This window comes from Amycolatopsis kentuckyensis (assembly GCF_041679295.1).
Lineage (GTDB): Bacteria > Actinomycetota > Actinomycetes > Mycobacteriales > Pseudonocardiaceae > Amycolatopsis > Amycolatopsis kentuckyensis_A.
This window is the reverse complement of the sequence record NZ_JBGDMD010000013.1, coordinates 168,257-223,403: the sequence shown is the minus strand read 5'-3', so window position 1 is coordinate 223,403 and position 55,147 is coordinate 168,257. Positions and strand designations below refer to the sequence as shown.

Here is a 55,147-nt window from a genome sequence, read left to right as displayed (position 1 = left end):
CGGCCCTGACCCTGGTGCTCATCATCGCGCTGATCAACCTCCTCGCCACCGTGTTCGCGCGCCTCGTCGCCCCGAAGAAGAAGTGAGCTGTTCCTGATGGCCAAACGACTCGATGTCAAGGACGTCGACATCTACTACGGCAAGTTCCACGCCGTGGACGGTGTCACCCTTTCCGTGCCGCCGCGCAACGTCACCGCGTTCATCGGCCCGTCCGGCTGCGGCAAGTCGACGGTGCTGCGCACGCTCAACCGCATGCACGAGGTCATCCCCGGCGCCCGCGTCGAGGGCGACGTCCTGCTGGACGGCGAGAACATCTACGCGTCGTCGGTCGACCCGGTGCAGGTCCGCCGCACGATCGGCATGGTGTTCCAGCGCCCCAACCCGTTCCCGACGATGTCCATCAAGGACAACGTCGTCGCGGGCCTGAAGCTGGGCGGCACCAAGGGCAAGAAGACCCTCGACGACATCGCCGAGCGGGCCCTGCGCGGCGCGAACCTGTGGAACGAGGTCAAGGACCGCCTCAACAAGCCGGGCGGCGGGCTTTCGGGTGGCCAGCAGCAGCGTCTGTGCATCGCGCGGGCGATCGCGGTCCAGCCGGACGTCCTGCTGATGGACGAGCCGTGCTCGGCCCTGGACCCGATTTCGACGCTCGCGATCGAGGATCTGATCGGCGAGCTGAAGAAGGACTACACGATCGTCATCGTGACGCACAACATGCAGCAGGCGGCGCGGGTTTCCGACCAGACGGCGTTCTTCAACCTGGCGGGCGTGGGGCAGCCGGGCCGGCTGGTGGAGCTCAACGACACGGAGAAGATCTTCTCCAACCCGGACGAAAAGGCCACGGAAGACTACATTTCCGGCCGCTTCGGCTGAGTCGTCGTTGGGGGGCAAGGCCTTTCTCGCCGGTGCTCGGGGCCGGCGAGAAAGGCCTTTTCTTTTGTCCTTTGTGGATCACGCCGGAACGTGGCGCAGCGTCAGGAATCCCGATTCCCACGCGGTGCTTTCCACCAGCATCAATTCCCGCCGATCGGTGAACATCGGCTGCCCCGCGCCGATCGCCGTCGGGTAGAGCTTGGTCCAGTATTCGTCCACCAGTCCCTCGCGGACGAACTGCTGCACGATCGACACCCCGCCGAAGAGGACCATGTCCTTGCCGGGCAACGCCTTCAGCTCGGCGACCGTTCCGGCGAGGTCAGCTGCCAGGCGGTGCGGCGCGGCCACCTCGGTCAGCGACCGCGAGAACACCACCTGCGGCGTCGAAATCATCCACGTGGCGAAGTCCACCAGCTCGGCCGGGCTCGCCGGGTCCGTTGCCTGCGCGCGGAAGTTCTGCTCGATGCCGTGGTGGAAGGTGCGTCCGGTCAGGATCGTGTCGACGCGGGACCGCAGCTCGTCCGACAGGGCGATGTTCAGCTGCGGGTCGGGCGTCATCCAGTCCAGCTCGCCCGCCGGGCCGGCCAGGTGGCCGTCGAGGGTGAGGTTGACGTAGGCGATGACCTTGCGCATGTCCGGCTCCTTCGTGAGTGTGCTCCTCATCCGTTGAGAGACACCGGCCGCGCGAAACTCATCGGTCCCCACGAAAAAGGCCCCTGACCTGCGTCAGGGGCCTTTTCGAAGAGGGTGCTCAGATGTCGTCGTCGGAGCCGTAGCCCGGCATCTTGCCGGTGACCACGAAGATCATCCGCTTCGCGACCGACACCGCGTGGTCGGCGTAGCGCTCGTAGAAGCGGCCCAGCAGCGTCACGTCGACCGCCGCGGCCACGCCGTGCGGCCACTCGCGGTCCATCAGGACCGTGAACAGGTGGCGGTGGATGTCGTCCACCTGGTCGTCGTCGGACTCGAGCGTCTTCGCCGCCTCGACGTCCTTCGTCTTGATGACCTGCTCGGTCGAGCGGGCCAGCTTGACCGCGACCTCGCCCATCTCGGCGAAGTACGGCCGCACCGCCTCGGGCAGCACCGGGTCGGGGTGGCGGCGCCGCGCGGCCTTCGCCACGTGCAGCGCCAGGTCGCCCATCCGCTCCAGGCTTTCGGCGGCGTGGATCGCCGCCAGCACCGTGCGCAGATCGGTGGCCACGGGCGCCTGCAGGGCAAGCAGGGCGTACGCCTGCTCCTCGCACTGGGCGCGGGCGTCGTCGACCTTCGCGTCGTCGCTGATCACCTGTTCGGCGAGACTGAGGTCGACCTCCAGCAGTGCCCGTGTGGCGCGCTCCATGGCGTCGGCCACCTGGACCGACATCGCGGCCAGGTGGTCGGCGAGCTGTTCGAGTTCGACATGGTAAGCCTCACGCATGGCCCAACCCTACGGCCAACCGTGACCAAACACCGCATCGCCGGGTGAACCGCACGTGAACCCGGTCTAACGATCCTCGCGGATCAGCCCGTGCTGCTGCTCTTCTTGCTCGTCGTCGTCTTGGACGTGCTGGTCTTCGACTTCGACGTGCTCGTCGGCGGAGCCTGCTCGCTCTGCGGGACCGGCGCGTTCGGGTCCGGCAGCGGGGTGTTGTTGCGCAGCGCGTCGAAGAGGGCCTTCGTCTTGCTGCGGACGAGCACCTCGTTGCCGCGGCTGTTGGGCAGGCCGACCGTCGGCACGGTCAGGAACGAGATCTTCGACGGGTCCAGGCCCTTCATCGACTGCGCCAGCGTCATCATCTGCTTGACGCCGAGGTTGTCGCCGAAGGTGGCCTTCGCGAACGCCGTGATGAAGTCGCTGAGCTTGCCGGGGTCGAGCACGACGTCCGACGACATGACCTTCTTCAGCAGCGCGCCGATGAAGGCCTGCTGCCGCTTGATGCGGCCGTAGTCCGAGGTCGGGTCGCCCTTCACGTGCCGCGCGCGGACGTAGTTCAGGGCCTGGTCCCCGGAGATCGTGACGTCGCCGGTCTCCAGCAGCACCTTGCCGAGGACGGTGTCGTCGATCGGCGTCTCGTTGTGGATGGTGACGCCGTGGACCGCGTCGACCATCTCCTTGAAGCCGTTGAAGTCGATGCCGACGAAGTGGTTGATCCGCAGCCCGGTGATCTGCTGGATGACCTTCGTGACGCACGACGGCCCGCCGACGGCGTACGCGGTGTTGAGCTTCGCGATCTTCTGGGCGGGGACCTTCTCGTCGGTGTTCTTGCTCTGCGCGGGATCCCAGCGCTGGCACTCGGGCCGGTCGATCTCGAGGTCCCGCGGGAACGACGTGACGACGACCCGCTTCCGGTCGGCCGGGATGTGCGCGACCATCACGGTGTCGCTCCGGGCGCCGGGAGTGCTGTCGGCGGTCCCGACGCCTTCCTCGGCGGACGCGCCGTCGCGGGTGTCGGAGCCGACCATCAGGAAGTTCTCGTCGTTGGCCTGGGCGTCGGCGTCCTGGATGTCGGACGAGTTCTCGTCGAGCGCGGAGACCTGCGTGAACTTGGCGTCGAAGTAGGTCTGCGCGCCCCAGGCACCCCCGATCCCGAGGAAGACGAGCCCGGCGACGACGGCCGCGGCGATCCGGCCGAACCGCACCGAGCGTTCGATCTTCCGGGCTTTCTTTTCCTGCAGCCGGGTCCGCTCGGCATCCTCTTCAGAGGCCGGCGCGGGCGCGACGACGCGCTGCAGGGCGGTGCGCGTGCTCTCGATGAGCGAAGTGGGCGAGAGGCGTTCGCGGCGTTCGCGGCGCTTGGCTTCCTCGGCTTCCATCTCGTCGTGAGCGGCGGAGAAGCGGGCGAGGGTGTGGTCGATCTTGCGGCGGTACTGGGTGGCCTCGTCGATCGCTTCCATTTCATCGGTCATGGTGAGCGGATCAAGCTCGGCCCGAGCCGGCACGGCCCCGGGACGCCGCTTGGGCGGTTCGGCGACCGGAGGGCGCTTTTGCGTAGGAGCATCGACGGCTTCGGCACCGTTTTGAGCGGGTGCGACGGCGCCCTCGGCGGCGCGGCGCGGGCCGGGGCTGTCGGGCGTGGTGCGCCGGGGCGCTTCGAGGCTCGGGCGGCGCGAGGCAGGTCCTTCGGCCGCGGTCCGGCGGGCCGGCCGCGGCGGAGCGGCTGCCTCGGCGGCTGAGCCCTCGGAGGCGGCGCGCCGGGCGGCGGGTGCTTCGGCACGGCGAGCCGCGGGCCCACCGGCGGCCGGCCGCTGCGGTGCGGCCGCTTCGGGGGCGCTTTCGGTGCGCCAGGAGGCGGCGGGGCCATCGGCTGCGCCACGCCGAGTGGCGCCAGGTCGCTGCGCTGCCTCGGGAGTGCCTTCGGCGGCCCGGCGGGCGGCTGGGCGTGGTGCCGAGTCGGGAGCGCTTTCAGCGGCGCGGCGGGCCGGGCCCGCTGCGCGCGGTGCTGCTGCCTCGGAGGAAATGTCGGGCCCCGGGCGTCCCTCAGCGGCACGGCGTCCCGGGCGGGCCGCGGCGGCTTCGGGCGAGCTGTCCGGAGCTGGGCGGCCCTCGGCGGTGCGGCGAGTGGGGCGCGATGCGGCCACCTCGTCGAGAGCCGGGCGTCCCTCGGCGGCGCGTCGGGCCGGGCGTGCCTCAGCAGCTCCCTCGGGAGCCGGGTGTCCCTCGGCGGTGCGGCGAGTGGGCCGCGGTGCGGCTGCCTCAGCAGCTCCCTCGGGAGCCGGGCGTCCCTCACCCGCGGCACGGTGACCACCGGTCGCGGCCGGGCGCTGCGGGGCAGCTCCCTCGCCCTCCGGGGCCGGCCGCCTCAAGCGTCGCGGGGGCTGGGGGGCCGCCGCCGTCTGCTGGGGGCCTGGGTTGGCTGCCGGGGGCCTGCGCTGGAGCGGGGCCTCGGGGGCCGGGGCCGCCGCCGTGGTGCGGCGCGGCTGGCGTGGCCTCGGCGCGCGCGGTTGACGAGTCGCGTCCGTGGGTACTGGGTCCTCGCCGGGGTCCGACGGCCGCCGCGGCGGGACGGGCGGCTCGGCCGCGCGGGCACGGCGTCCCGGCTGCTCGGGCCGGTCCTCGCGCGCCGGGAGCGGGCGAACGCCGGTGGACTTGGCGACGACGTCCGAGACGCTGATCCCGCCCTGGTCCTCCATCGACCGGCGTCTGCCGGTGCGGGGCCGCGCGGGACCGTCCGAACGGCGACCGGTTCCCGGGCTGTCGTGCTCGTCCGGCACTCGGTCTCCTTTCGCGCGATCGAAGGCGGGGTCGTGACTTGGCCGTCTTCCCCCGCGAGAGGTGATCGTTCCCCCGGAGGTTTTCGTTATCGTACGGATACCCCCCGTTCGTGACGACACCCTCCCGGAATTTTCTTCACCTTGAGTCGACGAACGGCCGCTGGCCGTCGACAAACGGGTGACCGATGCCCGCAGCTTTCCGGTGTAATGCGCGGTTTACGTTACTCAGAGTGGGTTATTAACCGCGTGCTTTGCGCGTCCTGATAGGCGACTTTGTTCCGTCCGGCCCGTTTCGCGGCGTAAAGCAGGTCATCGGCGTCGCGCAGCTGGCGCTCGGGCGGCGCCGGGACGTCCGCTCCCTCGTGGGCGAGGCCGGCGCTGATCGTCACGCGCAGTCCCGGCTGCAGTTCTGACCAGGGGTGACGGGCGACGCGCACGCGGGCGGCGTCGACGATCCGGAGCGCGTGCCCGGAGTCGACGCCGGGCAGCCACAGCACGAACTCCTCGCCGCCGTAGCGGGCGCAGAAGCCGTCCGGCGGCAGCTCCTCCTGGAGGAGGTCGGCCACCCGGCGGAGGACGCGGTCGCCGACGAGGTGACCGTACGTGTCGTTCACGCGCTTGAAGCGGTCCAGATCGACGAGCGCGATGCCGAGCGGACCGGGTTGCCGATCGGCGAACGGTCGGTACAAGCGCTCGTCGAGGTAGCGGCGGTTGTAGCTCGACGTCAGCGCGTCGCGCAGGCTGCCGTCGCGCGCGATGTCCAGCGCGGAGCGAAGGTGCTGGTAGGCGCGCCGCCAGTCGCCTTGGGTGGCGAAGAGTGTCGCGACGGCCTCGTGCAGGCGGAGCAGGTCCGGCGCCTGCGGGCTTCGGCGCAGCACGGCTTCGTCCCCGGCGACCATGCCCACCTCCACCACGCATTGGTTGTCGTCGTAGCGGAGGCCGCGCTTGAGGCGCGCGTGCGGACGAAGGTGAATTTCGCTCAAACGGGAGTACCTCGGTGACGCTCCGAAGTCATGTCGTCAGAGGCCGGAGAACGGCTCGATGCCCTTGAGCTGGCGGAACTGGTCCTTGGCCCAGTAACTCACATTAGCTGTTTCGTCGTTCAGTAGCTCTTGGTAGTCGGTCCACGGAACCCAGCGCCACTCGCCGACCTCGGCCGGGTTGGGCTGGGGCTCGTCGTCGGCCCAGGCAGCGAAGACCGGGCAGAACTCGTTCTCGACGATCCCCTGGAACGGCGGCGTGCGGTAGCGGTACTTCGGCAGCACGCAGTGCAGGCCGGACAGCGACGGCAGCCCGAGCTCGTAGCCGGCGCGCCGGCGGACGGCGTCCTCGAGCGACTCACCCGGCGCCGGGTGGCCGCAGACGCTGTTGGTCCAGACCCCTGGCCAGACCTTCTTGTGCGGCGCACGCTGGGTGATCAACAGCGCGTTGTCGCCGCGCCGCAGGACGTAGCACGAGAAGGCCAGGTGCAACCGGGTGTGCTCGTGGTGGCTGGCCAGCTTCGGGCCGGTTTCGCCGGTGGGCACGCCGTCTTCGGTGACGAAGACGACCTGCTCGGTCTCGGGTTCGGTCGCGATGTCCACAGGCCCCAGTGAACACGACGGATGGGCGGCCCCCGTACCGCGATGCGGGTGGGTTACCGGCGGTCCGCCCGGCCGGGTGACGGCCCGTTACCGCGCGTCGAGATGCTCGACGATGAGCGTGGTGACGGCCTCCGGCGCCTCTTCCGGCGCCCAGTGCGTCACGTCTTCGAGCATCTCGAACCGGTAGGGCCCGGTGACCCAGTTCGCGGTGTCGAGCGCGGCGGTCGAACCGAACGAGACGTCCTCGGTGCTCCAGACGTAGAGCGTCGGCACGGAGATCTTGCCGATCTTCCCGCCGGGGCGGCCGGCGCGGTACCAGTTGAGGGCCGCGGTGAGCGCGCCCGGCTCGGACAGCCGCTGCACGTAGTCGTCGACCTTCGACGGCGGCAGCCGCCGCTCGAACATCTCCCGCAGCGCGCGGCCGTCGTTCTCCAGCATCCGCCGCTCGGTGACGCGGGTCTGGCGCCACTCGGTCATGTACCGCGTCCGCAGGTGCTGGTCCTCGTCGGTCTTCATGGCATTGGCGAGCGCGGCGGGGTGCGGCGTGGAGACGACGGTGAGGCTGCGCAGCCGTTCGGGGTGCGCATCGGCGGTCCACCAGGCGACGGCCCCACCCCAGTCGTGCCCGACGAGGTCGAACTGCTTCCAGCCGAGCTGTTCGGTGATCGTGACGACGTCCCCGACGAGGTGATCGATGGAGTAGTCGGAGGCGGCTTCCGGGCGCACATCGGGCGAGTAGCCCCGCTGGTCGGGTGCGACGGCCCGGTAGCCGAGAACACCGAGGGTGGCGACTTGGTGCTCCCACTCGACGGCGGCTTCGGGGAAGCCGTGCAGCAGCAACACGGGCCGGCCGTCTTCGGGGCCGGCCGCGATGGCGTCGAAGGAACCGGCCTCGGTGGGGATGCTGATGTGGTCGATCACGAGGCCGAATCTACTTCGCGCGGTTGAACGGCCGGTGTCAGCCCAGCTCCTCCTCCGTCGTGGCCACCTTCACCAACGGTCCGTACAGCTTCATGATGTCCAGGGCCTTCGCGTGGCTCTCGTCGTCCACGCCGGCGCACGCGTCCGATACCACCGTTACCGATACCCCTGCGTCGGCTGCCGCCAGCGCCGTTGACAGCACGCAGCAGTCCGTTGACACGCCTGCCAGCACCAAGCGTGCGCCGCCTACTCGGGTGGCCATGCGGGCCGTCCACTTGCCGAATGTTGTCGCGTCTACTGTGGACTGTGGCTGGAACTCGGGGATCACTTGGTAGAGCGGGTCGTCCGGTGGCCGCAGCGCGAACGGCCACTGCTCGTAGTACTGCTTCCACGCCCCTTCCGGGCGCGCCGGGGCGATGAACCTCGTGAACACGACGTCGTCGCCGAAGGCCGTTACCAGGCGGTGGATCTGCGGGAGTATCTCGGCGAAGCGCGGGGTGAACCATTCGCTCGCCGGGGTGGCGAAGACGTTCTGCAGGTCGATGACCGCCAAGACCGATTTCACGCCGCCTCCTGTGCGCGGATGCGTTGGCGCGTCGACAACGTCACCACGAAACCGAGTGCCAATGCCAGCAGTACGCCGAGGTTCGCGTACGCCCATGAGCCGTCGCGGCCGCCAAGGCCGAGCGGCTCCAACAGGTAGCCCTGCCATTTCAGCCAGTCCGCCGACGTGTTCGTCACCAGGCCCCAGCCCAGCGCCGTCGCCACCAGGACCAGTGCGATCGGGCCGACGCGGACGTCGCCGTAGCGGCCGGCCGGGTCGAACAAGTCGCGCTCCGCGTAGTCGCGCCGGCGGAGGAGGACGTCCGCGAGCATCACGCCGCACCACGCCGCCACCGGGACGCCCAGCGTCACCAGGAAACCCTGGAACTGGCCGAGGAACTCGCCGCCGAAGAAGACGATGTAGATCGTGCCCGCCACCATGAGCACGCCGTCGACGAACGCCGCCACCGGGCGCGGTACGCGCAGCCCCGCCGAGAGCAGCGCCAAGCCCGAGGAATAGATGTCCAGCACCGCGCCGCCGACCAGGCCGAGCACCGCCACGATCGCGAACGGCACCAGGAACCACAGCGGCAGCAACGTCGTCAGCGCGCCGATCGGGTCGGCCGCGATGGCCTTGTTCAGGTCCGGCGACGAACCGGCCAGCAGCAGCCCGAACACCAGCAGCACCAGCGGCGCCACCGACGCGCCGAACGTCGTCCAGCCGACCACGCCCCGACTCGACGACGAGCGCGGCAGGTAGCGCGAGTAGTCCGCGGCCGCGTTGACCCAGCCGAGGCCGAACCCGGTCATCAGGAACACCAGCGCGCCGACCCACTGCTGCGCCGAACCCGACGGCAGCGCGCTCACCGCGTCCCAGTGCACGTCACCCGCCACGAGGACCACGTAGACCACCGTGAGCACACCGGTGATCCAGGTGATCCACGTCTGCAGCTTCATGATCGCGTCGAAGCCCAGCACACCGGCCGCGACCGTCAGCGCGGCGACCACGACCAGCGCGATCACCTTCGTCGCCGTCCCGCCGCCCCAGCCGAGGCGCTCGAAGACCGTCGACGTCGCCAGCGTCGCCAACGCCGTCAGCACGGTTTCCCAGCCGACCGTCAGCAGCCACGAGATCGCCGACGGCAGCCGGTTGCCGCGCACGCCGAACGCCGCCCGCGAGAGCAGCATCGTCGGCGCCGAACCGCGCTTGCCGGCGATCGCGATGAACCCGCACAGCAGGAACGAGAACAGGATGCCGACGACGCCGGCGACCAGCGCCTGCCAGAACGAGATGCCGAAGCCGAGCGTGAACGAGCCGTAGCTCAGCCCGAGCACCGACACGTTCGCGCCGAACCACGGCCAGAACAGCTGCCGCGGGCGCCCGCGGCGCTCGGCGTCGTCGATGACGTCGAGGCCGTTGGTCTCCACCTCGAGCCTGCGGGTACCGCTCATGTCGTGGCCTCCACCAGCTTGTCGATCTCCGCCCGGCGCGGTGCCGTCGCCGGGCCGCGGCGGGTCACCGAAAGCGCGGCCGCCGCGTTGGCGCGCACGGCGGCGTCGAGGAGGGTACTGCCGCGCAGCAGTTCCGCGGCCAGTACGCCGCAGTGCGTGTCGCCGGCGCCGTTGGTGTCCACCGCGTCGACAAGGAAGCCCGGCACGTCGGTGACGCGGCCGTGGTCGTGGACGCGGCAGCCCTTCGCGCCGTCGCGGACGATGGCCACTTCCGGCAGCTCGCCGAGCACGTCGGCTTCGCGCGCGTTGCAGCTCAATATGTCTACAAAGGACAGTAAGTCGTGAAGGTCTCCGGGGGTGAGGTCACCGGCCAACGGGCCGGGATCGAAAAGGGTTCTCGAGCCAGAGGTGTGGGGAAGCCACTCGGCGAGAGCCCTGCGATTGCTCTTATGCAACCAACTGTAGCCGGATACGTACACGACGTCGTCACTCTTTGGGAGGACGCTGGCGAGCGCCGCGGGCGTCAGCCGCCCTTCGGCGCCGGTGCCGGTCGCAAAGGTGCGTTCACCGCTCGCGTCGACCAGCGCGACGACGACGCCGGTGTCCAGCTCGGGCGTCGGTTCGTGGGCCAGTTCGATGCCTTCGGCCGCCAGGGCGGCACGCACGAGATCGCCGAACGCACCAGTGCCGTGGCTGCCCGCGTAAAGCACGCGAGCACCGGAGCGCGCGGCCGCGGCCATCACGTTGAAACCGCCGCCGGGCAACAGATTCGTCGAGGACGCCAGCACGTCGCCACCGGGCGGGGGCAGGGCCGGCACCGCCATGACGAGGTCGAGGACGACCTGCCCGGTGTGCACCAGCCGCCCGGTCATCGGCGGCGCAGCTTGAGGAGCTCGTCGACCAGCGGGCCGAATTCGAGGCGGTTGACGGCCAAAACAGTCTCGACGACGTCGGGGCGGAAGGCGCCGACGCCGTGCGCGGCGCCGAGCATCGCCCCGCAGATCGCGGCGACCGTGTCGGTGTCGCCGCCGAGCCCGGCGGCCAGCCGCAACGCCGCCGGCGGGTCGTCGCCCATGGCCTCGGCCAGCGCGAACGCGGCCACGACGGACTCCTGCGACGCGACCGACGTGCCGATGACCCGGGCGACCGCGTCGGCGACGGCGTTCGGCGCCATGCCCCGCACCCAGCCGCGCGCCCAGCGGATCCGGGCGGCGATCTCGCCGCCGGGCGCCCAATGGCCGCGTTCCCCGCCGACCACGGCGGCGCGCTCACCCGCGTCGAGCGCTTCGGGCAGGCTCGCACCGTCGACGCCGGCGGACACGGCGGCCGCGACCGCGGCGGCGGACGCGATGCCGAGGCTCGTGTTGTGCGTGACGCGCGCGCTCGCGACGACGGCGTCGACCAGCCGGTGCAGGTCCTCGGACGGCGTGGCGATGCCGACCGGCGTGACGCGCATGGCGGCGCCGTTGGTCGTGCCGGTGCGGCCGGCCTCGTCGGCCGGAACGCCGTCCTGTAGCCGGGAAAGCGCGCGTTTCGTCGACGGGCCGAGCAGGTCCGCGGAGCCGCGGCGGACCATGTCCGCCTCCCAGATGAGCAGGGCGTCGGCGAACACGTGCGGCTCGACGGTGCCGCGGCCGTCGATGAGCAGCCGGGCCAGCAGGACGGCCTGTTCGGTGTCGTCGGTGACCGACCCGGCGGGCATCGACGGCGCGACCGGCTGCTCGGCGACGGCGGTCAGCAGGCCGGTGACCGGCCCGTAGGTCGCGGCGATCGCGGCGCGGGACATGGATTGCGTCGGCATGCCGAGCGCGTCGCCGACGGCGAGGCCGGTGAACGCGCCGACCGCCCGGTCCCGCGCGCTCACCGGTGTCCGAAGGTGAGGTGGAACTGGAACCGGTCGGGGTCCAGCAGGCTGACGACGCGTTCGACGAGCCGGCCTTCGACGTCGACCGAGGTGCGCTCGGCGCGGAGGAAGAGCTCGCCGATGCTGCGGCCGAGGAGCTCGGCGGCGCAGGCGTCGAGGCGTTCGGTGCTGATCCACTGGTCGCCGCCGACGGAGATCCGTCCGGCGGCTTCGAGGGTCTTGGTGAGGGAGCCGTCGCGGAGACCGGTCTCGGGGAGGTCGGCGAGCAGGCCGACGGCGGGGACGGTGGCGGTTTCGAGCGAGACGCCCCGCTCGTGCTCCCGTCGCAGCCGCCGCACGGCGACGTAGGCCGTCTCGCCGAACTCCTCTTCGAGGGCCTGGTCTTCGACGGCCTCGATGCCGAGGAGCTCGGTGGTGACGGGCGCGCCGGCGTCGGCGAGGGCGCGGGCCCAGCCGATCCGCTGGTCGAGCTGGACGCCGTCGAAGGTGACGAACGAGCCGACGCCGGCCTGGGTGGAGATGAGCTCGAGCTGCTGGAGCTCGGAGAGGGCGCTGCGGACCGTGCCGCGGCTCACCTGGTACTGCAGGGCGAGCTGGTTCTCGCCGGGGAGCCGTTCGCCGTGGGCGAGGCGGCCCGAGCGGATCAGGTCGGAGAGGTCACCGACGAGCTGCTGCCGCTTGCTGTACATGTACACACCTGTACACCCTGACGTTGTCGCAGGTCAAGCGGCGACCAGCTGCTTCGCGTCGGCCTCGATCATCTTGCCGGCCTGTTCGGCCGTCTTCCCGCCGATGACCATGATCACGGCGAAGGCGCCCACGAAGATGACGGTGCTCAGCCACACCATGGTTTCGATCGGCAACGTGAAGGCCCCGACGATGCGAGCGGCGGACTCGAGCACGAAGCCGACGCCCCAGATGACACTGGTGTGGCGCATGATCTTTTCGAATCGCGGGGTGCCGGCGAGGCGTTCCCAGGCGGCTTCGTTTTCGGCCTTGCCGCGGGTGAGGAACGGTTGGATCGTCTTGGTCATGATCGGCGCCGCGGTGAACGCGGAGGCGAGGATGACGAGCCCGGTGATGCCGCTGCCGAGCGAGTCCTTGGCGATCATCATGCGGGCGTCGCCGGAGACGAAGGTGAGCAGCATGCCGACGACGTTCGTGACGAGGACGACCAGCGCGAGGCCGTTGAGGGTGCGGTGCTCGGCGAACTGCTGGAGCGTCCGCGCGAGCGGGACGACGCCGCTGAGGGCGAGGCTCAGGAAGACGCTGACGCCGAGCGCGTGGAGCCCGTAGTAGACGCCGATCGGGACGGCGATGTCGATGGCGAGGGACTTGAGCGGCGATCCGGTGTTCGTCATGGGAAAAGCTTGTCGCGGCGGGGAGTCCGGGACGGATGCCGTCCGCCACGACTTCGGCCTGACAGATGTCAGGGGTTCGGGCGTCAGCCGCCGGAGTGCATGTCTTCCGCCTCGGGGACGCAGTCGTCGTCCGGGTCGTCGAGCCAGCCGTGCGGCAGCGTGACCTTGCCCGGCGAGCCCTGACGTCCGCGCGGGCCGGTGGCGGCTTCGGGGAAGGGGGCGTCGTGGTCGAGCTGGGCGATCAGGTCGTCCAGCTGGTCCATCGACGACACCATCGCGAAGCCGCGGCGCAGTTCGGAGCCGACGGGGAAGCCCATCAGGTACCACGCCATGTGCTTGCGGATGTCGCGCATGGCCTTGTCATGGCCGTCGTGCTCGATGAGGAGTTCGGTGTGGCGGCGCAGCACGCGGGCGACTTCGCCGAGGTTCGGCGGGGTCGGCAGCGGGCGGCCGGCGAAGGCCGCTTCCAGCTCGCCGAACAGCCATGGCCGGCCAAGGCAGCCGCGGCCGACGACGACGCCGTCGCAGCCCGTCTCGGCGACCATGCGGAGGGCGTCGTCGGAGCTGAAGATGTCGCCGTTGCCCAGCACCGGGATGCTCGTGACGGCTTCCTTCAGCTCCGCGATCTTCGTCCAGTCGGCTTGGCCGGAGTAGCGCTGCGCGGCGGTGCGCGCGTGGAGGCTGACGGCGGCCGCGCCCTCGGCTTCGGCGATGCGGCCGGCGTCGAGGAACGTGCGGTGGTCGTCGTCGATGCCGATGCGGAACTTGACCGTGAACGGGACGTCGCCGGCTGCGCGAGCGGACTCCCGGACGATCGCCTCGAACAGCTTCCGCTTGTACGGCAGCGCCGCCCCGCCGCCCTTGCGCGTCACCTTCGCGACCGGGCAGCCGAAGTTGGAGTCGACGTGGTCGGCGAGCCCCTCGCCGACGATGATCCGGACCGCTTCGGCCATGGTCTTCGGGTCGACGCCGTAGAGCTGCATGGACCGGGGCTTTTCGTTCGCCCCGAAGGTCATCATGTGCATGGTCCCGGGGTGCCGTTCGACGACGGCCCGAGCGGTGATCATTTCGCACACGTAGATGCCCGCGCCGTACTCGGCGCACAGCTGGCGGAAGGCGACGTTGGTGATGCCGGCCATCGGGGCGAGCACGACGGGAGGATCGACCTGGTAGGGGCCGATCTTCAGGGCGGGCTTGCTCAGGGTGGCGGTCACGTCCTCCATTGTCGCCTGTGGTGTCGATCACGTCGACCAGGGGCGGTCAAGCGACGAGGTCGTCCCAGCGGACCAGGACCGCCGTCGCCAGGACCCCGGCCACGATGATCTTGATCAGGACCGCTCCCGTGCTCAGCCCGGTCAGCGCCGTGAAGTCCAGCAGCACGCTCGCCACGAACGCCGCCGCGAGCACCTTCGCGCCCCAGCGGCGCTTGAAGCCGAGCGCGACCACCGCGACCAGCTGGATCGCCGTCGCGAACGCCGACAGCACCAACCACGGCGAGCGGTCGGAGTCGCTCGCCAGGACGCGGATCTCGGCGACCAGGAGCACCAGCGTGCCCAGGCCGAAGACGACCAGCATCACCGGCAGGAAGATCCGGCCGGCACCGACGGGGGTGGCGCGTTCAGGCACACGGCGACGGGGCACGGCGAGCCTCCGCTCGAGTCGGGAACCTCCACCGTGCCCGACCGCGGGGCGGGCACCCACCGTGCTTTTGCCGACATAGGGTTCCGGCATGACCGACAAGCCCCTGCGCTGGGGAATCATGGGGACCGGCGGCATCGCCGGGGCCTTCGCGGAAGACCTGAAGCTGACGGACTCCGGGGTCGTCGCGGCCGTCGGGTCGCGGACGGCCGAGAGCGCCGAGCGGTTCGCGGACGCGCGCGGTGTTCCGACCCGCCACAGCAGCTACGAAGCCCTCGCCGACGACCCTGACGTCGACGTCGTCTACGTCGCCACGCCGCACCCCCTGCACCACGGCAACGCGCGGCTCGCCCTCGAAGCCGGCAAGCCCGTGCTGGTCGAAAAGCCGTTCACCATGAACGCCGAAGAGGCGCGGGACCTCGTCGCGCTGGCGAAGGACCGGAACCTCTTCCTCATGGAAGCCATGTGGACGCGCTTCCTGCCGCACATCCGGCACATCCGCGAACTGCTGCCGAGCCTCGGCGACGTCGTCACCGTCGCCGCCGACCACGGGCAGTGGTTCGCCGAAGACCCCGCCTTCCGGCTCTTCGCGCCCGAACTCGGCGGTGGCGCCCTGCTCGACCTGGGGATCTACCCCGTCTCCTTCGCTTCGATGGTCCTCGGCACCCCCGACCGCGTCGCCGCCATGGCGACCCCCGCCTTCACCGGTGTCGACGCGCAGATGTCGATGCTGTTCGGCTACCCGAGCGGGGCGCAGGCCGTGCTGAACTGCACGTTGAGCGCCGTTTCGCCGACCACTGCCGTCATCGTCGGCACCGACGCGCGTATCGAGGTCGACGGGCCGTTCTACGCTCCCGCGTCCTTCACGCTCGTCCCGCGCGAAGGCGAGCGAGTCCGCCATGAGTACGTCGACGAGGGCCGTGGCCTGCGGCACCAGGCCGACGAGGTTGCGCGGCGGCTGGCGGCCGGTGAGATCGAGAGCCCGCTCATGCCGCTCGCCGAAACCGTTTCCATCATGACGACCATGGACCAGGTACTCAACGCGGTTGAGTAGTGCTACGGATCCGCTGGTGGGCCGTTGTGAGTGACTCTGTCCGGTATGACCACCGAAGCAGATGTGCTCCTCCGGCTCGCCGGCGAGATCGACGACTTGGGGCGTCGTCTTGCCGTGGTGGGCTCCGAACTCCGTTCCGTCCGCGCTGAGCAGCCGAAACCTGCCGAACCGCAGGCTGCGCAGCCGCAGCCGCAGCCGCAGCCGCAGCCGCAGCCGCAGCCGCAACCACAACCACAACCCTGGCCGCAGCCGCCGCAGATGCCGTCCTGGCCGCAGAACCCCTGGCAGCCGCCCCGGCAGCAGTACGTCCCGCCGCCGTCGCCCTACCTGCCGCCCCCGCCGCGCCCGACGCTCGGCGAAAAGCTCGGCAAGGAAGGGGCCGGCAGCCGCGTCCTGGCCTGGGTCGGCGGTGCCGTCACGCTGCTCGGCGTCGTGCTGCTGCTCGTGCTGGCCGTCCAGCGGGGCTGGCTCGGGCCGCTGCCGCGCGTGCTCGTCGGGGCCGCCTTCGGGCTCGCGCTGACCGGGGCCGGCGTCTGGCTGCACCGCAAGCCCGCCGGCCGCACCGGGGCGTTCGCCCTCGCCTGGACCGGCATCGCGACGCTCTACCTCGACGCCGTCGCCGCGACGTCGCTGTACGACTTCCTGCCGGTGCTCGCCGGGCTCGCCGCGGGTCTCGCGATCGCCGCCGGCGGCCTGCTCGTGGCCGTGCGGTGGGAGTCGCCGCTGCTGGCCTCCGTCGTCGTCCTCGGGTGCGCGGTCTGCGCGCCGATGATCACCCGCGGCTTCACCGCCGAACTCGTCGCCTTCCTGCTGATGGTCCAGCTCGCGACGGTGCCGGCGCAGCTGCGCCGCGACTGGTCGTCCCTGACGCTCGCCGCCGGCGTGCCGCCGCTGTTCGCCTCCCTCGTCAGCACGGCGGTGGTGCACAGCAGCTGGCCCAACACCGCCGCGGCGCTCGCCGCGGGACTCGTCGGCGTCACGCTCGCGCTCATCGTCCTGCGCCGCCGCCAGAACGACCCCGCCGCGCTTTCCCTGCTGGCGACGGCGATCCTGCCGACGCTCGTCGCGGCCGTGCTGCTGCCCAAGGCGCAGGCGGTGCCCGTCGCCGCGGGTGCCGGGGTCGTCCTGCTGGCCGTGTGGGCGGCGCGCCGCTGGTGGCCGGGTCTCGCCGGGCAGCTGGCCGGCCTCGCCGGGCTGCTGGCGATCCTGCAGGCGACCGTCACGCAGTTCGACGGCCCGGCCCGCGCCGCCGTGCTGCTCGGCGAGGCGCTCCTGCTCGTCGTGGCCGCGCTGGGCGGGCGCAACAAGGTCGCGCTGGGCGCCGCGCTCGGCTTCGCGACGATCGGCGGCGTGATCGGCGTCTTCTTCGACGTCACCCCGGTTTTGCTGACGGTGTACCGGGTCCGGCCCGTCGGTGACGTCGCCGGCGCGCTCGCGGTCGCCGCGCTGCTCCTCGCGGTTTCGGTCGCGCTGCCGTGGGCGGCGCTGCGCCTCGAGGTCTTCCGCGGGCCGGCCGACGACCTGCCGATCTGGCTGGTCGCCGGGGTTTCCGCGCTGTACGGCGCCGCCGGGGTCGTGCTGTGCGCGTCGCTGCTGGCCGTCCCCGGCCGCACCGGCTTCCTGCTCGGCCACGCGCTGATCACCGTGTCCTGGACGATCGCGGCGCTCGTGCTGCTCCTGCGCGGGATCGACGTCGTCGCGCTGCGCGTGATCGGGCTGGTCCTGGTCGGCGCCGCCGTGCTCAAGCTGGTGCTGTTCGACCTGGCGACGCTGGACGGCCTCGCGCGCGTCGGCGCGTTCCTCGGCGCGGGTCTGGTGCTGCTCGCGGCCGGGACGCGGTACGCGCGGCGGGTCGCCTCGCGCTGACGCGGAAGAATTGTCGTACCCCTGTGGTTACCTGGATCACAGCCCGACGACCAGGGGGAGCGATGACCCAACCGAACCTCGCCGACCGGTCCGCGGAACGGATCGGCTGGCTGACCACCGTCACGCCGAAGGGGCGGCCCGCACCACGACCGGTGTGGTTCGTCCTCGACGGCGACGACATCGTGGTGTTCAGCAAGCCGGACACCGCGAAGCTGCGGCACATCGAAGCCAACCCCGAGGTGAGCTTTCACCTCAACGGCAACGAAAGCGGCGGCGCGATCCTCGTCGTGAACGGCAAGGCGCACGTCGAAGAAGGCAAGGCGTCGGACGCGCCCGGCTACCTCGAGAAGTACGGCCCGGCGTACGCCGCCATCGGGTTCGAGACGCCCGATGCCTTCGACGCCGAGTACTCCGTCCGCATCCGTGTGGTGCCCGACCGCTCCTGGGGGTGGTGAGTATCAGTCCACTGTAGACAACTCAATACGCATGACCACGCGTCGCGGTGTGGGGTGGCTGACTTCGGTGAACCCGGCGTCGGCGAACACCTGACGGGCGCCGACGTGTAGCTCGCCCCACGTGATCTCCTTGCCCGGCTGGGTGATCATCGGGTACGCCTCGAGCGCGCGCACCGCGTTCGCGGGCGAAGCCGATCGTCGCCTCGGCCAGCGGGTAGGTGAGGCCGCGGCCGCGGTAACCCTTGCGGACGGCGAAGCACGTCACGGCCCAGACGCCGTCGTCGTCCTTGTCCTCGGCACGGCCGGACCACGGGACGCGCGAGCCGCGCAGCTTGGGGTAGGCGGTCCGCGGCTCGACGGCGACCCAGCCGGCGGGTTCGCCGTCGACGTACGCGACGAGCCCGCTCGTGGCGGCGTCCCGGTCACCGCACCGCGTCTGGCTCCGCAGCATGGCGGTTCGCTGCTCCTGCGTGGAGTCGCGCCAGATCCAGCCGGCGACCTTGAACCGCTGGCACTGGCAGCGGCCGGGGTAGTCGGCGGTGCCGAAGATCGCGACGAGGTCGTCCCAGGACGCCTCGTTGGCGGGGACGACCTCGACGTCGGCCGTCATGCCGGCGCGTCCTCGCCGACGAGACCGTCGACGGCTTCGCGCAGCAGGTCGGCGTGGCCGGTGTGGCGCGCGTACTCCTCGATCATGTCCGCGATGATCCGCCGCAGGTTGGGGGTCCGCCCGTCAGGCCAGGTGAAGCGGCCCGGCAGGCCGCCGTCGCCCTCGGCCCGCGCGGCGGCGACCATCGCGCGTGACCGGGCGACCGCGGCGTCCCAGAGGGCGTAGAGCTCGGCCGGGCTGTCCTTGGCCGCCGTCCGCCACTCCGAGCCCGGCTCGGCGGTGTCCCACGGCGGCCCGAGCGGCTCACCGCGCAGCTTGACGGCGAACCAGTCGGCCTCGACGAAGGCGAGGTGCTTGAGGAGGCCGCCGAGCGTCATCGTGCTCGCCGCCGTGGTCGCGCGCAGCTGGTCCGCGTCCAGGCCGCCGCACTTCCACGCGAAGGTGCGCCGGATCCGGTCGAGTGTGCTGAGGAGCGTCGCGATCTCGTCGCCGTCCACCACGACGGTCGCGTAGGAGTCGGTCATGGCCGCGCAGCCTAGGATCGGTTCCGGACGATCCACTTCCGGAATCGGGAATTCCCATGGCGGACGACACGAGCCCGACAGCGCGGGCGCTGCGCACGCTGGAGCTGCTGCAGGCCGGTCCGGGCATCACCGCCGACCGACTGGCCGGCAAGCTCGGCGTGTCCGAACGCGCCGCGCGGCGGTACATCGGCATCCTGCGCGAGGCCGGCATCCCGGTCGTCGCCACCCGCGGGCCGTACGGCGGCTACCGGGTCGGGCGCGGCCTGCGGCTGCCGCCGTTGACCTTCAGCCCCGCCGAGGCGCTCGGCCTGGTCATGGCCGTGCTCGACGGCCACCACGATGCCCGGGACGCCGCCACCCTGGTCGGCGGCGCGCTCGGGAAGATCGTGCAGGCCCTGCCGGAGCCGGTCGCGGCGCAGGCCGAGGCCGTCCGGCGGACCGCCGCGCCCGCCCCGGACGCCGCCGCCGCGCGGCCCGACCCCGACACCACGGCGACCCTAGTGCACGCCTGCGCCGACCACCGGCGGGTCCGGCTCGGCTACCGCTCCGAGGCGGGCAAGGAGTGGACCGGTGAGGTCGACCCGTGGGCGGTCGTCGTCCGCCACGGCCGGTGGTACCTGCTCTGCCGCACCCACCCGAAGGGCGCGCGGCGCGCGTACCGGATCGACCGCGTCCGCAGTGTCGAGATCGGCGACGACACCTTCGAGCCGCCCGATGACCTCGATCCGGTCGCGACAGTCGAGGAGCACCTGGCCGTCGGCTGGGAGTACGACGTCGAGGTCGTCATCGACGCGCCGCTCGACCGCGTGGGCCGGTGCCTGCCGCGCGCCGTCGGGAAGCTCGAGCGCGTCGACGACGAGACGACCCGGCTGACCGGCAGCACCAGCAATCCCGCGTGGTACGCCGAGCAGCTCGCCCGGCTCCCGGCGCCGTTCCGGGTCGTGCGGTGCCCCGAACTCCGGGACGCCGTCCGCGTCCTCGGACAACGCCTGCTCGCGGCCACCGAAAGTCTCCCTTCCTGAGCGGAAAGCAACCTTCGTTTCCCAGCGGGTGGCCGCCGGGGAGTCCACGTATCGTTTTTCCGTGGCCGAACACACCGGCGAGACCCGCAACGAGCAGCTGACGCGCAACGTCGGCGAGCTGCTGCAGGAGCTGCGCGTCGCCCAGGCGGGCGTGCAGATCCTCTTCGGTTTCCTGCTTTCGGTCGTGTTCACCGACCGCTTCCACGACGCCAGCGGGTTCGAGAAGTCGCTGCACCTGTCCGCGGTGGCGCTCGCGGTGGCCGCGACGGCGCTGCTGACCGCGCCCGCGGCGTGGCACCGCCTGCTCTTCCGCACCGGGAGCCGCGAACGGATCCTGACGGTCGGCAACCGCCTGGTCCTGGTCGGGCTGGTCTGCCTGGCCCTGGCGATCACGTCGACGGTCGCGCTGATCGCCAAGGTCGTCTACGGCGAGATCGCGATGGTCGTCATGGCGGTGCTGTGCGTGCTGATCTTCGGCGTCCTCTGGTTCGCCATGCCGTTGCGGCTGAACCCGGAGAATGGCGATCAGCCGACGGGACCGCCCAAGTAGAGCGTGTCCTCCTGGACGAAGCAGAGCGGGTTGCCGAAGGGGTCGTCGGCGTAGAAGGACCGTTCGCCCCAGAACTGCGTCTCGATCGCTTCGTCGATCCAGCGAGGACCGGCGCCGCGCACGCGCTCGAACGTCTCCTCGACGTCGTCGACCGCCAGGTAGACGATCCGCGGGTCCTTGCGCGGCCGCGGTTCGCGGTGTTCGAGCGGTGCCTCGACGCAGGCGAGCACCACGCCGCCGCAGGTGAAGTAGTGCCGGTTGACCGAGATCCGCTCGCCGGGGTCGCCGAAGACGGCGGCGTAGAAGGCGACCGCGACCTCGATGTCGTCGACGGGCTGGATCAGCCGGAAGACCCGCATGCGCGCACAGTACCGCTGTTCATCCCGTGTTCGGCAGCAGTTGCCGGGGCGGTCGGGCGGCGCCCGTAGCTTCCCGCCCGTGACTGACACTTCTCGCCGGACCTTCCTCCTCGGCGCCCCGGCCGTCGCCGCCGCGGCGACCCTGCCGGGCGTCCTCGGCGCGCCGGCCGCCGAAGCTCAGGGCCAGCACCGCCCCGACGCCGAAGATCCGCGCTTCACGCTCGTGGTCATGCCGGACACGCAGTACCTGTTCGACGAGGACCGCGGCGACGCGGCTCCGCTGGACGCCTCGCTGCGGTACGTTCTCGACGAGGCGGATGACAACGTTGTCTTCCTCGCTCACCTCGGAGATCTCACCCAGAACGGCCGCGCGGACGAGTTCGCCCGCATCAGCAAGTCGTTCCAGGCCCTCGACCGCCGCCGGTTCCCGTACAGCACCCTCGCGGGCAACCACGACATCGACGGCTCGAAGGACGACCAGCGCGGCCCGTCGCCGTACCTCGACGCGTTCGGCCCGCAGCGCCAGCGCAACTCGCCGACGTTCCGCGGCGCTTCGAAGGACGGCTACAACACCTTCCACATCTTCCGCGGTGGCGGCCGCGACTGGCTGCTGCTCGCCCTCGACTGGCGGCCCTCGGCCGGCGGCTTGAACTGGGCGAAGCAGGTCCTCGCGCAGCACCCGACGCTGCCCGCGATCCTCACCATCCACGAGCTGGTCTGGGCCGGCGACGACGCCCAGGCGCAGTTCTCCACCTTCGGCGAGCTGGTCTGGAAGGAGCTGGTGAACGGCAACGACCAGATCTTCCTGACGCTGAACGGCCACTACTGGCCGACCGGCCGCACGGTCCGCAAGAACGCCGCCGGGCACGACGTCCACGTCCACATCGCCAACTACCAGGACCGCTACTACGGCGGCAGCGCGATGGTCCGGCTCTACCAGTTCGACCTCGCGCGCGGTGTGATCGACGTCCGGACTTTCTCGCCGTGGCTCGCCGCGCAGGACCACTTGAGCGAGATGCAGCGGGTCGAGGTCGAGCGCAGCGGCACCGCCGACTACTTCAGCCTGGAGATCGACTTCGCCGAGCGGTTCAAGGGCTTCGCGCCGGTGCCGGTGCCGCCGGGACGTCCGGCGAAGCAGCTGCTGGTGCCGGGCACGGTCGCCTACTGGCGGTTCGAGGGTGGTCAGGACGGCAAGCCCGTGCCGGACAACGTCGTCGTGCGCGACCAGACCGGGCGCGGCAACGACCTCATCCGCGTCACCGCGCCCGGCAGCGGGCCGGACGCGCTGAAGTTCTCGAGCGAGTTCTCGCCGCGGCAGCCGTCGCGGGCGAGCCTGCGCTTCGACGGCGGCCGCGACCCGAGCCGGGGCGCGTACCTGCGCACGGTCGACGCCGCACCGATGAACAAGCTGAAGTTCGAACGCGGCTACACCGTCGAAGCGTTCTTCTGGCTGCCGGCGAACTTCAAGGACGGCCACCACGGCTGGTGCGGCCTGTTCGCCCGCGAGGGCAGCGGCGCGGCCGCGGGCAAGACCGGCGACGACCCGAAGGAGTCGGCGGCCACACTGTCCCTTTCGGACGGTGGCGAGCTGCAGTGGGCGGTGTTCCCGCTGAACCAGGACCGGATCTCGACGAACTGGGGCCACGAGCTGCCGGTCGAGCGGTGGTGGCACGTCGCGGTGGTCAACGACGGGCGGCGCACGGTCGTGTACGTCGACGGCTGCCCGGTGGTGCGGAACCCGGCCACGCCGGCGATCGGGCTCGCGAACCCGGGCGGGTCGTGGCTGGTCGGAGCGTCGTCGTACGAGGGCAAGGTGGACCGGAGCTTCGCCGGTTTGCTGGGCGACGTGCGGGTGGCCGACCGGCCGCTGAACCCGCGTGAATTCATGCTGGGCTGAGGCCCTTGACAGCGGGTGGACAATAAAAAATCGACGTGCCTTCCGAATTGAACAGGAAGATCCGTCGAATGTAGCGTCAGTCTAACCGCTGTGAGGGGAATTTGTCAAATCAGGGGTACGACGAGGAATTGCGGGCGGAGCGCGCGTACGTCGAGGGGCTGTACGCGCGCCTCGACCGTGAACGTGCCGAGGCGCGCGTCCGCTACGACCGCGCACTCGGGGAACCGGGGACCACACTGGTGGAGCGGGACGCGGACGTGCGCGTCCGGGCGCGCGAGACGGTCCGGCTGAACGTCGCCGACAACGGGCTGTGCTTCGGCCGGTTGGACGCCCTTTCGGGCGAAACCAGCTACATCGGCCGGATCGGTCTCTTCGACGGCGAAAACGACTACGAACCGCTTCTGCTGGATTGGCGGGCGCCGGCGGCGCGCCCGTTCTACGTCGCCACCGCGGCGACGCCGGAAAACACGCGCCGTCGTCGTCAGTTCCACACTTTGGGGCGAACCATCGTCGATTTCACCGACGAGGTGCTCGGCCGGCCGGGCGGCCACGAGCGCGGCGACGCGGCGTTGCTGGCCGCCGTCAACGCCCCGCGCGGCGAGGGCATGCGGGACATCGTCGCGACGATCCAGGCCGAGCAGGACGAGATCATCCGGCTCGCCCACCCGGGCGTGCTCGTCGTCGAGGGCGGGCCGGGCACCGGCAAGACGGCCGTCGCGCTGCACCGCGTCGCCTACCTGCTCTACACCCGGCGCGAACGGATGTCGCGCAGCGGCGTCCTGGTGGTCGGGCCGAGCCCGCTGTTCCTGGACCACATCGGCCGGGTGCTGCCGTCGCTCGGCGAGTCGGACGTCGTCTTCCGGACCACCGGCGACCTCGTCCCGGGGCTGCGCGTGACCGCCGAGGACACGCCGGAAGCGGCGCGGCTCAAGGGATCGCTGAAGATCCTCGACGTGCTGAAGGCGGCGGTCGCCGACCGGCAGAAGGTGCCCGACGAACCGGTGCCGGTCGAGCTGGCGGACGTCACCGTCGACCTCGACGCCGATGTCGCCGACGAGGCCCGGCTCGAGGCGCGCCGGTCCGGGTTGCCGCACAACGAGGCCCGCGCGGTCTTCCGCGAGCACGTCGTGAGTGCGCTCGCCGAGCGGGCCGCCGCACGCATCGGCGAGGGCTGGCTGACCAGCGAAGATCGCGGAGCGTGGGCCAACTTGCGCGCCGACGTCCTCGACGAGCTGGCCACCCACGTTGGCCTCGACGCCGCGCTGGCCGCGTTGTGGCCGGAGCTGACGCCGGAGACGCTGCTGGCCCCGCTGTACATGTCACCGCGCCGGCTCGAGGCCGCCGGGGCCGGCCCGGCGCTGTTCCGCGCGGACGGCGCGGCGTGGACCGTCTCGGACGTGCCGTTGCTCGACGAGCTGGTCGACCTGCTCGGTCACGACGATTCGGCCGAACGGGCCGCCGCTCGCCGGCAGGCGCGGGAGGACGCCGAGTACGCCGAAGGCGTCATGGACCTCATCAAGCTCGACCGCGAGGAACTCGACGAAGACCTCGGCCTGGTCGCCACCGACCTGCTCTACGCCGAAGACCTCGCCGGCCGGTTCGTCGAGCGGGACGCGCGTGACCTCGCCGAACGCGCGGCCGCCGACCGCGACTGGACGTACGGGCACGTCGTCGTCGACGAGGCACAGGAACTGTCCGAAATGGACTGGCGGGTGCTGATGCGCCGGTGCCCGAGCCGCTCGTTCACGATCGTCGGTGACCTTGCGCAGCGTCGCAGCCCGGCCGGGGCGACGGCGTGGGGACCGGTGCTGGCGCCGTACGTCGCCGACCGGTGGGTGTACCGGGAGCTGACCGTCAACTACCGGACCCCGGCGGAGATCATGACCGTCGCCGGCGCGCTCCTCGCGGAATTCGCGCCGGACGCGCGGCCGCCGGAATCGGTGCGCGCGTGCGGGATCCGGCCGTGGGCGCGGCGGATCGCCGACGGCGAACTGGGTGCCGCCATCGACGAATTCGTCCGCGACGAAGCCGGGCGCGAAGGCACCAGCGTCGTCATCGGCCCGCCGGGCGTGCCCGGCGCGGTCCCGCCGTCGGCGGCCAAGGGCCTGGAGTTCGACGCCGTCCTCGTCGTCGAACCGGAGCGGATCCTGGCCGGAGGCGCGCGTGGCGCGGCCGAGCTGTACGTCGCGCTCACCCGCGCCACGCAGCGCCTCGGTGTGCTGCACCGGGATCCGCTCCCGCCGGTGCTGGCCGGGCTCGCCGAAGCGGGCTCGCCCGTGCGCGCCGGGCACCGCCGGTTCCTGTAGCGGCCTCGTGAGTGTGAAACAGGGCTAGAACCCTGTTTCACACTCACGAGCGGCTACGCCGTGAGCCGGCCCCAAGCGTAGTTCTGCTTGGCCAGCTTGAGGTAGACGAACAGCTCGGTCCCGGACACGCCGTCGATCTTGCGGATCTCTTCGCCCAGCACCTCGAGCATGTGGTCGTCGTCCCGGCAGACGAGCTCGGCCAGCAGGTCGTAGCGCCCGGCGCACAGCACGACGTAGTGCACGTGCGCGAGCTCGGACAGCTTGTCCGCCACCTCGCGCGGATCAGCGCCGTCGACGCTGATGCCGACCATCGCCTGGCGCGTCAGATCGACGTTGACCGGGTCGGTCACCGCCACGATCTGCATGAGGTCGTCGCGCAGCAGCCGCTGCACGCGCTGGCGGACGGCTCCCTCCGAAAGCCCCACCGCCTTCGCGAGCGCGGTGAACGACGCGCGGCCGTCCTGCTGCAGCAGGGCGATGAGCGATCTGTCCGTGTTGTCCAGTCCGCGCGCACGTGAATCGTCACCCATGCCGTCCCTCCCTGTGTTTCGGCATGTGATTTGTCAAGTGCGCAGCGTATCGAGACCTGACCAGAAAGCGAGACCCCCGCGGCAGCTTCACGTGATCCGGCGCCAGGATCGTGATTTGCCGAGGATTCGGTGGCTGAGGGGGAAACTCACGAGTCATTCCGAGGCGGTTTTGTGCGCCCGCGCACAGCCGGACCCGCTCGCGGGGCGGCGGCGGGTACCGTCTGGCGGCTCTGCCGTCTCCCGCGACCCCAGGAGGACCAACGCAATGACCGTGGCACTCGCCCCCGCCGTCCCGGCGAAGGGACTGCGCGGTGGCGCGCTGGGCATGGTGTCGTCGATGGTCATCGGGATGTCGTCGACCGCGCCGGCGTACTCGATCGCGGCCACGCTCGGCCTGATGGTGCTGGCCGGCACCGGCTTCAAGGCGGCCGCGTTCGTGCTGCTCTCGTTCGTCCCGGTGCTGTTCGTCGCGTTCGCGTTCCGCGAGCTGAACACCGCGGAACCCGACTGCGGCACCAACTTCACGTGGGCGGCCCGCGCGTTCGGCGCGCACGCGGGGTGGTTCACCGGCTGGGTCGTCACGGTCGCGCAGCTCCTGGTGATGAGCAGCCAGTCCGCGCTGACCGGCCGGTACACGCTGCTGCTGTTCGGCGCGTCCGGCGCGGCGGACAACCGGTGGCTCACGACGGCGATCGGTGCCGCGTGGCTGCTGGCGCTGTGCTGGCTGTGCTACCGCGGCATCGAGGTGTCCGCGAGGGCGCAGTGGATCCTGCTCGGCGTCGAACTCGCGGTCCTGGTGCTCTTCTCGGTCGTCGCGCTCGTCCGTGTCTTCGACGGCACGGCCGGGCCGCAGGCGTCGGTGCCGCGCCTGGACTGGCTGTGGCCGGGCGGGGTCGGCGCGGGGACGGCGGTCTCGGCGGTGCTGCTGGCCGTGTTCATCTACTGGGGCTGGGAAAGCTCGCTGTCGGTCAACGAGGAGTCCGCCGACCCGCGGCACGCGCCGGGCCGCGCCGCCGTGCTCTCGACCGTGTTGCTGGTGCTGAACTACCTGCTCGTCACGGTCGCCGCGCTCGCCTTCGCGGGCGTCGGCACCGAGGGGATCGGGCTGGGCAACGAGGCCAACTCCGGCGACGTCCTCGCCGGCCTCGGCGGCGCGGTGTTCGGCGACGGCGCGGCCGGCAAGGTGCTGGGCGTGCTGCTGATCGTCTCGGTGCTGACCAGCGGTGCGGCCACCAGCCAGGCGACGATCATGCCCGCGGCACGCACGACGTTGTCGATGGCCAGCCACGGCGCGCTGCCTCGCGTTTTCGGGCGGGTGCACCCGAAGTACCGGACGCCGTCGGTGGCCACCTGGGCGTTCGGGCTCGTGTCCTTGGCGGTGTACGTCCTGCTGGCGCTGGTCAGCGACAACGTGCTGGCCGACTCGGTCGACGCGGTCGGGCTGACCATCGCGATCGAGTACACGATGACGGCGCTGGCCTGCGTCTGGGTGTTCCGCCGGACGCTGCTGGCGAGCGCGCGCAACTTCGTGCTGCGTGGGCTGTTGCCGTTCGCCGGCGGGGTGTTCTTCTTGGCCGTGCTGGTGTTCGCGCTGGTGGAGTACGCGAAGCCGGACGCGGGCGAGACGACGGTGTTCGGGATCGGCGGCGTCGCGGTGATCGGCGTGGTGTCGATCGTGCTCGGCGTGCCGCTGATGTTCGCCGTGCACCGTGCGTGCCGCGACTTCTTCGCCGGCCGCCGGTTGCCGCGCGGGGTGGTGCGGCGCGGCGGCGACGTCATCGAGCCGGTCTAGAACCAGGTGTCCAACGCGGTTGCCGGTGAGCCTTCGCCCGCCCACGCGATGACGCCGTCGGGGCGCAGCAGCAGCGGGCCGGTGTTCGTCGCGCGGACGACGTCGACCCGCGGTTCGGTCACGGGCTCGGTCGTGAGCAGGAGGCCGCGGCCGGTGCGGGTGTGCTCGGGCAGCCGGGACGTGCGGCCGTGCTCATCGACGATTTCGATGTCCGGGCAGTGCTCGCCGACCGGCTTTGCGGCGGGATAAGGGAAGTCGTAGCGGGTGTTGACCCCGGACAGGAGGTCCGCGAAGTACTTGTTCGCTTCGGGCAGGTCCATCAGCTCGGCGACGATCTCGCGCAGCGCGTCGACGTGCGGGCCGGGAGCCAGCAGCGCGGACTGCGCCCTCGTGTTGCGTAGCACCGCTTCGCCCGCCGGGTGCCTTTCGCGCGTGTACGTGTCGAGGAACGCTTCGGGCTTGTCGCCGCGAAGGACGGCGCCGAGCTTCCAGCCCAGGTTGAGCGCGTCCAGCAAGCCGAGGTTGAGGCCCTGGCCGCCGCTGGGCGAGTGCACGTGCGCGGCGTCGCCGGCCAGGAGGACGCGCCCTCGGCGGTAGTCGTCGACCTGACGGGCCTGGTCGCCGAACCGCCGTTCCTCGCGGAACTCCTCGACGACGACGTCCGCGCCGGTGATCCGCCGGATGCTCGCGGCGAAGCCGGCCGCGGTGACCGGCTCCGGGTTCGACGCGGGTTCGGTGATCCCGACCATGCTGCCGCCGTGCAGGAAGGCGCCCCCGGCGTACCGCCCGGCCGGCGGGACGGGCCCGGCGAACCGCGCCTGCCCGGCGACCGTGCGCAGCAGCGCCGGCGTGCCGGGGAAGGCGAAGCCGGCCAGCTTCCGGACGGCGCTGCGGCCGCCGTCGCAGCCGACGACGTACTTCGCGCGCCACGTCCTTCCGGCGGTCACGGTGACACCATCCACATCGGACTCCAGCGCGGTGACCTCGTGGCCCCGCACCACCGGGACGCCGTCGGCGTGCTTCGCGAGGACGCGTTCCAGCTCCGGCTGCCAGATGTTGGTCCGCGGGCGGTCTTCGCGCGGCTCGATCTTGAAGATGCTCGCGAAGTGGCCGCGAGTGGTGCCGTGGTCGCGGGCGAGGTCCTTCGTACCTTCGACGTCGGCTTCGGCGAGCTGGTCGCCGAGACCGCGTCGCCAAAGCGCTTCGGTCGCCAGCGCGCCCAAGCCGCGTGCCTTCGGCTCTTCGGACGGTTCCGTCAGCCGTTCCAGGACCAGTGGTTCGGCGCCGGCCAGCTGGAGTTCGGCCGCGAGGAACAGGCCCACCGGGCCCGCGCCCACGACGATCACGTCGGCATCCACGGTTCCTCCTTAACTTGTTAAGGGCTAGGATGTCCTTAACAAGTTAAGGCGTCAAGGAGGAACATGTCGCTGGACGTCGACGGCGCGGTGCGCGTCGCGCTTCGCCTGCTCGAAGCCGAGGGGCTGGACAAGCTGACCGTCCGGCGGCTGGCGACCGAGCTGGGCGTCAAGGCACCCGCGTTGTACTGGCACTTCCGCAGCAAGCGCGCGCTGCTCGACCGCATGACGGACGCGATCGTCGCGCCGGTGGTCGCCGGGTTGCCGTCGTCGGGGCCGTGGCTCGAGTGGCTGGAAGACGCGGGCTTCGCGCTGCACACGGCGTTGCTCGCGCACCGCGACGGCGCCCGCGTCGCGCTGGGCGCGGACCTCACCGTGGCCCGCGCGCTCGGCGAGTTCGCCGAGCGCGCGGTCGGGGTGCTGCACGAGGCGGGCTTCCCGCTCGGGGAGGCGACCCGCGCGGCCGGGGTACTGGTGCACTTCGTGCTGGGCCGGGCCGTCGAAGACCAGACGCGGCCCTCGCCCGCCGAAGAGGCGGTGGTGATCGAGTCCGATGCCTTCCCGTTCCCGCTGATGGCGCAGGGCCTGCGGGAACGCGCCGGTTCGACGGTCGACGAAGACTTCCGGTACGCGCTCGGCGTGCTGCTCGCCGGGCTGGCGGTGACTAACCGAGGTCGCGGCGGCTGAGGTCCTCCTCGGTTTCGCGACGCACGAGCAGCGTCGCGACGCCGTCCTTGACGCCGACCAGCGGCGGCCGGCCGACCTGGTTGTAGTTCGACGCCAGCGAGTGGTGGTACGCGCCGGTGCACGGGACGGCCAGGAGGTCGCCGGCGTGCAGGTCGCCGGGCAGGCTGATGCCGTCGGCGAGGACGTCGCCGGATTCGCAGTGCCGGCCGACGACGGTCATCGGGACGCGCTTTTCCCTGGAGCGGCGGCCAATCAGGCGTGTCGTGTACCGGGCGCCGTAGAGCGCCGGGCGGGCGTTGTCGCTCATGCCGCCGTCGACCGCGACGAACGTGCGGCTGCCGCGCTTGACCGCGCACACGCGGTACACGGTGATCCCGGCCGGCCCGACGATCGCCCGGCCCGGCTCGATCGTCAAGCGGGGCAGCGGGAAGCCGTGCGCCGCGCACTCGTAGGCGAGGGCCACGCGTAGCCGTCGTGAGTAGCCGCCGAGGTCGAAGGCGGGCTCGCCGCCGACGTACGGCACCGCGTGCCCGCCGCCGAGGTCGAGTTCCCGCAGCGTGACGCCGTGGGTGTCGCGGATTCGGACGAGGACTTCGGCCATCCGCCGCGCGGCGGCCTCGTACCGGTCGATTCTGGTCACCTGCGAGCCGATGTGGCAGTGCAGCCCTTTCAGCCGCAACCCGGGTTGTCGCTTCACCGCTTCCACGGCGGCGTCGACGTTGTCGGGTACGCCGTCGAGGAGTGAGAAGCCGAACTTCTGGCCTTCGGTGCCGGTGCTGATCGACGCGTGCGCCCCGGCCGCGACCCCCGGCGTCACGCGGATCATGACCTGCTGCCCGCCCTGCGCGAGCGCGCCGAGCTGCTCGATCTCGTCGAGCGAGTCGACGACGATCCGCCGGACGCCGTACTCGAGAGCGGCCTTCAGGTCTTCGGGTGTCTTCGCGTTGCCGTGCAGCAGCATGCGCTCCGCGGGGAAGCCGACAGCGCGCGCGACGGCGATCTCACCCGCGGAGCAGGTGTCGAGCGACAACCCCTCTTCGGCGACCCAACGCAGTACGGACCGCGTACACAGCGCCTTGCTCGCGTACGCGACTTCGACGTCCGGCAGCGCTTCGCGGTACTCGCGGGCGGTGTCGCGCACCTGCCGCTCGTCGAGGAGGTAGGACGGCGTCCCGAAGCGGGCGGCGAGGTGGCTGACCTTCGCGCCGGCGAAGAGGAGTTCGCCGTCTTCGCCGAGTCGGGTGCTTCGCGGCCAGACTCCTGGCTCGAGGTGATCGGCGGCTTCGCAGCCGAGGCTGGGAAGAAGCTCGCTGAGCGTCACGGGGTGCCTCCGGGCATTCGCGGCGGATCGGACTTCGCCAGAACACCGCTGTTCGGGCTGCCGGTGCTCACCCGTGAATGCCGTCCTGATGGGTTTCCGTCGCCCGCTGACGCGTTGTTAACGCGCGAGTAACTTCGGCCACACCTCGGTTGACCTGCGAAGAGCTGAATCCGGACGGCGTCACACGGGAACGAGCGAGCGCTCGGCTTGCCGCGTACTGCCCAGGGCGCCTCAGCGAGCTTCGTCGCCGTCCCAAGCCGTGTCTCCCTGACCGCGCGCTGTCAAGCCGGCTTGTGGTCCGCCGCTGTGCCGCAGACGCAGCCTCGGTCCGTTCCCTGGCCTGCCGCCGTTGCCGCGCAGTAGCGGCGGGCTATCTCGTCGTGCGCTGCCAGCGGGTGGGGGCAGCTCGGGCAGCGTGTGCCGGATCGCGAGGCCTCAGGCGCGTCGGGTAGCGGGCCTGTCATGCCGCCACCCGCGGCTTTCGCAGCGGCTCGCTCGCCTCGTGGAGGTGCTGGAGCACGTACCCGTACGACCGCGCCCAGCCGCACTGGGCGTACGAAATCCCGCGCCGGGCGCAGAAGTCGCTGACGATCACCTGCGCGTGCCGCAGGTTGGGCCGGGCCATGCTCGGGAACAGATGGTGCTCGATCTGGTAGTTCAGCCCGCCGAGCGCGAAGTCGACGATCCGGCCGCCGCGGATGTTGCGGGACGTCAGTACCTGCTTGCGCAGGAAGTCGAGCTTGTGCCCGGTCGCCAGCATCTCCATGCCCTTGTGGTTGGGCGCGAACGAGCAGCCCATGTACAGGCCCCACAGGAACTGGTGCACCAGGATGAAGATGATCCCGGTCAGCGGCGACAGCACGATGAACACCGCAGCGAGGTACGCCACGAGGTGCGCGATCAGCAGCGCGGCCTCCAGCTTGCGGCGTCGAAGATCCTTGTTCAGCACCGCTTTCACGCTCGATACGTGCAGGTTCAGCCCTTCCAGCAACAGCAGCGGGAAGAACAGGAACGCCTGGTACTTCGCCATCCAGCGCAGGAACCCGCGCTTGCGCGAGCTCTGCGCTTTGCTGAACGCGAGCACGGTGATGTCGACGTCCGGGTCCTCGTCCTCGTGGTTGGGGTTGGCGTGGTGCCGCGCGTGCGTCGCGATCCACCAGCCGTAGCTCAAGCCGGTCAGTCCACCGTGGACGATCCCGGTGGCGTCGTTCGCCCGGCGGCTGCGGAAGATCTGCTTGTGCCCGGCGTCGTGGCCGATGAACGACAGCTGCGCGAACATCATCGCGAAGAAGGCCGCGAGGAACAGCTGCCACCACGAGTCGCCGAGGTAGGCGAACGCGACCCAGCCGCCGCCGAACGCGGCGAGGTTGAGCCCGATCCGCACCGCGTAGTACCGCCGGCGCCGGCGGAGGAGCCCCGCGTCCTTGATGAGCCGGGACAGCTCGGCGAAGTCGCTGCCGTGCGAAGTTTCCGGTGCTTGAAGCGAAGTCATGTCCGCCGTTCTGGTCAGCTGAAATGCTTGTCCAGCAACGGCTCCCGGCACTGAAGTGCCGGACCCGATCCCGAAGAAGGGCACTGAGGCCTGACCGCGGGCTCGCTCCGCGGCATGCCCCCAGCGTGACACCAGAAGCGCCCGATGACAATTCCCCGCCGGTCACCGAAGAGGTGTACAGTCGGCCACATCGGGATGACGGTGACGTACCGCACACCCGTCTCGTGGTCATGCCGGCCGATCGGCTGGCAGGGCTGCCGCGGCGCCGTTCGCCAGTTCTAGGAAAGCCCCCAGGACGAAAGCAGTCCGAAGAGCCGTTCGCGCTCGGCCCCCGTCAGCAGCCGGCTCGGCGGCCGGACGTCGGGGCGGCACAGGCCGAGCTGGCCGAGCGCGTCCTTGACCACGCTGACGTTGTTCGCGTTCCCGTTCGCCGCACGCAGTTCCTCGAACGGCCGGATCCGCTCCCAGACCGTCATCGCCGCCGGGTAGTCCGATGTGGACAGTGCGCGGAACATCTCCAGCGAGATCGCCGGGTCGACGTTCACCAGGCCCGACGTGAACCCGGTCGCGCCGACGGCGAAGTAGCCGGGCGCCGAGAGCTCGGCCAGGCCGGCGATCCACACGAACCGTTCGAAGCCGGCGTCCCGCGCGACCGAGCCGAACCGCACCGGGTCCGGCACGGCGTACTTCACGCCGACGACGTTCGGCGCCGCCTCGCCCAGCGCCCGCAGCTGCTCGCCGGCGATCGCCGGGTTGCGGACGTAGAGCACGACACCGAGTTCGGGCACCGCGGACGCGATCGCGGCGTGGTAGTCGACCCAGCCGTCGCCCGAGATGTACGGGTGCACCGGCTGGTGGACCATGATCATGTCGGCGCCGGCGTCCCGCGCGTGCGCGGCGGCCCGCGTCGCCGAAGCGACGTCGTGGCCGATCCCGGCGAGCACGCTGGCCCGCCCGGCCACGGCTTCGACGGTGACCTCCAGGCACTGCCGGGCTTCCGCCGCGTCCAGCGCGTAGAACTCGCCGGTGTTCCCGTTCGGCGTCACGACCTCGATGCCGCCGGTGACCAGCCGGTCGACGAGTTTCGCGTACGTCTGCCCGTCGACGGCGCCCTCGGCGTCGAACGGCGTGACCGGAATGGCCACCACCCCGGACAGCCGCCGCCTCTGCTGCTCGAACGTCATCGGGCTCCCTTCGTCTCGGTGCTGTGCTCACCCGGCAGGCCGTACGCGACCCGGTCGAGGAAATCCGTGATGTGCCGGCGCAGCAGGTGCTCGGCCTGCCGGGCGTTCCCGCTCTCGGCGGCGGCCAGGATCGCCCGGTGCTCGGCCGCCTCGCCCTGCCACGTCGGGCTGATGCCCCAGCCGGTGACGGTGATCAGCGCCGCCTGGTCGCGCAGGCCGTCGAGGAACTCGACCAGCAGCGGGTTCCCGCAGCCGGCGTAGAGCGCGCGGTGGAACAGCCGGTTGGTCAAGCTCGCCTTCGCGCGATCGGTGGCGTTCGCGCCCGTCTCGACGCCGGCCAGCACCTGCCGTGCGTCGCCGAAGTCCGCACCGCGCTCGACAGCGCGTCGGACGGCTTCGGGCTCGAGGAGCGCGCGCAGGTCGTACACCGCGTGAGCGCTTTCGGCGTCCATGACCCGGACCGCCGCCCCCTTGTACGTGCTCATCGTGACCAAACCGGAACCGGCGAGGATCCGCAGCGCTTCGCGCACCGGCGTCTTCGACACCCCGAGCAGGGCGCCCACCTCGGCTTCGACGAGCGTTTCGCCCGGCCCGAACTCGCCGCTCAAGATCGCTTCTTTGATCGCGTCACGCACGAAATCCGTCCGCGAGACGGGCGGCGGCGGCCTCCTGGCCGAAGAAGTGCTCGCCACTGGCATGTCCGATCTGATATACGATGCGACATACAACATTATCACGGACCCAGGGAGCAGCCATGCAGCGTCGCACCGGCTTCCGATTCCGACGAGTGCTGCTGGCGGCGAGCCTCGCCGCCGGTCTGGCGGCCTGTGGCGCGCCGGGTGGAGATGGCGGCCAAGCGGCGAATCCCTCGGCCGTGCCGGACAAGCCGAGCAAGCCCGTCGACCTGAACATCCTCGACATCGCGGGCAACCTGCAGCTCACCAAGCAGATGATCGAGAACTTCAAGGCCGCGCACCCGGAAGTGCTCTCGAAGGTCACGTACTCGACAGCGCCCGCCCCGAGCATGGCGGGCAAGCTGAAGGCCGAGCAGGACGGCGGCGTCGCCCAGACGCACCTCGTCCTCAGCGGCACGGACGGCCTGTCCGCCGGCATCGCGAACGGCACGCTGGCGAAGGTGCTCCCGGACTTCGCCGGCCGGTTCCCGAACCTCATGCAGAACTACCTCGAGCCCGCGGCCAAGATGCAGGAGCTGGCCAACGGCTACGGCGTCGAGGTCGTCTACTACCCGTCCGGCCCGCTGCTGGAGTTCAACCCGGGCGCGGTGCCCACGGCGCCGGCGTCACCGCAGGAGCTGCTCGACTGGGCCAAGGCGCACCCGGAGAAGCTCCAGTACGCGCAGCCGTCCAACTCCGGCCCGGGCCGCACGTTCCTGATGGGCCTGCCGTACCTGCTGGGTGACAAGGACCCGAAGGACCCGGACAAGGGCTGGGACAAGACCTGGGCGTTCCTGCAGGAGCTGGGCAAGTACGTGAAGTACTACCCCTCCGGCACCACCGAGACCATGAAGAACCTGGCGTCCGGCTCGGTGGACATGATCATGTCGACGACCGGCTGGGACATCAACCCGCGCAAGCTCGGCACGGTGCCCAACACGGTCAAGACCGCGATCATGCAGCCGATGCACTGGGTCACCGACGCCCAGTACGCCCTGATCCCGAAGGGCCTCTCGCCCGACCAGGAGTCGGCGATCCTGCAGCTGATCGCGTGGATGCTGAAGCCGGACCAGCAGGCGATCGCCTACGACGACGGCTACTTCTACCCCGGCCCGGCGGTCAAGGACGTCACCCTGCAGATGGCGCCGCAGAAGAGCCAGGACACGATCAAGCAGTTCGGGCGCCCGGAGTACGAGCAGTGGATCGCGCAGTACCCCAAGGAGACCTCGCTGCCGGCCGAGCAGCAGGTCAAGGCGTTCGACAAGTGGAACCAGCTGGTCGGCGGCTCGAAGGTCGGCAAGAAGTGACGTTCGGGCAGCTGCGGCTGGACGGCGTCTCGCGCAGCTTCGGCACCGCGAACGCCCTGAGCGGCCTCGACCTCGCCATCGCGCGCGGCGAGTTCGTGGCCCTGCTCGGCCCGTCCGGCTGCGGCAAGTCGACCGCGCTGAACTGCCTGGCCGGCCTGCTGCCCCTGACGGGCGGCAGCATCTGGCTCGACGACACCCGCATCGACGGCCGGCCCCCGGAGCAGCGCGGGTTCGGGATGGTCTTCCAGAACTACGCGCTGTTCCCGCACATGTCGGTCCGCGCCAACGTCGGCTTCGGCCTCAAGATGCGCAAGGTCGGCCGCGCCGACGCCCGCCGGCGCGTGGACGAGGCCCTGCGCCTGGTCCAGCTCACCGACCACGCGGCGAAGTTCCCCGCCCAGCTGTCCGGCGGACAGCAGCAGCGCGTCGCCATCGCCCGCGCCGTGGTGCTCGAGCCACCGGTGGTCCTGATGGACGAGCCACTGTCCAACCTGGACGCCAAGCTGCGGCTCGAGATGCGGATGGAGATCCGCCGGCTCCACCAGACGCTCGGCCTGACCACGGTGTACGTCACCCACGACCAGGAGGAGGCCCTGTCACTGGCCGACCGCCTGGTGGTGCTGCGCGAAGGCGCGGTTCAGCAGATCGGCACGCCCGAAGAGGTCTACGCCCAGCCGGTGAACAGTTATGTCGCCTCCTTCATGGGGTATCGCAACCTGCTGGACATGACGGTCACCGGAACCGCCGGCACTTCGGTCACCGTGGAGGGCGCGGGAGTCCGCCTGACCGGCCGCGGCTCGCTCACCGAGGGGCCGGCCAAGGTGGCGATCCGCCCGGAGGACTTCGTCGTCGGCGACGGTGCGGAGAACGCCCTCGACGTCACGGTCGAGATCGTCGAGTACCACGGCCGCGAGCTGTCGGTCTCGGCCCGTCTCGAGAACGGGACGCCGGTGTACTTCCGGACCGACAAGCGCCTGGCCCCCGGCGACGCCACCCGGATCGGTGTCCCGGCCGAGCGCGTCCTGGTGTTCGAGCCGTGACGGCCGTCGCGACTGCCCGTCCGGCACTGCGCCACCGCCTGGCCGAACGCGGCATCGACCGCACCCTGCTCCTCCTGGTGCCCGGCCTGCTGGTCACTGCCTGCTTATTTCTGTACCCCTTCCTGTACGGCCTCCAGTTGTCGTTCGCCCCACGCCAGGGCGGCGTCTTCGCCAACTACGCGCGCTTCTTCGGCGATCCGTACCTCCGCGACACCATCTGGACGACGCTCGGCATCGCGCTGCCCGCGACGTTCATCAACGTGCTCGCCAGCATCCCGATCGCGTACGTGATGCGCGGCCGCGTCCGCGGCAAGCGCCTCCTGACCACGATCCTCGTCGTGCCGATCACGCTCGGCACGGTGCTCACCGCGCAGGGCCTGATCATGTACGGCGGCCCGGCGGGCTGGCTGAACAAGCTGCTGACCGTCCTCGGCGTCACCGACCAGCCGCTCCCGCTGATCCACAACTACACCGGCGTGCTGCTGTCCCTGGTGATCACCGGCTTCCCGTTCTCCTTCCTGCTGACGTTGTCCTACCTCTCGGGCATCGACCCCTCCCTGGAGAAGGCGGCCGCGACGCTCGGCGCGAGCTGGGTCCAGCGCTTCCGGCGGATCACGCTGCCCCTGCTGGCTCCCGGCCTGGCGATCACCTTCTGCCTGTCGTTCGTGATGGCGTTCTCCGTGTTCCCCTCCGCGCAGCTCGTCGGCGACCCCGCGAACGAGACCCGCGTCATCTCGATCGCCGCCTACCACGCGGCGTTCGAGGAGTACGACTACTCGATGGGCTCGGCCGTCGCGATGCTCATGGCGGTGGTCATGCTGATCGTGATCGGCCTGGTCATGGCGTGGCGCGGCACGCTGTACCGCGGAGCGACCGGAGGCAAGGGATGACCGGTTGGGTCGCGCGTCCCGGACATTGGGTCGTCTGGGCTGTCGTCGCGTTCTTCTTCGTCAACCTCGCCGGCGTCGTGCTCTCGGTGGTCGTCGACTCGTTCGGGGTGCAGTGGTTCGGCACCTGGCTCCCGGACGGCTTCACGACCCACTGGTACGCCGACGCCTGGCGCGAGTTCGGCCTGTCCGACGTCCTCCTGACCACGGCGATCGTCGCCCTGGTGGTGATCGCCGTGTCGGTTGCGGTCGGCGTCCCGGCCGCCTACGCGCTGGCCCGCCGCTCGTTCCCCGGCAAGCGCCTGGTGATGCTGCTGTTCGTGCTGCCGATCCTGATCCCTCCGATCACCTACGGCATCCCGCTGGCCACCGTGCTCTACAAGTTCCACCTCGCCGGCACGATCACCGGCGTCATCCTGGCCAACCTGGTGCCGTCGGTGCCGTTCGTCGTGCTGACCATGACGCCGTTCATCGAGCAGATCGACCCGAAGATCGAAGCCGCCGCGCGCATGTCCGGCGCGCGCACGGTCTCGGTGTTCACCCGGATCCTCGGCCCGCTGCTGCTGCCGGGGATCCTGGCCGCTTCGATCCTCGTGCTGGTCCGGACGGTCGGCATGTTCGAGCTGACGTTCCTCACTGCCGGCCCGGACTCGACGACCCTCGTCGTGGCGCTCTACAACTCTGTGTTCGCCGCGGGCATCCGGGCCAACCAGTCGGTCGACGCCATGGCGACCATTTACACCGCCTCCATGCTCGTGCTCCTTCTCGTCGCGTTGCGGTTCGTGAACCCGACCCAGCTGGTCACCCGGATTCGGGAGGAGACTTAGCTCGTTCGCTCATGCGTTCGACTCTACCGCGAAAAGTCGAACGCATGATCGACACGATCGAGCGAACCCGCAGGTCTTGCGCCTCCCCCGAGGGGAGCTGCCACTCTTGCGGCATGCGGTATTCGATCGGCGAACTCGCCCGACAGACCGGGCTGACGGTGAAGGCTGTCCGGTTCTACTCGGATCGCGGCCTCGTGCCGCCGTCCGGGCGCAACACCGCGGGCCAGCGCCGTTACGACGACGCCGCGCTCGCCCGGCTCGACGTCATCCGGATCCTCCGCGACCTCGGTGTCGACCTCGCCACGATCCGGCGGGTGATCGACGGCGAGACCACCGTCGCGGAGGTGGCGGCGGAGCACGCCGCGGCGGTGGAGGTGCAGATCGGCGTGCTGCGCCGGCGAAGGGAGGTGCTGAACGCGGTGGCGGACCGCGGCTCGGACCCCGAGGAAGCGGGTCTATCGCACCAGCGGGCCCTGCTGTCCGAAGTGGAGCGGCAGTGCCTGATCGGCGACTTCCTCGCCGATGCGCTGGGTGATCGTCCCGAGCTGGCGGGGATCGCCCGGACCCTGACCCCCGACCTGCCCGAGGACCCCAGCCCCGAGCAGGCCGAGGCGTGGCTCGAGCTGGCTGCGCTGATGCGGGACACGGAGTTCCGCGCGAACCTGCGCCGGTTCGCGGACCGTCACGAAGCCGGGTTGCGTCGCGACCTGGCGGCCGAGGTGCGGGACGCCGTCACCCCGGCCGTCGTGACCGGGATCGTGCCGAGGTCCCCGGCGGCGAAGGCGATCGTCGAAGGGTTGGGGCGCGATCCCGGCGAGCTCCGGGAATGGCTCGGCGCCGCCAACGATCCGCGCCGCGAGCGCTATATGCAGCTATTGGGGGTGATCAACGGCTGGGCGGCACCGGAAAGCCTGGCTCCCGCCTTCGACTGGCTGGCCGAGGCCATGGCGGCCTGACCGCCTCCAGGATCGATGCCAGCGCGTCCTCCACCGGTTGGGCATCCATCCGGCGTCCGTCGCGCAACCGCAGGGAAAGCTGTCCGGCGGCGGCTTCCCGCGGTCCGATCACGGCCTGGTACGGCACCAGCCGGCCGTCCCGGATCCGCGCGCCGAGGCTGCCTTCGGACGCGATCTCGACGCGCAGATCGTCGCAACTGTCCGAAAGCGACTGCGCGTAGGGGATCTCGGCGGCGGAGAGCGGCAGCAACCGCAGCTGCACCGGCGCCAGCCAGGCCGGAAAGGCGCCGCCGTGGACTTCGACCAGCTGCGCCACCGCGCGTTCGACGCTGCCGATGATGCTGCGGTGCACCATGACCGGCCGGTGCTTCGCGGCGTCCGCGCCGACGTACTCGAGGCCGAACTGTTCGGGCTGGTGGAAGTCGACCTGGACGGTGGACAGGGTCGACTCGCGTCCCGCGCTGTCGGCGACCTGGACGTCGATCTTCGGGCCGTAGAAGGCGGCTTCGCCCTCGACCGCGTCGTACGGGAGGCCGTCGAGGACCGAACGCAGGATCGCCACAGCGCCGTCCCAGTTCCCGGGCACGTACTTCCCACCGGGACCGGGCAGGGACAGGCGGTAGCGCGCGGGGCGGATGCCGAGCGCGTCGTAGGCCTGCCGGATCAACGCGAGCGCGGCGGTGGCCTCGGCTTCGACCTGGTCGAGGGTGCAGAAGACGTGCGCGTCGTTGAGCTGGATCGCGCGCACCCGGTTCAACCCGCCGAGCACGCCGGACAGCTCACTGCGGAACATCCCGCCGAGCTCGGCGATCCGCAGCGGCAGTTCGCGGTAGCTGCGGCCGCGCGAACGGTAGATCAGCGCGTGGTGCGGGCAGAGGCTCGGCCGCAGCACGAGCTGCTCGCCGCCGACGTCCATGGGCGGGTACATGTCGTCGCGGTAGTGCGCCCAGTGCCCGGAGATCTCGTACAGCTCCCGTTTGCCGAGCACGGGCGAATGGACGTGCCGGTAGCCGGCGCGCCGTTCGAGTTCGTGGACGTACTGCTCGAGGCTGTGCCGGACGACGGCGCCGTCGGGCAGCCAGTAGGGCAGGCCGGCGCCGATGAGCGGGTCGGTGCCGAACAAGCCGAGTTCGCGGCCGAGCCTGCGGTGGTCGTGCACTGTGGACTCCTCGTGGACGGCGAGGCGGAGGACCACAAGGCGAAAGCCCGGGGCGACCGCCCCGGGCTTTCGTGAGCAATGAATCAGCGCGCCGGGACACTTTCCGGCGTCGTCGTGTTCGCTGCGCGCTTCATGAATTCGACGGTAGCAGGATCGTCCAGGCGTTATTCCGACACGAGCCGGAAGGTGTCGAACTCCGGTTTTCCGGCGGGCCGCAGCACGAGCACGGTGCCGCCCGCGCCGGTGCGCCGGGTTTCGACGTGCTCGAACTTCTTCGGCACGACTCCGTCCGGGAAGAGCCGCCGTCCCTTGCCGAGCACGACCGGGAAGAACCACAGCCGGTACTCGTCGACGAGGTCGTGGTCGATCAACGTCCGCAGCAGCTCGCCGCTCCCGTGGACCTGGAGCTCGTCGCCCGGCCGGGACTTCAGGTCGCGGACGGACTCGACGACGTCGCCGGCCACTATCGACGTGCCCGACCACGGAGAGTCCTTCAGCGTTCGCGAGACCACGTGCTTCGGCAGGCCGTTGAGCCCGGACGCCAGCGGGTCGGCGGGGTCGGTGACCTTCGGCCAGTGCGCGGCGAAGATGTCGTGCGTGCGCCGGCCGAGCAGGAAGGCGCCCGCGCGGGCGATCCACTCCTCGGCGAGGGCGGCCATGCCTTCCTCGTAGAACGGCGTCACCCAGCCGCCCAGGTCGAACCCGCCGGACGTGTCCTCGTCGACGCCGCCTGGGCCCTGGTAGACGCCGTCCAGGCTCAGGAACGTCGTGGCGATCAGCTTGCTCAAGGTGCCTCCTCGGATGCCGGGTACCAGTACGTCACCCGGGGAGGCGCCGGATCGACATCAGGACGCCAGGAACAGCTCCAGCTGCTCGACGACGAACGCGTGGTCGTCGGCCTGCGGGAGCCCGGACACGCCCACCGTCCCGACCGGACCGACACCGCGGACGAGCACCGGGAACACCCCGCCGTGGGCCGCGTACTCGTCCGGGTCCAGGCGCGAGTCCGCCTCGAACGAGCCGCCCTTCGCGCGGAACTGCGTGCCCACGTAGAACGAACTGTGGCCGTAGCGGTCGACCACCCGGCTCTTGCGGTCGATCCACGCGTCGTTGTCCGCGGACGTCCCGGGCAGGGCCGCGTGGAAGAGGCGCTGGCCGCCCCGGCGGACGGAGATCGTCACCGGCAGCCCGCGCTCCCGCGCCGCGGCCAGCAGCTGGGCGCCGAGAGCCAGCGCCGTCTCGTTGTCGAACTTCGTGAACTGGAGACGTTCTTCCTGGTCAGCGAGCTGGGCTAGGCGGTCGGCTTCGGTCATCCACCCATTAAATCAACACTGTTGTTTAATCGCCAGTGAACTCGGTCAGGGACAGCACGTTGCCGTCCGGATCGCGGAACCAAGCGATCCGCCCGCCAGGCGTGGTCCAGATTTTGTCGGTGTCCTGTGGCAGCGTGTCGAACGTGAGGAACTCCACGCCCCGGTCGCGCAGGCCGGCCACCGCGACCCGGATGTCGGCGACCGCCCAGCCGAGCACCGTGAACGGCTGGGGCGTGAACTCGGCGACGGCGGTGACGCGAAGCATGGTCGTTCCACTTCGGAACACGCACGCGAAGGGGGTCTGCTCGATGAACTCGAGCCCGGCGACATCCGTGTAGAAGGCACGTGAACGTTCCAGGTCGGTCGACGGTGCGAAGGCGACCAGTTCCGCTGAACCGAGCATGGCTCCACCTCTCTCTCGGCGGCGAAGCTACCTGGATCGCCGACGTGGGAGAACCTCGTGCGAGGAGGCAGGCATGGGCCGCATCCGGCGGCGCACGGTGCTCGGCGGCGCGGCCGCGGCCACCGTCGCCGGCTCGTTGACGGCCGCGTGCGCCGCGCCACCGCGCAAGGGGACGATCGACGACGTCCGCCACGTCGTGGTGCTCATGCAGGAGAACCGGTCGTTCGACCACTACTACGGGACGATGGCCGGCGTCCGCGGCTTCGGCGACCGCGCGGCGCTGCGGGACGTCTTCCGCCAGCGCGGCAAGGGCGCGCCGGTGCTGCCGTTCCGGGTCGACACGTCCGTTGTGGACGGCCAGGACCTCGGCGAGCTGCCGCACGACTGGAACAGCACGCACCGCGCGTGGAACGGCGGCGCGTACGACGCCTGGGTCGCCGCGAAGAGCCCCATGACGATGGGGTACTTCACGCGCGACGACATCCCGTTCCAGCGCGCGCTGGCGAGCGCGTTCACGCTGTGCGACCACTACTTCTGCTCGATCCAGGGCCCGACGCAGCCGAACCGGCTGTTCCACTGGACGGGCACGATCGACCCGGACGGCGTCGCCGGCGGCCCGGTCACGCACAACTTCCCGGACTACGAGCCGTCGTTCCGCTGGACGACCTACCCCGAACGGCTCGAGTCCGCCGGGATCACGTGGCGGATCTACGCGAACGACGAGGAGCGCGGCGTCCCCGAGCACTTCGTCGGCGACTACGGCGACAACCCGCTGTGGCTGTTCCAGAACTTCCACGACTCGCTGTACTCGATGGACCCGGTGAAGCGGCGGCTGGCCGAGCGCGCGAACCTGCGCACGAAGCTGCTGCCCGACTCGGGGAAGGGCAAGGAGCTCGACCACGTGCTGGCCGAGTTCCTCGCGGACTGCACCGCCGGGACGCTGCCCGCGGTGTCGTGGGTCGTGGCGCCGTACGGCTACTGCGAGCACCCCGCCGCCCGGCCGGTCGACGGCGCCGCCTACATCCAGCGGATGCTGAAAGCGTTGTGGGACAACCCTTCGCTGTGGGAGTCGACGGTCGTCTTCATCAACTACGACGAGAACGACGGCTTCTTCGACCACGTCGTCCCGCCGACGCCGCCACCCGGGACCCCGGGCGAGTACCTGCCGGGCAACCGGCCCGAGAGGGGCGGGGCGTCCGGCGCGCCGCTGCCGATCGGGCTGGGGCCGCGCGTGCCGATGACCGTCGTCTCGCCGTGGAGCCGCGGTGGCTGGGTGAACTCGCAGGTCTTCGACCACACGTCGGTGCTGCGCTTCCTCGAGACCTGGACCGGGGTGCGCGAGCCGAACATCTCGGCCTGGCGCCGGGCCATCTGTGGTGACCTGACCAGCTGTTTCGACTTCCGCGCGCACGACACGACGATCCCGCTGCTGCCGGACGCGGACGCGTTGCGCGCCGAAGCCGACCGGACGCAGTCCCGGCTGCCGAAGCCCGGCTTGGGTCCCGAGGCGCTGGTCCAGGACCCAGGCACGGCGAAGGCGCGGCCGCTGCCGTACCAGCCGGTCGCCTGGGTCACGGCCGGGCCGGGCGTGCTGAAGCTGCACCTGGCCAACCACGGGACGCAGACGCTGCAGCTGGCCGCGTACGCCTACCACGCGGGCGGAGCGTCACAACGCTTCGACGTCGGCCCGAAGACCGAGATGACCGGCGAAGTCGCGTACGCCGAGTCGTACGACATCGCGATCCACGGGCCGAACGGCTTCGTCGTCGAGGCTTCCGGCAAGGCGGGCCTCGACGCTTCCGTCACGTTTACGCCGGCGCCCGCGCTACGCGTCACGGTGACCAACAGCGGGCCGGCGCCGGTCGCGCTGAACGACGTCACCCTCCCGCCGGGTGGGTCGCACGACTACCCGGTGCCGGCGAAGAACGGCTGGTACGACCTCGTTTTCGAGACGCCGGGGTGGCGCCGCCGCTTCGCCGGCCACCTGGAGGACGGGAGGCCATCGAGGACGGGGCCTTAACGCAGGGCGTCCAGCGCGAACGCGGCGAGCATCGCGACGCCGCTCGGCATCGCGTCCTCGTCGAAGAGCACGCGGTTGGAGTGGTTCGCCGCCGCTTCGGCCGGGTCGACGCCGGGCGGGCACGCGCCCAAGAACGCGTACGCGCCTTGGACGCGTTGCAGGACATAGGAAAAGTCCTCCGCACCCATCAGCGGGTCGGCGAGCAGCTCGACGTTGTCCTGGCCGAGCACCTCCGCGCCGAGGCGCAGGACCTCGGCGGCGACGCGGTCGTCGTTCACCGTCACCGGGTAGCCCGGCTCGACGTCGGCGACCACGCGGCACCCGTACGCCGCGCCGACCTGCTCGCAGACCTTGGGCAGCTCGGCGCGGACCAGCGCGCGCGTCTGCTCGGACAGAGTGCGGATCGTGCCCTCGAGCTCGGCGGTCTCCGGGATGATGTTGGACGTCGTGCCGGCCTGGATCCGGGTCACCGAGAGCACGGCGGGGTCGAACACGCTGACCCGGCGCGTGATCATCGTGTGCAGCGCCCCGACCATCGCCGCGGCCGCGGGCACCGGGTCGATCGTGTGCTGCGGCGCCGAGCCGTGGCCGCCCTTGCCGGTGACGCGCACGTGGAACGAGTCCGCCGACGCCATCAGCGGCCCCGGCCGCACCTGCAGCAGCCCGCTGCGCGCATTGGCCAGGATGTGCACGCCGAACGCGCGCTCGACCCGCGTCCCGGCGGCGTCGAGCACGCCCTCGTGGATCATGAACCGGGCGCCGTGGTGGCCCTCCTCGCCCGGCTGGAACATGAACACGACCGACCCGGCCAGCTGGTCCTTGCGCTCGGCGAGCAGCCGGGCCGCGGACGCCAGCATCGCGACGTGCGTGTCGTGCCCGCACGCGTGCATCGACTGCTCGTCCTCGGACGCGAAGTCGAGGCCGGTCTCCTCGGTAAGCGGCAGCGCGTCCATGTCGCCGCGCAGCAGCACCGCCGGGCCGGGCTTCCCGCCGCGCAGGACGGCCGTCAGCGACGTCGTGGCCTTGCCTTCGGTGATCTCCAGCGGCAGGCCGTCGAGGGCTTCCTTGATCGCCGCCTGGGTGCGCGGGAGGCGGAGCCCCTGCTCCGGTTGGCGGTGGACGACGCGCCGGAGCGCGACCGTGCGGTCCTGCAGCGCCCGCGCGTCGTCGAGGAGGCCGGCGAACGGCGTGCCGGGCAGGGTGGGCAGGTCAGTGGGGCCGGTCATGGTCCCGATAGTGCCCCATGCGGCGCTTCGGGCGCACCGTGCGTGCGTTCGGTCGAGCGGCGGAATACGGTGTGCGCATGGCGGTGGATGAGCCGGTCACGGGCTTCGCGGTAGCCGTGGTCCGGGAAGACGGTCGATGGCGGTGCAGCGCGCTCGACCCGGGGGCGTTGACCGAGCTCGACGCGGCGATCACAGAACTGGGCAAACTACGTTCCACCGGCGCGTCCTTCGGGCTGCTGGCGGTCGACGACGAGTTCTTCGTCATCGTCCGCCCGAGTCCACGGGGGCCGTCGCTGCTGCTCTCGGACGCGGCGGCGGCGCTGGACTACGACATCGCGGCGGACGTCCTCGACGTCCTGCGCGTCGATCCACCGGACGAGGAGGACGACTCCGTCTGGCCCGAAGGCGACCTGGCGATCCTCGCGGACCTCGGGCTGCCGGGGCCGGAGCTGGAGGTCATCGTCGGCGAGGTCGACCTCTACCCGGACGAGCAGCTGCAGATGGTCGCGCAGCGGTGCGGGTTCGGCAGCGAGTTCGCCAAGCTCCTGGACGAGCTCTGAGACGGCTGTCCGACACCGAGGCCGTGGAGGCCGCGCTGGAGGCAGCGCGGGCTCCGGGCGCGGACGTGCCGATCGGGGCGGTCGTGTTCGGCCCCGACGGCGTCCCGCTGGCGGCGGCGCGCAACGCGCGTGTGGAGCTGGGCGACCCGACGGCGCACGCGGAGATCCTGGCGTTGCGCGCGGCGGCGTCCGTGGTCGGCGACGGCTGGCGTCTCGAGGGCTGCACGCTGGCGGTGACGCTGGAGCCGTGCACGATGTGCGCGGGGGCGCTGGTGCTGGCCCGCATCGCGCGGCTGGTGTTCGGGGCGTGGGAGCCGAAGACCGGCGCGGTGGGGTCGCTGTGGGACGTGGTGCGTGACCGCCGTCTCAACCACCGGCCTGAAGTGCACGGAGGCGTCCTTTCGGTGGAGTGCGCGGCGGTCTTGGAGACGTACTTCGCGACGCGTCGCTGATTTTTGGGTACTCCTCCGGTATGACGATGAAGCACAAGATCCAGCAGGCAGTGGGTAGTGCTCGCGAGAAGGCCGGCGAGCTGACCGGCAACCGCCGTCTGGAGTCATCGGGCCGAGCCCAGAGGCGCTCGGCCCAGTTCCGCTCAGCGGTCGGCGACGTCCGGGTACGGGCGGGCCGCGCGGTGCGGGAGGCGCAGGTCAGGCTCCGGTCGGGGCGCCGTATCGACCCCTCGTGAGGCTGCGGTCGGCCCTCGGGTATTGTTCTCGGCGGTGGCGTGTCCGAGCGGCCGAAGGAGCACGACTCGAAATCGTGTGACGGCTAATCCCCGTCCGTGGGTTCAAATCCCACCGCCACCGCTCTCATCCGGACCCCCGGTCAGCTCAGCTGGCCGGGGGTTCGTGCTTGTGTGGCGACCCTTCTGCCCGGCTTGACTTGAAGGGGACTTGAAGTGTGAGCGTGGTCGGTACCAGCCGATCACCAAGGAGCACCACATGAAGGTCCTCGTCACCGGAGCCACCGGCAACACCGGCCGCCACGTAGTCAGCGGCCTGCTCGACCGACGCATCGATGTCAGAGTTCTCGTCCGAGACCCGGCCAAAGCGCCCGGAGGAGAAGCCGTCCAAGGCGACATCACGGACCCCGCCGAAGCTGCCGAAGGGGTTGATGCCGTCTACTTCGTCTGGCCCTTCTACTCCTCCGAAGGAATCGACAAAGCCGTAAAACCCTTCAAAGACAAGAAAATCGTCTACGTCTCATCAGCAGCCGCAGAGGATGGCGGGTTCTGGGGTGAAGTCGAAACCGCCATCGGGAAAGTCACCGATGACTGGACCTTCCTCCGCATCACCGGCCTCGCCACCAACACCCTCGGCTGGGTAACCCAAGCCGAAACCGGCAAGGTCCGAGCCCCGTACGGGCAAGCCAAGCGATCGCTCGTGCACGAAAAAGACGTCGCCGACATGGCCGTCAGAGCCTTCACCGAAGACCACGCGAAACAGATCTACTTGGTGACCGGACCGGAGGCCCTGAGCCAGGCAAACCAGGTGAAGATCATCGGGCAAGCGATGGGAAAGCACGTCCGCTGGGAAGAACAACCCGAACAGGAAGCAATAATGCAGCTCGGCGAAGAATTCGCGGCACAAGCGCTGCCCTACTGGGCGTCGCTCGTTGACAACCCGGAGCCCGTCTCGCTCGACGTTCCCACCGTCACCGGCCACCCCGCGCGGTCCTTCGAAGACTGGGCGCGGGAACGGTTCAGCTGAGCTCGACCGCCGGCGACGTCAGGGGCTCCAGCTCGGCCACCAGCGACGACAACGACGCCACCTGGGCGAACACCGTTCGGACCACCGCCGTGCACGTCGAACTGACCGTGCTCACCACCTCGGCCGAGCGGTCGCCGGCCAGGACCGCCGCCACCGACGCCGACGCCGCCGCTGCCAGCTCGCGCACCTGCGCTGCCGTCGAAACCGCCAACGTGTCCAGTTCCGAAGCGATCCGGGCGCCGAACGCGGCCGTGGCGGCGGCCGCGCGGGCCGCTGCTCCGTACTGACCGTCCACTGTGTCCGCCCAGATGCCGAACGTCTCCGCGCTGCCGCCCGTCTCCGCGTGCTCGACGCCCGTGCGGAACTCCGTGGACGCCGACGTCACCAGCGACGCCCCCGCGTCGACCGCCGTGGCGGACGCGTTGATCGAGGGTGGCGCGCAGTCCAGGTGGCGCAGGGCCGCCACCGGGTCCGGGGCGCCGATGCGGCCCGCCGCCGCTCGCAGCTCGGCCAGCGCGGATGCCGCCGACGTCAGGGCCGGGTGTTCGAACACCTCGACGAGCGAGGTCACGGCGCCACCGCGATGCGGCCGCGGAAGCCCGTGCTGCGGGTCCTCTCCGCCGTCATGCGCAGGCGGCCGGCCAGGTCGGACGTCGCGTCGCCGAGGACCCGCGCGTCGGCTTCGCGGGCCGCCAGGGCCGCCGCCCAGCGGGCCGCCAGCTCGCGGGCCTGGGCCGAGATGCCGAACGGCGTCGAGTCGACGCGGGCCTCGGCGAACCGTCCCGCCGCCTTGTCGTCGGCGGCCGCGGCCTGGTCGAGCAGGTCGGCGGCCGTGCGAAGCCGGTCACTGTCGATCCGCGAGCCTCTGCCTTCCGGCATGGGGACCTCCGTCGTCAAGGGCGCTCACCCGATCGTGGAAGATCTTGCCTCATGGCCCCGAGCCGCCCCGCATCGCGGTGACCTGCGGCGTTGAACAGCGTTCCACCAAGTGGACGTCTTGACCGCGTGCCGGGAAGAAAGCGACCATGAACGCATGCCCGTCACCTCGGAAAGCACGCCGATCCGGGCCTTCGAGCGGTCGATCGGGGAAGGCACCGTGGAGCTCCTGCTGCGCCGCGGCCGCCTGGGCTCGCCCCCTGCCTGACGCGAGCCCGGCGTCCGAACCCTCCCGAAAACCCTTGGAGCACAACCATGTCCGTAGCCGTCCCTGCCCGGATTCAGCTGCGCGAGGCCCGCACGCCCGCCGACGGCATCGTCGAAGGCCCGCGCGTCCTGCACGACCCACGGGAAGCGTACGAACTCTTCCGGATCCGCCCGCTCGGCCGGGTGATCGGCGCCGAGGTCGACGGCGTCGACCTGCGCGAGCCGCTCACCCCCGAGCTGCGCGAAGAGCTCAACCGCGCCCTGCTCGAGTGGAAGGTGCTCTTCTTCCGCGACCAGGACATCACGTCGGCGCAGCAGCGCGCGTTCGCCGCGAACTGGGGTGAGCTGGAGACCAACCCGTTCATCCCGAAGGGTGACGACGACGCCGTCACGCGCTTCGAGCGCACCGCCGCCATGCCCGGTTACGAGAACATCTGGCACGTCGACGTCACCTGGCGCCCCAACCCGGCGCTCGGCTCGGTGCTGCGGCTGATCGAGGTGCCGCCCGTCGGCGGCGACACGATGTGGGCCGACATGGCCGCCGCCTACGACAACCTGCCCGAAGACGTCCGCGCCCGCATCGACGGCCTGACCGCCGTCCACGACTACCTCCCCGGCTTCGACCGGTTCTCCGATCCCGCGCTGCTCGCGCGGTGGCAGGACGAGTTCCCGCCGGTCGAGCACCCAGTGGTCCGGACGCACCCGGAGACCGGGCGGCGCACGCTGTTCGTCAACCAGGCGTTCACGACGCACATCGTCGGGATGGACCGCGACGAGAGCGACCGGCTGCTGCGGTACCTGTTCCTGCAGGCCCACACGCCGGAGTTCCAGGTCCGGTTCAGCTGGCGGCCCAACTCGGTGGCCTTCTGGGACAACCGCGCGACGCAGCACTACGCGGTCAACGACTACCACCCGCACGTCCGGATCGCGGAGCGCGTCGCCATCGCGGGCGACCGGCCGTTCTGAGCCTTAGCCTGGGGTCATGACCGATGAACCCCAGGCAGTGGTGACCGGTTTCCTCAAGGCCCTCGAAGACCTCGACGTGGACCGCGCGCTGACGTTCGCGGCGAGCGACATCGTGTACCAGAACGTGCCGTTGCCGCCCGCTCGCGGCGTCGCCGCGGTCGAGAAGCAACTGCGCCTCATGGCCAAGTACGGTTCCGGGTTCGAAGCACGCACCCACCACATCGCCGCGGACGGCAACGTCGTGCTCACCGAACGCACCGACGTGCTGCGCCGCGGCGCGTGGGAAGCGGAGTTCTGGGTGTGCGGCACGTTCGAGGTCGAAGCCGGCCGGATCGTGCTCTGGCGCGACTACTTCGACTGGACGACGGTCCTGGCCGCGAGCGCGAAGGGCGCCGGGCGGGTCGCGCTCGCCGGCGCGCGGTCGCTTCTCGGCCGCTACAAGGCGAAGCAGGCCGTTCGCTAGACCCGGTGTTCGCCGCGGTCGTGGTCCCGAAGGTCCACGACCGCGGCTATCCCCAGGACCAGCACGAACACGCAACTGAGAACAATCAGCCCCCACATGATGGTTCTCCCTCCCCCACGTGTTCGTGCTGGTCGAGAGCTGTCGAGGAGTGGTCTGTGCCACTTTTCCGGCGGCTCACGCAGACCGTACCGCCGCTTCACGCGGGTTGTTCCCGGTCTTAGGGAGCATTTAAGGCAGATGCGCCGGATGGGTGACAGGCGCACCGCGTCCTGTAACAGCTCGCGCGCGATCAGTTATGTGCCAACGCTTACCGATGCGATTCCGTCCCTGATGGTGACGGTCGTCGAGCGCCGAGCCGAAAGATCCGCGACGTACTGCAGCACCTTGCCCGCTTCGTCCCCGGCGAGCGGTACGCACTCGTTGTCGGCGTTGCGCCGCACCGGGATCAGCTCGAGGCGGGGTTCGTCGCCGAACATGCAGCCGGCCAGCAGCCCGTCGACGTGCCGCCCGCGCATCCCCGGCCAGTCGAAGACGAGGTTGCCGAGGCTGTAGAGGATCGGGCGGCCGCGGTGGACCTCGACGGCCTGGATCGTGTGCGGCCCGTGCCCCGCGACCAGGTCGGCGCCGGCGTCGATCACCGCGCGGCCGTACGCGACCTGGTACTCGGCCAGCTCGGGGCCCGGCAGGCCCCAGTGCATCGAGACGACGACGTGGTCGTGGGTCGCCTTGGCCTGCTTGACGTCGGCGACGAGCCGGTCGAGGTGTTCGGGCACCGGCGTCGTGCGCACCAGCGGCGGCCGGCCCGGGATCTCCGCGACGCGCGGGTCAGGCTGGTACGCCGTGGTCGCAAACGCTTGCGCGACGCCGGGAAAGTCCAGATGCGTGCCGTAGGGGCGAAGCGACGTGTAGGCGAGAAACGCGACTTTCTCCCCGGCTCGTTCGAGCACGGCGGGCGCGTGCGCGGCGGCGAGGTCCGGGCCGGCGCCGCAGTGCGCGATCCCGGCCTGGTCGAGGACCGGGAGGGTCGCCGGCACGGTGAGGTCGTTGGCGCACGAGACGACGTCGATGCCGCCCGAGGTCAGCGCTTCGGCCATCGCCGCGTCGAGAGGACCCTCGAGGTTCGCGAACCGGACATCGGCGCCCTTGAGCAGCGGTTCGAGCCGCTCGAACGCCGTGGACGGCGTCGCGCGCCCCTGAACATTGACGTCTCCGCCGAGTACCAGCGTGATCACGAAACCTGCTCTGCCGAACGAGTGACGACGAAAGTAGTTGTTACGAATCGTTGCATCTTTGTCTTCCTCCTCCTCACTTGCCCGGGGGACTATGCCACGACTGTTCAAGCACAAAGGGGACTCAGGGTGACCAAGACCCACAGAGGCAAGGCCGCGCTCACCGCGGCCGTCGCGTCCGGCCTCGTACTCGGCGGGGTGGCCGCACCGGCCGCGCTCGCCGCGCCGAGCGCCGACGCGGTCATCGCCGAGGTCTACGGCGGTGGCGGCAACTCCGGCGCCACGTTGACCAACGACTTCGTCGAGCTCGCCAACCACGGTACTGCGGCCGCGAGCGTCGACGGGTTCAGCGTCCAGTACCTGCCCGGTTCGCCGAGCGCGTCCAGCACGTGGCAGGTGACGCAGCTGACCGGCAGCGTCGCGCCCGGCGGGCGCTACCTCGTCGCGGAGGGCAAGGGCAGCGGCGGCACGGTCGCGCTGCCGGCCCCGGACGCGACCGGCGCGATCGCGATGTCCGCGACCGCGGGCACGATCGCCCTCGTCTCCGGCACCACCGCGCTGACCTGCAAGACCGCCGCGGACTGCGCGGCCGACGCGCGGATCAAGGACCTCGTCGGCTTCGGCACGGCGACCGTGCGCGAAGGCGCCCCGACGGCCGCGCCGTCCAACACGACGTCCGTCGCGCGCGGCACCGCGCTGGCCGACACCGACGACAACGCCACCGACTTCGCGGTCGGCGACCCGACCCCGACCAACAGCAAGGGCGAGTCGACCGGCGGCGGCACGCCCGGCGACCCGGGAACCCCGGCGAAAATTCACGAAATCCAGGGCACCACGCGCATTTCGCCGTTCAAGGACAAGAAGGTCAGCGACGTCACCGGCGTCGTGACGGCGACCCGGACCTTCGGTTCCTCGCGCGGGTTCTGGCTCACCGACCCGAACCCGGACAGCGACCCGCGCACCAGCGAGGGCCTGTTCGTGTACACCGGCTCGACCAGCCCGGCCGTCGCGGTCGGCGACGCGGTGGTCGCGGCGGGCACCGTCCGCGAGTTCTACCCGGACGCGCCGGCGACGTCGAACTACCAGTCGCTGACCGAGCTGAGCAGTGCACAGTGGACGGTCGGCTCGCACGGGAACGCGCTGCCCGCGCCGACCGTGCTGAACCCCGACACCGTGCCGACGACGTACGCGCCGTCGCCGGGCGGGAACATCGAGCCGCTCACGCTGGAGCCCACCCAGTACGCGCTGGACTTCTGGGAGTCGCACGAAAGCGAGATCGTCTCGGTCACCGACGCCCGGGTCGTCGGCCCGTCGAACTCGTTCAACGAGCTGTACGTGACGTCCAAGCCGGACCAGCACGAGTCGGTCCGCGGCGGCAGCGTCTACCTGGGCTACGACCAGCTCAACAGCGGCGTCATGAAGGTTTCGTCGCTGATCCCGTTCGACCAGCGGCCGTTCCCGAAGCTCAACGTCGGCGACGTGCTGACCGGCACCACGTCGGGCCCGGTCGAGTACAGCAACTTCGGTGGCTACACGCTGTTCGCCAGCGTGCTCGGGACCGAAAAGGACAATGGGCTGCAGGCCGAAACCACGCGCAAGCAGCGGTCCGGCGAGCTCGCGGTCGCGACGTACAACGTCGAGAACCTGGCGCCCGGTGACCCGCAGGCGAAGTACGACCGGCTCGGCGAGGCCATCGTGACGCACCTCGCGACGCCGGACATCGTGAACCTGGAAGAGATCCAGGACAACACGGGCGCGACCGACGACGGCACCGTCGCGGCGGACCAGACGCTGCAGAAGTTCACCGACGCCATCGTCGCCAAGGGCGGCCCGCGCTACCAGTGGCGCTCGATCGACCCGGTGAACGACCAGGACGGCGGGCAGCCGGGCGGCAACATCCGCGTGGCGTTCCTGTTCAACCCGGCGCGCGTGTCCTTTGTGGACCGTCCGGGTGGGACGTCGACGACCGCGGTCGGTGTCGTCCGCGAGCACGGGAAGACGCACCTGACGGCGTCGCCGGGCCGCGTCGACCCGGCGAACGAAGCCTGGACGACCAGCCGCAAGCCGCTCGCCGGCGAGTTCGTCTTCAAGGGCCGCACGGTGTTCGTCATCGCCAACCACTTCAACTCCAAGGGCGGCGACCAGCCGACGCACGGCCGGTTCCAGCCGCCGGTGCGCAGTTCCGAGGTGCAGCGGGCGAAGCAGGCGACGGTGCTGCGCGGGTTCGTCGACTCCTTGCTGGCGTCGGACAAGAGCGCGAACATCGTGGTGGCCGGTGACTTGAACGACTACCCGTTCTCGCCCGCGGTCCAGACGCTCACCGCCGGCGGCGCGCTGAAGGACCTGATCGCGTCGGTGCCGGAAGCCGAGCGGTACAGCTACGTGTTCGAGGGCCAGTCGCAGGTGCTGGACCACATCCTGGCGTCGAAGGCGCCGCGCGGGGTGGACTACGACGTCGTCCACATCAACGCGGAGTTCGCCGACCAGGCCAGTGACCACGACCCGCAGGTGATCCGGTTCCGGCCGGGTTCGGGCAACGCGATCGAGGACGGGCTCAACGACCTGCTCGACTACCTCGAGCAGCTGCTGGGCAAGTACTTCCCGTAAGCCACTGCCGGAAAGGCCACCATCGGGTTGCCCCGATGGTGGCCTTTTCCGTGTCCACGCCAATGGGTGACCATGGAACCACGGAGCGTGGAGGGCCGTCCGAGCTTTCGACGGACCACAGGGGAGGGTGGCGTGGACGGGTATGCGGTGAAGGTCGACGAGCTGGGCAAGCTCATCGGCGACCTCGGCACGGCGGCGGGCCGGATGGCCGACGCCAACAGGAAGCTGGGTGGCGGCGGGGCGTTCGGCTCGCTGGGGACGGCGGAGCTGGGCCAGGCGGGCGTCGAGTTCGAGGAGGCCTGGGGGTACGGCATCGGGCGTCTCGGCGACGCGGCTTCGGACATCACGGATCGGCTTCGGCTGGCCAAGGGGAAGTACGAGCAGATCGAAGCGGAGTTCGGCGAGGGGTTGTCGAAGTTCGTCGCCGCGGTGCTGGGGGACGGGCCGAGGGTCGAGCAGCCGATCGGCGACGACGGCATGGTCGGCGGCGGCGCGACGGGTGGCATCACGGGCATCCTGGACGGACTGGACCGATGAGCACCCGCGACTTCCCGGCCCTGGGCTTCGACCCGGCGCCGGGCGACCTCGACGGCATCACCGACCTGGCTGGCAAGTACCGCGCGGTGAGCGAGGACCTGACCGAGGCCGACGACTCGCTGCGGCAGATCGTCCGGAAGCAGGGCATCTGGCAAGGAGAGGCGAGCGAGGCGTTCGCCCGCCGCATCGGCCCGTTGCCGCAGTACCTCGAGGGCGCGGCGCGGTCGATGGGCTCGGCGGCCGACGCCCTCGAAAGTTGGTCGCACGACCTCGGTGACCTGCAGAAACGGGCAGCGGACCTGGAGGCCCGAGCCGAGGCGGCGGCGAAGGCGGCCGAAGCGGCGCGGGCGAACCCGGACCTGGCGCTGGCGAACCGGACGTTCCCGGATCAGCAGTCGCTGCGGATCGCTCAGCGGTTGTTGGACAACGCGGGCCAGCAGCTCCAGACGGCGATCGACGGCTGCCAGAACGTCCAGGACGCGGCGAAGCAGCTCCAGCAGGAGCACGCGGAGTCGGCGAGCCGGGTCGCGGAGGCGCTTCGGAAGGCGAAGGAGCTGGCGCCGCAGGAGCCAGACGTCCTGGACAAGCTGAGCGACGCCGTCGGCGGGGCACTTGTCGACTTGTCGAACACCCTTGCCGACGGGGTGGATCAGGCTTGGGACTTCGTCCAGGACCACGCGGAGCTGAT

The 55,147-nt window shown here is 70.8% G+C and carries 58 protein-coding genes and 1 tRNA gene (2 of these 59 cut by a window edge); 27 read left to right on the top strand and 32 right to left on the bottom strand.

Features of this window, described 5'->3' with window-relative positions; all coding sequences use genetic code 11:
- Positions 1–86, top strand: partial view of a phosphate ABC transporter permease PstA gene (gene pstA / locus ACERZO_RS43025; protein ID WP_372671738.1) — the 3' portion only. The gene continues 829 nt to the left of window position 1, outside the view; 86 of the gene's 915 nt are visible here — the last part of the coding sequence; the start codon falls outside the window, past its left edge; the stop codon is at positions 84–86.
- Positions 87–96: 10 nt separating this feature from the next.
- Complete coding sequence (gene pstB, locus ACERZO_RS43020; RefSeq protein WP_020642202.1) at positions 97–873, top strand: phosphate ABC transporter ATP-binding protein PstB; 777 nt, start codon at positions 97–99, stop codon at positions 871–873.
- 78 nt (positions 874–951) lie between these two features.
- On the opposite strand, the gene ACERZO_RS43015 is transcribed toward pstB, so the two are convergent.
- From ACERZO_RS43015 to ACERZO_RS42950, 14 genes are all read right to left on the bottom strand, one after another.
- Complete coding sequence (locus tag ACERZO_RS43015) at positions 952–1,506, bottom strand: dihydrofolate reductase family protein (RefSeq protein ID WP_372671737.1); 555 nt, start codon at positions 1,504–1,506, stop codon at positions 952–954.
- Positions 1,507–1,624: 118 nt separating this feature from the next.
- The gene (phoU, locus tag ACERZO_RS43010) at positions 1,625–2,290 is read right to left on the bottom strand and encodes a phosphate signaling complex protein PhoU (RefSeq protein WP_370969441.1); all 666 of its coding nucleotides are present in this window, start codon (positions 2,288–2,290) and stop codon (positions 1,625–1,627) included.
- Positions 2,291–2,373: 83 nt separating this feature from the next.
- The gene (locus tag ACERZO_RS43005; RefSeq protein WP_372671736.1) at positions 2,374–3,759 is read right to left on the bottom strand and encodes an LCP family protein; all 1,386 of its coding nucleotides are present in this window, start codon (positions 3,757–3,759) and stop codon (positions 2,374–2,376) included.
- 1,526 nt (positions 3,760–5,285) lie between these two features.
- Complete coding sequence (locus tag ACERZO_RS43000; RefSeq protein ID WP_372671769.1) at positions 5,286–5,963, bottom strand: GGDEF domain-containing protein; 678 nt, start codon at positions 5,961–5,963, stop codon at positions 5,286–5,288.
- A 120-nt stretch (positions 5,964–6,083) separates the two neighbouring features.
- Positions 6,084–6,647: an isopentenyl-diphosphate Delta-isomerase gene (gene idi, locus ACERZO_RS42995; protein WP_372671735.1), complete on the bottom strand. Its 564-nt coding sequence runs from the start codon at positions 6,645–6,647 to the stop codon at positions 6,084–6,086.
- Positions 6,648–6,734: 87 nt separating this feature from the next.
- Positions 6,735–7,568 (bottom strand): alpha/beta fold hydrolase, encoded by an 834-nt coding sequence (locus tag ACERZO_RS42990; RefSeq protein ID WP_372671734.1) that lies wholly within the window; start codon positions 7,566–7,568, stop codon positions 6,735–6,737.
- A gap of 37 nt (positions 7,569–7,605) precedes the next feature.
- Positions 7,606–8,133: a cysteine hydrolase family protein gene (locus ACERZO_RS42985; RefSeq protein WP_372671733.1), complete on the bottom strand. Its 528-nt coding sequence runs from the start codon at positions 8,131–8,133 to the stop codon at positions 7,606–7,608.
- The gene (locus ACERZO_RS42980) at positions 8,130–9,563 is read right to left on the bottom strand and encodes a purine-cytosine permease family protein (RefSeq protein ID WP_372671732.1); all 1,434 of its coding nucleotides are present in this window, start codon (positions 9,561–9,563) and stop codon (positions 8,130–8,132) included. The genes ACERZO_RS42985 and ACERZO_RS42980 overlap by 4 nt, the downstream gene beginning before the upstream one ends.
- Positions 9,560–10,435, bottom strand: coding sequence for a PfkB family carbohydrate kinase (locus ACERZO_RS42975; protein WP_372671731.1), 876 nt, complete (start codon positions 10,433–10,435; stop codon positions 9,560–9,562). The genes ACERZO_RS42980 and ACERZO_RS42975 overlap by 4 nt, the downstream gene beginning before the upstream one ends.
- Positions 10,432–11,427, bottom strand: a complete 996-nt coding sequence (locus ACERZO_RS42970) for an ADP-ribosylglycohydrolase family protein (RefSeq protein WP_372671730.1) — start codon at positions 11,425–11,427, stop codon at positions 10,432–10,434. Before ACERZO_RS42970 ends, ACERZO_RS42975 begins: the two co-directional genes overlap by 4 nt.
- Positions 11,424–12,116, bottom strand: coding sequence for a GntR family transcriptional regulator (locus ACERZO_RS42965; RefSeq protein ID WP_372671729.1), 693 nt, complete (start codon positions 12,114–12,116; stop codon positions 11,424–11,426). Before ACERZO_RS42965 ends, ACERZO_RS42970 begins: the two co-directional genes overlap by 4 nt.
- Positions 12,117–12,149: 33 nt before the next feature.
- Positions 12,150–12,788, bottom strand: a complete 639-nt coding sequence (locus tag ACERZO_RS42960; protein WP_372671728.1) for a VC0807 family protein — start codon at positions 12,786–12,788, stop codon at positions 12,150–12,152.
- Between the two features lie 83 nt (positions 12,789–12,871).
- Positions 12,872–14,011: a tRNA dihydrouridine synthase DusB gene (gene dusB, locus ACERZO_RS42955; protein ID WP_372671727.1), complete on the bottom strand. Its 1,140-nt coding sequence runs from the start codon at positions 14,009–14,011 to the stop codon at positions 12,872–12,874.
- Positions 14,012–14,048: 37 nt separating this feature from the next.
- Entirely contained in the window at positions 14,049–14,429 is a 381-nt protein-coding gene (locus tag ACERZO_RS42950) for a hypothetical protein (RefSeq protein ID WP_372671726.1), read from the bottom strand.
- An 88-nt stretch (positions 14,430–14,517) separates the two neighbouring features.
- Here ACERZO_RS42950 and ACERZO_RS42945 point away from each other — a divergent pair, with 88 nt between their 5' ends.
- The 3 genes from ACERZO_RS42945 (at position 14,518) to ACERZO_RS42935 (ending at position 17,801) form a co-directional block, all read left to right on the top strand.
- Positions 14,518–15,480 carry a Gfo/Idh/MocA family protein gene (locus tag ACERZO_RS42945; protein WP_372671725.1) on the top strand — a complete coding sequence of 321 codons (963 nt, stop codon included), beginning with the start codon at positions 14,518–14,520 and terminating at the stop codon, positions 15,478–15,480.
- Between the two features lie 45 nt (positions 15,481–15,525).
- Positions 15,526–17,346: a DUF2339 domain-containing protein gene (locus ACERZO_RS42940; protein ID WP_372671724.1), complete on the top strand. Its 1,821-nt coding sequence runs from the start codon at positions 15,526–15,528 to the stop codon at positions 17,344–17,346.
- Between the two features lie 62 nt (positions 17,347–17,408).
- Positions 17,409–17,801: a TIGR03667 family PPOX class F420-dependent oxidoreductase gene (locus ACERZO_RS42935; protein ID WP_372671723.1), complete on the top strand. Its 393-nt coding sequence runs from the start codon at positions 17,409–17,411 to the stop codon at positions 17,799–17,801.
- A 22-nt stretch (positions 17,802–17,823) separates the two neighbouring features.
- Here the strand turns inward: ACERZO_RS42935 and ACERZO_RS42930 are convergent, their stop codons facing one another.
- Both ACERZO_RS42930 and ACERZO_RS42925 read right to left on the bottom strand, forming a co-directional pair.
- Positions 17,824–18,411 carry a GNAT family N-acetyltransferase gene (locus ACERZO_RS42930; RefSeq protein WP_372671722.1) on the bottom strand — a complete coding sequence of 196 codons (588 nt, stop codon included), beginning with the start codon at positions 18,409–18,411 and terminating at the stop codon, positions 17,824–17,826.
- Positions 18,408–18,935 carry a DinB family protein gene (locus ACERZO_RS42925; RefSeq protein ID WP_372671721.1) on the bottom strand — a complete coding sequence of 176 codons (528 nt, stop codon included), beginning with the start codon at positions 18,933–18,935 and terminating at the stop codon, positions 18,408–18,410. Before ACERZO_RS42925 ends, ACERZO_RS42930 begins: the two co-directional genes overlap by 4 nt.
- 56 nt (positions 18,936–18,991) lie before the next feature.
- On the opposite strand from ACERZO_RS42925, the gene ACERZO_RS42920 reads away from it, so the two are divergent.
- Both ACERZO_RS42920 and ACERZO_RS42915 read left to right on the top strand, forming a co-directional pair.
- Positions 18,992–19,957 carry a helix-turn-helix transcriptional regulator gene (locus ACERZO_RS42920; protein ID WP_372671720.1) on the top strand — a complete coding sequence of 322 codons (966 nt, stop codon included), beginning with the start codon at positions 18,992–18,994 and terminating at the stop codon, positions 19,955–19,957.
- 61 nt (positions 19,958–20,018) lie between these two features.
- Positions 20,019–20,507 carry a DUF6328 family protein gene (locus tag ACERZO_RS42915; protein WP_372671719.1) on the top strand — a complete coding sequence of 163 codons (489 nt, stop codon included), beginning with the start codon at positions 20,019–20,021 and terminating at the stop codon, positions 20,505–20,507.
- On the opposite strand, the gene ACERZO_RS42910 is transcribed toward ACERZO_RS42915, so the two are convergent.
- Positions 20,483–20,866: a VOC family protein gene (locus tag ACERZO_RS42910; protein ID WP_372671718.1), complete on the bottom strand. Its 384-nt coding sequence runs from the start codon at positions 20,864–20,866 to the stop codon at positions 20,483–20,485. The two genes, ACERZO_RS42915 and ACERZO_RS42910, sit on opposite strands and share 25 nt — an antisense overlap.
- Before the next feature lie 79 nt (positions 20,867–20,945).
- Between ACERZO_RS42910 and ACERZO_RS42905 the strand changes: the two genes are divergently transcribed.
- Together ACERZO_RS42905 and helR are read left to right on the top strand one after the other, a co-directional pair.
- Positions 20,946–22,763, top strand: coding sequence for a LamG-like jellyroll fold domain-containing protein (locus ACERZO_RS42905; protein WP_372671717.1), 1,818 nt, complete (start codon positions 20,946–20,948; stop codon positions 22,761–22,763).
- 101 nt (positions 22,764–22,864) lie between these two features.
- Positions 22,865–25,069, top strand: coding sequence for an RNA polymerase recycling motor ATPase HelR (gene helR / locus ACERZO_RS42900; protein ID WP_372671716.1), 2,205 nt, complete (start codon positions 22,865–22,867; stop codon positions 25,067–25,069).
- Between the two features lie 53 nt (positions 25,070–25,122).
- Here the strand turns inward: helR and ACERZO_RS42895 are convergent, their stop codons facing one another.
- A complete protein-coding gene (locus ACERZO_RS42895; protein WP_086677247.1) occupies positions 25,123–25,599 on the bottom strand; it encodes an Lrp/AsnC family transcriptional regulator in 477 nt (158 codons plus the stop codon).
- A 265-nt stretch (positions 25,600–25,864) separates the two neighbouring features.
- Between ACERZO_RS42895 and ACERZO_RS42890 the strand changes: the two genes are divergently transcribed.
- Positions 25,865–27,391, top strand: a complete 1,527-nt coding sequence (locus ACERZO_RS42890) for an APC family permease (protein WP_372671715.1) — start codon at positions 25,865–25,867, stop codon at positions 27,389–27,391.
- Here the strand turns inward: ACERZO_RS42890 and ACERZO_RS42885 are convergent.
- Positions 27,388–28,749, bottom strand: coding sequence for an FAD-dependent monooxygenase (locus ACERZO_RS42885; protein ID WP_372671714.1), 1,362 nt, complete (start codon positions 28,747–28,749; stop codon positions 27,388–27,390). The genes ACERZO_RS42890 and ACERZO_RS42885 overlap by 4 nt on opposite strands.
- Positions 28,750–28,812: 63 nt before the next feature.
- Between ACERZO_RS42885 and ACERZO_RS42880 the strand changes: the two genes are divergently transcribed.
- Positions 28,813–29,433, top strand: coding sequence for a TetR/AcrR family transcriptional regulator C-terminal domain-containing protein (locus tag ACERZO_RS42880; protein ID WP_372671713.1), 621 nt, complete (start codon positions 28,813–28,815; stop codon positions 29,431–29,433).
- Here ACERZO_RS42880 and lysA read toward each other — a convergent pair.
- From lysA to ACERZO_RS42855, 5 genes are all read right to left on the bottom strand, one after another.
- Entirely contained in the window at positions 29,411–30,754 is a 1,344-nt protein-coding gene (lysA, locus tag ACERZO_RS42875; protein WP_372671712.1) for a diaminopimelate decarboxylase, read from the bottom strand. The genes ACERZO_RS42880 and lysA overlap by 23 nt on opposite strands.
- Positions 30,755–31,035: 281 nt before the next feature.
- The gene (locus tag ACERZO_RS42870) at positions 31,036–31,218 is read right to left on the bottom strand and encodes an RGCVC family protein (protein ID WP_372671711.1); all 183 of its coding nucleotides are present in this window, start codon (positions 31,216–31,218) and stop codon (positions 31,036–31,038) included.
- A complete protein-coding gene (locus ACERZO_RS42865) occupies positions 31,215–32,246 on the bottom strand; it encodes a fatty acid desaturase family protein (RefSeq protein WP_372671710.1) in 1,032 nt (343 codons plus the stop codon). Before ACERZO_RS42865 ends, ACERZO_RS42870 begins: the two co-directional genes overlap by 4 nt.
- A gap of 278 nt (positions 32,247–32,524) precedes the next feature.
- Complete coding sequence (locus ACERZO_RS42860; protein WP_372671709.1) at positions 32,525–33,430, bottom strand: dihydrodipicolinate synthase family protein; 906 nt, start codon at positions 33,428–33,430, stop codon at positions 32,525–32,527.
- A complete protein-coding gene (locus ACERZO_RS42855) occupies positions 33,427–34,122 on the bottom strand; it encodes a GntR family transcriptional regulator (protein WP_372671768.1) in 696 nt (231 codons plus the stop codon). Before ACERZO_RS42855 ends, ACERZO_RS42860 begins: the two co-directional genes overlap by 4 nt.
- A 62-nt stretch (positions 34,123–34,184) precedes the next feature.
- On the opposite strand from ACERZO_RS42855, the gene ACERZO_RS42850 reads away from it, so the two are divergent.
- From ACERZO_RS42850 to ACERZO_RS42830, 5 genes are all read left to right on the top strand, one after another.
- Positions 34,185–35,411, top strand: coding sequence for an extracellular solute-binding protein (locus ACERZO_RS42850; protein WP_372671708.1), 1,227 nt, complete (start codon positions 34,185–34,187; stop codon positions 35,409–35,411).
- Complete coding sequence (locus ACERZO_RS42845; protein WP_372671707.1) at positions 35,408–36,451, top strand: ABC transporter ATP-binding protein; 1,044 nt, start codon at positions 35,408–35,410, stop codon at positions 36,449–36,451. Before ACERZO_RS42850 ends, ACERZO_RS42845 begins: the two co-directional genes overlap by 4 nt.
- On the top strand, positions 36,448–37,341 hold the full coding sequence (locus ACERZO_RS42840; protein WP_372671706.1) for an ABC transporter permease: 894 nt from the start codon (positions 36,448–36,450) through the stop codon (positions 37,339–37,341). Before ACERZO_RS42845 ends, ACERZO_RS42840 begins: the two co-directional genes overlap by 4 nt.
- The gene (locus tag ACERZO_RS42835) at positions 37,338–38,165 is read left to right on the top strand and encodes an ABC transporter permease (protein WP_372671705.1); all 828 of its coding nucleotides are present in this window, start codon (positions 37,338–37,340) and stop codon (positions 38,163–38,165) included. Before ACERZO_RS42840 ends, ACERZO_RS42835 begins: the two co-directional genes overlap by 4 nt.
- A gap of 113 nt (positions 38,166–38,278) precedes the next feature.
- On the top strand, positions 38,279–39,121 hold the full coding sequence (locus ACERZO_RS42830) for a MerR family transcriptional regulator (RefSeq protein ID WP_372671704.1): 843 nt from the start codon (positions 38,279–38,281) through the stop codon (positions 39,119–39,121).
- Here the strand turns inward: ACERZO_RS42830 and thrS are convergent.
- The 4 genes from thrS to ACERZO_RS42810 all read right to left on the bottom strand — a co-directional run bounded on the left by thrS (position 39,051) and on the right by ACERZO_RS42810 (position 41,996).
- The gene (gene thrS / locus ACERZO_RS42825; protein ID WP_372671703.1) at positions 39,051–40,316 is read right to left on the bottom strand and encodes a threonine--tRNA ligase; all 1,266 of its coding nucleotides are present in this window, start codon (positions 40,314–40,316) and stop codon (positions 39,051–39,053) included. The genes ACERZO_RS42830 and thrS overlap by 71 nt on opposite strands.
- Before the next feature lie 128 nt (positions 40,317–40,444).
- Positions 40,445–41,068 (bottom strand): dihydrofolate reductase family protein, encoded by a 624-nt coding sequence (locus ACERZO_RS42820; RefSeq protein WP_372671702.1) that lies wholly within the window; start codon positions 41,066–41,068, stop codon positions 40,445–40,447.
- Positions 41,069–41,125: 57 nt separating this feature from the next.
- Positions 41,126–41,593 (bottom strand): heme-degrading domain-containing protein, encoded by a 468-nt coding sequence (locus tag ACERZO_RS42815; protein WP_372671701.1) that lies wholly within the window; start codon positions 41,591–41,593, stop codon positions 41,126–41,128.
- 25 nt (positions 41,594–41,618) lie between these two features.
- Positions 41,619–41,996: a VOC family protein gene (locus ACERZO_RS42810; RefSeq protein ID WP_372671700.1), complete on the bottom strand. Its 378-nt coding sequence runs from the start codon at positions 41,994–41,996 to the stop codon at positions 41,619–41,621.
- Positions 41,997–42,069: 73 nt separating this feature from the next.
- Here ACERZO_RS42810 and ACERZO_RS42805 point away from each other — a divergent pair, with 73 nt between their 5' ends.
- Entirely contained in the window at positions 42,070–44,016 is a 1,947-nt protein-coding gene (locus ACERZO_RS42805) for a phosphocholine-specific phospholipase C (RefSeq protein WP_372671699.1), read from the top strand.
- Here ACERZO_RS42805 and ACERZO_RS42800 read toward each other — a convergent pair.
- Positions 44,013–45,242 carry a M20 metallopeptidase family protein gene (locus ACERZO_RS42800; RefSeq protein WP_372671698.1) on the bottom strand — a complete coding sequence of 410 codons (1,230 nt, stop codon included), beginning with the start codon at positions 45,240–45,242 and terminating at the stop codon, positions 44,013–44,015. The genes ACERZO_RS42805 and ACERZO_RS42800 overlap by 4 nt on opposite strands.
- A 77-nt stretch (positions 45,243–45,319) precedes the next feature.
- On the opposite strand from ACERZO_RS42800, the gene ACERZO_RS42795 reads away from it, so the two are divergent.
- The 5 genes from ACERZO_RS42795 to ACERZO_RS42775 all read left to right on the top strand — a co-directional run bounded on the left by ACERZO_RS42795 (position 45,320) and on the right by ACERZO_RS42775 (position 47,514).
- Entirely contained in the window at positions 45,320–45,802 is a 483-nt protein-coding gene (locus tag ACERZO_RS42795) for a tRNA adenosine deaminase-associated protein (protein WP_372671697.1), read from the top strand.
- 23 nt (positions 45,803–45,825) lie between these two features.
- The gene (locus ACERZO_RS42790; protein WP_372671696.1) at positions 45,826–46,254 is read left to right on the top strand and encodes a nucleoside deaminase; all 429 of its coding nucleotides are present in this window, start codon (positions 45,826–45,828) and stop codon (positions 46,252–46,254) included.
- A 20-nt stretch (positions 46,255–46,274) separates the two neighbouring features.
- Positions 46,275–46,490, top strand: a complete 216-nt coding sequence (locus tag ACERZO_RS42785) for a CsbD family protein (RefSeq protein ID WP_372671695.1) — start codon at positions 46,275–46,277, stop codon at positions 46,488–46,490.
- A 33-nt stretch (positions 46,491–46,523) separates the two neighbouring features.
- A tRNA-Ser gene (locus ACERZO_RS42780) sits at positions 46,524–46,611 on the top strand.
- Between the two features lie 135 nt (positions 46,612–46,746).
- Positions 46,747–47,514, top strand: coding sequence for an SDR family oxidoreductase (locus ACERZO_RS42775; RefSeq protein ID WP_372671694.1), 768 nt, complete (start codon positions 46,747–46,749; stop codon positions 47,512–47,514).
- Here the strand turns inward: ACERZO_RS42775 and ACERZO_RS42770 are convergent.
- Together ACERZO_RS42770 and ACERZO_RS42765 are read right to left on the bottom strand one after the other, a co-directional pair.
- A complete protein-coding gene (locus ACERZO_RS42770; RefSeq protein ID WP_372671692.1) occupies positions 47,507–48,085 on the bottom strand; it encodes a hypothetical protein in 579 nt (192 codons plus the stop codon). The two genes, ACERZO_RS42775 and ACERZO_RS42770, sit on opposite strands and share 8 nt — an antisense overlap.
- Positions 48,082–48,393, bottom strand: coding sequence for a hypothetical protein (locus ACERZO_RS42765; RefSeq protein WP_372671691.1), 312 nt, complete (start codon positions 48,391–48,393; stop codon positions 48,082–48,084). Before ACERZO_RS42765 ends, ACERZO_RS42770 begins: the two co-directional genes overlap by 4 nt.
- Before the next feature lie 312 nt (positions 48,394–48,705).
- Between ACERZO_RS42765 and ACERZO_RS42760 the strand changes: the two genes are divergently transcribed.
- Both ACERZO_RS42760 and ACERZO_RS42755 read left to right on the top strand, forming a co-directional pair.
- The gene (locus tag ACERZO_RS42760; protein WP_372671690.1) at positions 48,706–49,623 is read left to right on the top strand and encodes a TauD/TfdA dioxygenase family protein; all 918 of its coding nucleotides are present in this window, start codon (positions 48,706–48,708) and stop codon (positions 49,621–49,623) included.
- A 16-nt stretch (positions 49,624–49,639) separates the two neighbouring features.
- Positions 49,640–50,086, top strand: a complete 447-nt coding sequence (locus ACERZO_RS42755) for a limonene-1,2-epoxide hydrolase family protein (protein ID WP_372671689.1) — start codon at positions 49,640–49,642, stop codon at positions 50,084–50,086.
- Between the two features lie 293 nt (positions 50,087–50,379).
- Here ACERZO_RS42755 and ACERZO_RS42750 read toward each other — a convergent pair whose 3' ends face one another.
- Positions 50,380–51,318, bottom strand: a complete 939-nt coding sequence (locus tag ACERZO_RS42750) for a CapA family protein (protein WP_372671687.1) — start codon at positions 51,316–51,318, stop codon at positions 50,380–50,382.
- A 126-nt stretch (positions 51,319–51,444) separates the two neighbouring features.
- On the opposite strand from ACERZO_RS42750, the gene ACERZO_RS42745 reads away from it, so the two are divergent.
- The 3 genes from ACERZO_RS42745 to ACERZO_RS42735 all read left to right on the top strand — a co-directional run.
- Complete coding sequence (locus ACERZO_RS42745; protein WP_372671685.1) at positions 51,445–53,922, top strand: endonuclease/exonuclease/phosphatase family protein; 2,478 nt, start codon at positions 51,445–51,447, stop codon at positions 53,920–53,922.
- Positions 53,923–54,054: 132 nt separating this feature from the next.
- Positions 54,055–54,459 (top strand): hypothetical protein, encoded by a 405-nt coding sequence (locus ACERZO_RS42740; protein ID WP_372671684.1) that lies wholly within the window; start codon positions 54,055–54,057, stop codon positions 54,457–54,459.
- On the top strand, positions 54,456–55,147 hold the 5' portion of the coding sequence (locus ACERZO_RS42735) for a WXG100 family type VII secretion target (protein ID WP_372671683.1). 511 nt of this gene lie beyond the right edge of the window; the window shows 692 of its 1,203 coding nt (coding positions 1–692); it begins with the start codon at positions 54,456–54,458; its stop codon lies beyond the right edge, outside the window. The genes ACERZO_RS42740 and ACERZO_RS42735 overlap by 4 nt, the downstream gene beginning before the upstream one ends.

Bases quoted from the DNA above. Each gene is read 5' to 3' on its own strand.
- pstB (WP_020642202.1), top strand. From the start codon at position 97: ATGGCCAAACGACTCGATGTCAAGGACGTCGACATCTACTACGGCAAG.
- ACERZO_RS43015 (WP_372671737.1), bottom strand. From the start codon at position 1,506: ATGCGCAAGGTCATCGCCTACGTCAACCTCACCCTCGACGGCCACCTG.
- phoU (WP_370969441.1), bottom strand. From the start codon at position 2,290: ATGCGTGAGGCTTACCATGTCGAACTCGAACAGCTCGCCGACCACCTG.
- ACERZO_RS43005 (WP_372671736.1), bottom strand. From the start codon at position 3,759: ATGACCGATGAAATGGAAGCGATCGACGAGGCCACCCAGTACCGCCGC.
- ACERZO_RS43000 (WP_372671769.1), bottom strand. From the start codon at position 5,963: ATGGTCGCCGGGGACGAAGCCGTGCTGCGCCGAAGCCCGCAGGCGCCG.
- ACERZO_RS42980 (WP_372671732.1), bottom strand. From the start codon at position 9,563: ATGAGCGGTACCCGCAGGCTCGAGGTGGAGACCAACGGCCTCGACGTC.
- ACERZO_RS42975 (WP_372671731.1), bottom strand. From the start codon at position 10,435: ATGACCGGGCGGCTGGTGCACACCGGGCAGGTCGTCCTCGACCTCGTC.
- ACERZO_RS42965 (WP_372671729.1), bottom strand. From the start codon at position 12,116: ATGTACAGCAAGCGGCAGCAGCTCGTCGGTGACCTCTCCGACCTGATC.
- ACERZO_RS42960 (WP_372671728.1), bottom strand. From the start codon at position 12,788: ATGACGAACACCGGATCGCCGCTCAAGTCCCTCGCCATCGACATCGCC.
- dusB (WP_372671727.1), bottom strand. From the start codon at position 14,011: ATGGAGGACGTGACCGCCACCCTGAGCAAGCCCGCCCTGAAGATCGGC.
- ACERZO_RS42945 (WP_372671725.1), top strand. From the start codon at position 14,518: ATGACCGACAAGCCCCTGCGCTGGGGAATCATGGGGACCGGCGGCATC.
- ACERZO_RS42940 (WP_372671724.1), top strand. From the start codon at position 15,526: ATGACCACCGAAGCAGATGTGCTCCTCCGGCTCGCCGGCGAGATCGAC.
- ACERZO_RS42935 (WP_372671723.1), top strand. From the start codon at position 17,409: ATGACCCAACCGAACCTCGCCGACCGGTCCGCGGAACGGATCGGCTGG.
- ACERZO_RS42930 (WP_372671722.1), bottom strand. From the start codon at position 18,411: ATGACGGCCGACGTCGAGGTCGTCCCCGCCAACGAGGCGTCCTGGGAC.
- ACERZO_RS42925 (WP_372671721.1), bottom strand. From the start codon at position 18,935: ATGACCGACTCCTACGCGACCGTCGTGGTGGACGGCGACGAGATCGCG.
- ACERZO_RS42920 (WP_372671720.1), top strand. From the start codon at position 18,992: ATGGCGGACGACACGAGCCCGACAGCGCGGGCGCTGCGCACGCTGGAG.
- ACERZO_RS42910 (WP_372671718.1), bottom strand. From the start codon at position 20,866: ATGCGGGTCTTCCGGCTGATCCAGCCCGTCGACGACATCGAGGTCGCG.
- ACERZO_RS42895 (WP_086677247.1), bottom strand. From the start codon at position 25,599: ATGGGTGACGATTCACGTGCGCGCGGACTGGACAACACGGACAGATCG.
- ACERZO_RS42890 (WP_372671715.1), top strand. From the start codon at position 25,865: ATGACCGTGGCACTCGCCCCCGCCGTCCCGGCGAAGGGACTGCGCGGT.
- ACERZO_RS42880 (WP_372671713.1), top strand. From the start codon at position 28,813: ATGTCGCTGGACGTCGACGGCGCGGTGCGCGTCGCGCTTCGCCTGCTC.
- ACERZO_RS42870 (WP_372671711.1), bottom strand. From the start codon at position 31,218: ATGACAGGCCCGCTACCCGACGCGCCTGAGGCCTCGCGATCCGGCACA.
- ACERZO_RS42865 (WP_372671710.1), bottom strand. From the start codon at position 32,246: ATGACTTCGCTTCAAGCACCGGAAACTTCGCACGGCAGCGACTTCGCC.
- ACERZO_RS42860 (WP_372671709.1), bottom strand. From the start codon at position 33,430: ATGACGTTCGAGCAGCAGAGGCGGCGGCTGTCCGGGGTGGTGGCCATT.
- ACERZO_RS42850 (WP_372671708.1), top strand. From the start codon at position 34,185: ATGCAGCGTCGCACCGGCTTCCGATTCCGACGAGTGCTGCTGGCGGCG.
- ACERZO_RS42835 (WP_372671705.1), top strand. From the start codon at position 37,338: ATGACCGGTTGGGTCGCGCGTCCCGGACATTGGGTCGTCTGGGCTGTC.
- ACERZO_RS42830 (WP_372671704.1), top strand. From the start codon at position 38,279: ATGCGGTATTCGATCGGCGAACTCGCCCGACAGACCGGGCTGACGGTG.
- ACERZO_RS42815 (WP_372671701.1), bottom strand. From the start codon at position 41,593: ATGACCGAAGCCGACCGCCTAGCCCAGCTCGCTGACCAGGAAGAACGT.
- ACERZO_RS42810 (WP_372671700.1), bottom strand. From the start codon at position 41,996: ATGCTCGGTTCAGCGGAACTGGTCGCCTTCGCACCGTCGACCGACCTG.
- ACERZO_RS42805 (WP_372671699.1), top strand. From the start codon at position 42,070: ATGGGCCGCATCCGGCGGCGCACGGTGCTCGGCGGCGCGGCCGCGGCC.
- ACERZO_RS42800 (WP_372671698.1), bottom strand. From the start codon at position 45,242: ATGACCGGCCCCACTGACCTGCCCACCCTGCCCGGCACGCCGTTCGCC.
- ACERZO_RS42795 (WP_372671697.1), top strand. From the start codon at position 45,320: ATGGCGGTGGATGAGCCGGTCACGGGCTTCGCGGTAGCCGTGGTCCGG.
- ACERZO_RS42785 (WP_372671695.1), top strand. From the start codon at position 46,275: ATGACGATGAAGCACAAGATCCAGCAGGCAGTGGGTAGTGCTCGCGAG.
- ACERZO_RS42775 (WP_372671694.1), top strand. From the start codon at position 46,747: ATGAAGGTCCTCGTCACCGGAGCCACCGGCAACACCGGCCGCCACGTA.
- ACERZO_RS42765 (WP_372671691.1), bottom strand. From the start codon at position 48,393: ATGCCGGAAGGCAGAGGCTCGCGGATCGACAGTGACCGGCTTCGCACG.
- ACERZO_RS42760 (WP_372671690.1), top strand. From the start codon at position 48,706: ATGTCCGTAGCCGTCCCTGCCCGGATTCAGCTGCGCGAGGCCCGCACG.
- ACERZO_RS42755 (WP_372671689.1), top strand. From the start codon at position 49,640: ATGACCGATGAACCCCAGGCAGTGGTGACCGGTTTCCTCAAGGCCCTC.